Here is a 57,671-nt window from a genome sequence, read left to right on the forward strand (position 1 = left end):
CTGAGCGCCGTCAGTCGATAGGTGCCAATGCGCTGGCCGCTGCCTGAGTCGCTGAAATTAGGCCACACTCGCCAATTGAAATAGTGCTGGCGCAGAATATCGATGGTGTCATTGGTGCCGTAAATCGGTTTTTTGCTGTCCTGCGGTGAGGCGACGATCAGCCCGGCAAGATGGTCAAGATGACCGTGGCTGATGAAGTAGGCGCTAATCAGTTGGCGAAATACCGCCCCCTGTGGCGTAAACGGCGCTGAATTTTGCGCCGTGACCTCAGGAAAGCTGCCTTTTGCCAATGCCTTACTGATACCCGGCAGAACCGAACCGGCGTCGAGCGCCAGATAGCGCGTTTGCGAATTACTGCGAATCAGATACGAGGTCAGATTTCCCTCTTCCACCCCGCCGTTGACGCCCAGCGCGACTACCTTAAAGCCCGCGTTGGCGCTGAATGCGTAGCCTAAACCGGCCCCGAGAAACAGGGCCGTGCTCCACCATCTTGTTGTCATCACATCGCTCCATGTTGTGCCGATCCTTAACCAAGACAGTAAGCCTTAGTTGTCAGCCTGAGCGCGACTTTTAGCGGTTTCAAACGCCGCAAGGGTATCCTTGCGTGCTCGGGCGTGATCGATAATCGGGTGAGGATAGTCTAGCACGCGGCGCTGTTTCTCGGCCCATTGATGTGGGTGGTGAATATCTTTTTCTGGCACCTCGGCAAGCTCAGGAACCCAGGCCTTGATGAAGCGCCCCTGCTTGTCGAAACGCTCTCCCTGCGTCGTCGGGTTGAAGATGCGAAAGTAGGGGGCCGCGTCGGTGCCGGTCGATGCTCCCCACTGCCAGCCGCCGTTGTTGGCCGCGAGATCGCCGTCAAGAAGCTGCGACATGAAGTAGCGTTCGCCGCTGCGCCAGTCGATAAGCAGGTCCTTAACCAGAAAGCTCGAGACGATCATCCGCAGACGATTGTGCATCCAGCCGGTGGCGTTTAACTGACGCATGGCGGCGTCAACGATGGGATAGCCGGTTTTACCCGCCTGCCAGGCCTTTAAATCGTCAGGAGCATCGCGCCAGCGCACGCCGTCCGTCCACTCGATGAAGGGTTTGTGCTTGCAAAGATGCGGCCAGGCCACCAGCAAATGGCGGTAAAACTCACGCCAGACCAGCTCGTTGAGCCAGCCAAACGCGCCACCGTCGGTTTTTTCCAACGCGTGAGGATGTTCCGCGCGCAGGCGATTAAGGCACTGACGCGGCGACAGTACGCCAATGGCAAGGTACGGGGAGAGCGTGCTGGTGCCGTCAATGGCGGGCAAGTCGCGCTGCTCGAGGTAGTCCTGCACATTTTCACGACAGAAACGCCGCAGCCGGTCGCGAGCGGCCTCTTCGCCTATGGGAAAATCGTCACCAACCTCTTCCTGCGGATAGTCGAAGGGCTTAATCGGGGCTGATTGACCTTTATACGGGTTGTTACGCGCCTGCGGTGCGGCCAGTGAGCGAGTGTCGGACTCACTCAGACGCTGTAAAAATGCGCGACGAAACGGCGTATAAACCTTGTACATGCCGCCCTCACCGGTCGTTACCGAACCCGGAGGCAAAAGCAGGCTGTCGTCAAAACGGTGGAGGGTAAGCTCTGTCGACAACGCCTTGTCTAACGCGGCATCCCGTGCAACCTCGTTGATTTCATACTGATTATTATAAAACAGCGCATCAACCTTGTGCTCTGCGACGAACGCCTTCAGCCAATCGACGGCGTCGGAAAACAGCTCGCACTGCTGGTAATAAAGCGGGATACCGCGCTCGGCCAGCGAAGACTGCAACGCGAGCAGATGCTGATAAATAAACGCGGCCTGACGAGGCGCCATGTCGTGCCTGCGCCACTGCCCCGGCGTGGCAATAAACACCGCGATAACAGTGGCATCAACGTCTGCGCAGGCGGCAGCCAGTGCGCGGTTGTCGGTGATGCGTAAATCATTACGAAACCAGACCAAATGGGTGGTCATAACCAGTCATTCCTTGTGAAATCAGTGCCCGTAACGCAGACGCAGAGCCTCGGGATAGGGCTCGAAATAGCGCTGCTGCTGGAGATACTCGTCGGGATATTCATTCATGTAATGTTTGAGCAGCGTGATAGGGGCCAGCAGAGGCTGCAAACCCTGACGATAATGGTCGATAAGCTTTGCCAGCTCCTGGCGTTGTCCACTATTGAGCTGTTTGCGGAAATATCCCTGTACGTGCATCAGCACATTGGTGTGGTTGCGCCGTGTGGCTTTGTGGGTCATTAGAGTCATCAGCCTGTTGCGGTATTCGATGAAATAGTCGTCGAGCGACGCCCATTTATCCATTGCCGCCACAAAACGACCCAGCTCGCGATATTCGGGCTGAGAGTGCGCCAGTAAAGAGAGCTTATAGCGGCTGTGAAACGCCATCAGTTTGCCGCGCGACAGCCCTGAGGCTTGCAGCATTTTCAGCTCATAGAGTGCATAAACGCGTTCGACAAAATTCTCGCGCAGCACAGGGTCGTTAAGCCGTCCGTCTTCTTCTATTGGCAGCCACGGCAGCTGCTTTTGCAGTTCGGCGGTGTAGATCCCAACGCCAACTTTGCTGTTGTCTTTGCTGTTTTCACGGTAGACGCGCACCCGCTCCATGCCGCAGCTGGGCGATTTTGCGCAAAGAATATAGCCGCAAAGGTGCGCGAGCGAGGCAATACGCTGCTCGGCGTAGTGCTGCATTTTATCGGTAATATCGACGTTGGGTTCGTTACTGAAACACATGCGAACGCCGTCTGGATGATTCACCAGGCGCAGTGCCGGTCTTGGGGTAGGAAGGCCAATCGCCATTTCCGGGCAGACAGGTTCAAAATGTACATAAGGCGCTAACTGATCAACGGCGAAGGCCAGTCGTTTGTGTCCGCCGTCAAAACGAACCCTCTCTCCTAGCAGGCAGGCGCTGATCCCAATGGGAATTTTTTCACTCATGTGCGACTCCTGGCATTTGCTGTCCGTGGCGATGCAAAAAACCTGCATCGCCCTCATTAAACTTATACAAAAAATGCATTTTGTACAAGTTTGTACTCAGCCTTGGGACAAAATGTAAAAAGGCCAGCAAGAGGTTGCTGGCCTTAATCAGGGACGCTTTTTTATACTGCACTAATGCTTAATAGAAATACTGACCGGCGGTTTCGGCCCGTGCCAGCCATACCGGTTTGTTGCTGGTTTTTGCCCATACTCGATGCAGATAGCTATAAAAACGTGCACGGTCGGCACGGAATAACATTACGGGTAGCGCCACTACGCCGACCAGCACGACAAAGGTGCGCCGTAACATAATGCGTGCAAGGCTATACGGGGTGTAATCAGACATAAACATTCTCCTCTGGGCCAGTCCGCGTTCCTGATTGACCTGCTCCGGAAAAAGACTGGAAAGATTGACCGTTGGTTATTTGTACAAATTTTAACGTACATGCTGTAATTTTACTACTGATCGGACCACTATTTTGACGTAAAAAAGCACAATTTCATCCTTCCCCGGTAATTAAGTTACAAAACTGTTAATTAACTACTTCCCAGACGTTACTCGTCGATTAATTCGCCATTTTTATACTTTTTTTACACCTGCCCCATCCATCTTTTCAGGTTCTTTAGAAGCCAATATTTACACTCGCTTTACTGATTACAAATCAACATCGTTCCCAAAATCCTTGGCGTTGTAGCAAGTCTCACGCAGCTACAACGCCAAGGGTGGCGGGTGAAACAAACTAAGGGGTGGGTTGTGAATATTGGGGTAATTATCGGCGGGCTACTCGTTCTTTTACTGCTCGGCTATCTGGTCTACGCCCTGCTTAATGCGGAGGAGTTTTAAATGGCCGCTTCAGCGTTTCTGTTGATTGCCAGCTTTATGCTGGTTTTACTGCTGCTGTCTCACCCATTGGGCAAGTTTATGGCCAGCCTGATTGAAGGTGACATTGGCCCAAGGGTGGCGGGGTTCGAACGTAGAGTTCTGGGTCTGGCGGGCGCGTCCGACTCGGAAATGAACTGGAAACAGTACGCGATAGCCATTCTCGGCTTCAACATGCTGGGCATCGTCCTGCTGATGGCCATCCTGATGTTGCAGGGCGTTTTGCCGTGGAATCCGCAGCATTTCCCAAGCCTTTCCTGGGATCTGGCGTTTAACACCGCCGTCAGCTTTGTCTCTAACACCAACTGGCAGGCCTACAGCGGCGAAAGCGCGCTGAGCTATTTCAGCCAGATGGTCGGACTAACGGTGCAGAACTTCCTGTCGGCGGCAACCGGTATTGCGGTCGCCTTTGCGCTGATCCGCGCCTTTGCTCGTCCTTCAGGCAAGACTATCGGTAACGCATGGAGTGACCTGCTGCGCATTACGCTTTACGTACTGCTGCCGATTTCCCTGCTGATGGCGCTCTATTTTGTCAGCCAGGGCGTGCTGCAAAACCTTGAGGCTTATCAGCACATCACCACGCTTGAAGGCGTACAGCAGACGCTGCCGATGGGGCCTGTTGCCTCTCAGGAAGCGATCAAAATGCTCGGCACCAACGGTGGCGGCTTCTTCGGGGCCAACTCGGCACACCCGTATGAAAACCCGACCGCCATGACCGACATGGTTCAGATGCTGGCCATTTTCCTTATCCCTTGTGCGCTGTGCTTCTCGTTTGGCCGCGTAGTGGGCGATAGCCGTCAGGGTCACGCACTGCTGTGGACAATGTCGCTGATTTTTGTGGTCTGCGTAGTCATTGTCATGGCCGCCGAGTTGCAGGGTAATCCACACCTGTCGGCTCTGGGTGCGACCAGCAACATCAATATGGAAGGTAAAGAGGCCCGCTTCGGGATTCTGGCTTCAAGCATGTTTAGCGTAATCACCACCGCCGCCTCCTGCGGTGCGGTCAACGCCATGCTCGACTCCTTCACTGCCCTCGGCGGCATGATCCCAATGTGGCTGATGCAGATTGGTGAGGTGGTGTTCGGCGGCGTTGGCTCAGGCCTCTACGGCATGCTGCTGTTCGTGCTGCTGACGGTGTTTATCGCCGGACTGATGATTGGCCGCACACCGGAATACCTTGGCAAGAAAATCGACGTCTTCGATATGAAGATGACCGCACTGGCGATTCTGGTGACACCAACGCTGGTGCTGCTGGGCACGGCGCTGGCGCTGGTCACTCCGGCCGGGCTGGCGGGGATTGGTAACCCAGGTGCACACGGTTTCAGCGAGGTGCTCTACGCCTTCTCCTCTGCCGCAAACAACAACGGCAGCGCCTTTGGTGGACTGAGCGTTAACACACCGTTCTACAACCTGTCGCTGGCCGTGACCATGTTCTTCGGCCGCTTTGGGGTGATTCTTCCGGTGCTGGCCATCGCCGGATCGCTGGTCGCCAAAAAACGTCAGTCCGCAGGCAACGGCACACTTCCGACCGCTGGCCCGCTGTTTATCGGCCTGCTGATCGGCACCATCCTGCTGGTCGGTGCGTTGACCTTTATTCCGGCGCTGGCGCTGGGTCCGGTAGCTGAGCATTTACAAGTGTGGCTGGCGCACTGATTTCTACGCCAAACATGATTTGCACAACAGATGTTAAAGAGAGAATACGATGACTCGCAAACAACGTGCCCTGTTTGAACCCCGGCTAATCCGTACCGCGACGCTGGATGCAGTGAAAAAACTGGATCCACGCGTACAGTGGCGTAACCCGGTGATGTTCGTGGTGTATCTGGGCAGTATCCTCACCACGCTGATTTGGCTGGCGATTTTGATGGGTAAAACCGAGGGCAGCGCCGCCTTTACCGGCAGCGTCTCCCTGTGGCTGTGGTTTACCGTGCTGTTTGCCAACTTTGCCGAAGCGCTGGCGGAAGGCCGCAGCAAGGCGCAGGCCGAGAGCCTGAAAGGCGTACAGAAAACCAGCTGGGCGAAGAAACTTTACGAGGCGCGCCCTGAGTCACCGCCGATCAAAGTGGCCGCAGACAGCCTGCGCAAAGGCGACTATGTGCTGATTGAAGCCGGTGATACCGTGCCGTGCGACGGCGAGGTACTGATTGGCGGAGCGTCGGTAGATGAAAGCGCCATCACCGGTGAGTCTGCCCCGGTTATTCGCGAGTCCGGCGGTGACTTCTCCTCGGTAACCGGCGGTACACGTGTGCTGTCCGACTGGCTGATTGTCGAGTGCACCGTCAACCCAGGCGAAACCTTCCTTGACCGGATGATTGCCATGGTTGAAGGCGCAAAACGCCGCAAGACACCGAACGAGGTCGCGCTGACCATTCTTCTGGTGGCGCTGACGCTGGTATTCGTGCTGGCGACCGCCACGCTGTATCCGTTCTCGCTGTTTAGCGTCGACGCCAGCCATGCCGGGACACCGGTCACAATCACCGTGCTGGTCGCGCTGCTGGTGTGCCTGATCCCAACCACCATCGGGGGCCTGCTGTCGGCCATCGGTGTGGCGGGCATGAGCCGCATGCTGGAGGCGAACGTGATAGCCACCAGCGGTCGCGCCGTCGAGGCAGCCGGTGACGTCGACGTACTGTTGCTCGACAAGACCGGTACCATCACGCTCGGTAACCGTCAGGCAGCACAATTTTTACCGGCGCCTCAGGTGAGTGAACAGGAGCTGGCCGACGCCGCGCAGATCTCTTCACTGGCGGACGAAACGCCGGAAGGCCGCAGCATCGTCGTGCTGGCGAAACAGCGCTTTAACCTGCGTGAACGCGATCTGAATTCGCTGAATGCCACCTTTGTGCCCTTCTCGGCGCAGACCCGCATGAGCGGCGTCAACGTCGGTGAAAGAATGATCCGCAAAGGGGCCGTTGACGCTATTCGCCGTCACGTCGAGTCGAATCAGGGCCACTTCCCGCCCGCCGTTGAAGGCCTGGTCGAAACGGTCGCACGCAAAGGCGGAACTCCGCTGGTCGTGGCCGACGGTGCGCGCGTACTGGGCGTCGTCGAGCTGAAAGACATCGTTAAAGGCGGTATCAAGGAACGTTTTGCCGAGCTGCGCAAGATGGGCATCAAGACGGTGATGATAACCGGTGATAACCGCCTGACCGCCGCCGCTATTGCCGCCGAGGCTGGGGTAGATGACTTCCTGTCGGAGGCCACACCGGAAGCTAAACTGGCGCTTATCCGCCAGTATCAGAGCGAAGGCCGTCTGGTCGCGATGACCGGCGACGGGACCAACGACGCCCCGGCGCTGGCGCAGGCCGACGTGGCCGTTGCCATGAACTCCGGTACGCAGGCCGCCAAAGAGGCAGGCAACATGGTCGATTTGGACTCCAACCCGACCAAGCTGATTGAAGTGGTGCATATCGGTAAACAGATGTTGATGACTCGTGGATCGCTGACCACCTTCAGCATCGCCAACGACGTGGCGAAATACTTCGCCATCATCCCGGCGGCGTTTGCGGCAACGTATCCACAGCTCAATGCGCTGAACGTGATGCACCTGCACTCCCCCGCCTCGGCGATTATGTCGGCGGTTATTTTCAACGCACTGGTGATTGTGTTTCTGATCCCGCTGGCGCTGAAAGGGGTGAGCTACAGGCCAATGAGTGCCGCATCGCTGCTGCGCCGTAACCTGTGGATTTACGGGGTCGGGGGGCTGCTCGTGCCGTTCGTCGGTATCAAGCTGATTGACCTGATCCTCACTGTGCTGCACATGGCCTAAGCGGCCCGATAAAGAATGAAGGAATATAAAATGACTAACGCAATTCGTCATCGCTATCTTCGCCCCTCGCTGGTGCTGCTGGTGCTGTTTACGCTGGTTACCGGCGTAGCGTATCCGCTGCTGACCACTGGTCTGTCGGCGCTGGTCTTCCGTTCGCAGGCGCAGGGCTCACTGATTTTTGAGGCGGGGAAACCGGTGGGTTCAGCGTTGATTGGGCAATCTTTTTCCCGACCTGATTATTTTTGGGGACGCCCTTCCGCCACCTCGGATAGCGCCTATAATGCGATGGCGTCCTCAGGCAGCAATCTTGCAGTTAGCAATCCGGCGCTGGATAAAGCCGTGGCTGAACGCGTGGCAGCGCTGCGTGCGGCCAATCCGCAGAGTGCGCCTCAGGTGCCGGTCGATCTGGTGACTTCATCAGCCAGCGGACTCGACCCGCATATCAGCGTTGAGGCTGCCAACTGGCAGGCCCAGCGCGTGGCAGCGGCGAGAAAACTGACGCTGGATCAGGTCAATAAACTGATTGGCGAAAACACCAGTGCACCTGTGCTGGGCTTTACCGGACAACCGGTGGTCAACGTGCTGCAACTGAATCTGGCACTGGATGCGTTGACCTCACAAAAGTGATGACCTCAACAATAAGAAGACATGTTTATGGTAGACGACGACAGTCAACGGCCTGACCCGGACAGCCTTCTCGCGCTGGCAAACGAGAAGCCGCGGGGTCAGCTCAAAATCTTCTTCGGCGCCTGTGCGGGCGTAGGGAAAACCTACGCCATGCTGCAAGAGGCGCAGCGGTTGCGCGCGACCGGATTAGACGTGATGGTCGGCGTCGTCGAAACCCACGGACGCAAAGAAACCCAGGCCATGTTGCCTGGGTTAGACCTTTTATCCCCCAAACGCATTACTCATCGCGGTCGTCAGCTCAGCGAGTTTGACCTCGACGCCGCGCTGGCCCGCCACCCTGCCCTAATCCTGATGGATGAACTGGCGCATAGCAACGTAATAGGCTCACGTCATCCGAAACGCTGGCAGGACGTCGAGGAACTGCTCGACGCCGGTATCGACGTCTTTACCACCGTCAACGTACAGCATATTGAAAGCCTCAATGACGTCGTCAGCGGCGTTACCGGCATCATTATTCGTGAAACCGTGCCCGATCATGTGTTCGACCAGGCGGATGAAGTGGTGCTGGTCGACCTGCCGCCAGACGACCTGCGTCAGCGCCTGAAAGAGGGCAAGGTTTATATCCCCGGTCAGGCTGAACGCGCTATCGAGCACTTCTTCCGCAAAGGCAATCTCATCGCCCTGCGCGAACTGTCTCTGCGCCGCACGGCCGACAGGGTCGATGACCAGATGCGTGAATTCCGCGACACGCAGGGCAAGGAGCGTGTCTGGCATACCCGCGACGCCCTGCTGCTGTGCATCGGTCACAGCGGTGGGAACGAGAAGCTGGTCAGGGTAGCGGCACGACTCGCCGCACGGCTTGGCTGCGTCTGGCACGCGGTTTACGTCGAGACGCCACGTCTGCATCGCCTGCCTGAAGGCCAGCGCCGGGCCATCCTTCGTGCTCTCAAGCTGGCGCAGGAGCTGGGTGCCGAGACCGCCACGCTGTCCGACCCGCAGGAGGAACAGGCTATCCTGCGTTACGCCCGCGAGCATCATCTGGGCAAGATTGTTATGGGGCGTCGCAAAGAGCAGCGCTTCAAATGGGGCGCAAGCATCACCGACCGGCTGGCAAAAATCGGTCCCGAGCTCGACCTGCTGATAGTCAGCCTCGAGGAAGCCGCGCCGGTAAGTTCGCGGCGAGATCAAGACTCCCGCACCTTCAGCGAGCGATTTCGCCGTCAATTACAGGGCTGCGCGGTGGCGGTGGCGCTTTGCGCGCTCATCACCTTTATCTCACAGTTTCTGTATCCCTATTTCGATCCTGCCAACCTGATTATGGTCTATCTGCTTGGCGTGGTACTGACGGCGCTGTTCTACGGGCGCTGGCCGTCGGTGCTGGCAGCGGTTATCAATGTCGCCAGCTTTGACCTGTTTCTGGTCGAGCCACGCGGCTCTTTTGCCGTCACCGACGCCCAGTATTTACTGACCTTCGCCGTAATGCTTATCGTTGGCGTACTGATCGGTAATCTCACCGCCGGGGTGCGCTATCAGGCGCGGATCGCGCGTCATCGCGAAAAACGGGCGCGGCATTTGTATGAAATGTCCAAAGGGCTGAGTCAGGCAATGACCCCCGAGGCAGTGGCGCAAACCAGTCGTCATTTTATTTCAACCACGCTGCAGGCCAAGGCCGCCGTGCTGTTACCGCAGCAGCACGCCGAGGGTACGCTGAATTTCCAGCAGGGAGATCTTGCCGCAGGCCTGTCGATTGCCGTCGACGAGGCGATTGCCCGCTGGAGCTTCGACAAACAGTCTCCGGCCGGGGCAGGCACCGATACGCTGCCGGGCGTGCCTTATCAACTGCTGCCGCTGGTCGCGTCGGGGAAATCCCTCGGCCTGCTGGCGGTAGAGCCCCCCAACGTGCGCCAACTGATGGTGCCCGAGCAACAGCGCCTGTTGCAAACCTTCACCGTATTGATAGCCAACGCGCTAGAACGCCTCCAACTGACGGCGACGGCCGAAAGCGCACGGCTGGAGACCGAACGCGAACAGCTGCGCAACTCGCTGCTGTCTGCCCTCTCCCACGACCTGCGAACCCCATTGACCGTGCTGTTCGGCCAGGCCGAAATTCTCACGCTGGACCTGGCCAGCGAAGGATCGGCCTATGCGCCGCAGGCTAACCAGATTCGTCAGCAGGTGCTGAGCACCACAAGGCTGGTCAATAATTTGCTCGATATGGCGCGCATCCAGTCAGGCGGCTTCAATTTGCGTAAGGAGTGGCAATCGGTTGAAGAAATCATTGGCAGCGCGCTGCGTATGCTCGAGCCGATGCTCAGCAACCATCAGATAACGGTGGATTTGCCCGAAGAGATGCTGTTGGTCAACTGCGACGCCAGCCTGATTGAGCGGGTGTTTATCAATCTGCTGGAAAATGCCCACAAGTATGCCGGTTCGCAGGCAAAAATCGTTATCAAAGCGCGGACCAGCGAGGACTGGGTCGAGGTTGATGTCTCAGACAACGGTCCAGGAATTATGGCCGGTGGCGAACGGCAGATTTTCGAGAAGTTTTCGCGCGGCAATAAAGAATCGGCCATTCCGGGCGTGGGCTTGGGGTTAGCGATTTGTCATGCCATTATTGACGTACACAACGGACGCATCTGGGCAGAGAACAACCCGCAGGGGGGGGCCACCTTTAGCTTTATGCTGCCGTTGGAAAAATTACCCGATATCGAATCCATCGAACCCACTGACTCCATAGGCGAAACTGATCGTGTCCCCGATTAATATTCTGATTGTTGAAGACGAAAAAGAGATCCGACGCTTCGTTCGCACGGCGTTGGAGGGGGAAGGCATGAAAGTTTTCGAGAGCGAAACGCTGCAACGTGGGCTGATTGAGGCCGGGACGCGTAAGCCCGACCTGGTGATTCTCGACCTTGGCCTGCCGGACGGCGACGGGCTGGAGTATATCCGCGACCTTCGTCACTGGAGCAGTATTCCGATCATCGTGTTGTCGGCCCGCACCAGCGAAGAAGACAAGATTGCCGCGCTCGATGCGGGCGCGGACGATTTTCTGACCAAGCCTTTTGGCGTTGGGGAACTGCTGGCGCGGGTTCGCGTTGCGCTGCGCCGTCACGCAGGAGGTCAGCAAGAAAGCCCACTGATTACGTTTGCCGACGTGACCGTCGATTTAATTAACCGACGCGTACAGCGTGCCGGAGAAGACTTGCATCTCACGCCGATCGAATTCCGTCTGCTGGCCGAACTGCTGGCGAACAGCGGGAAAGTCATTACGCAAAGGCAGTTGCTCAGCCACGTCTGGGGCCCGAACTACGTGGAACACAGCCACTATTTGCGTATTTATATGGGCCATTTACGGCAAAAACTGGAACAGGACGCCACCCGGCCGCGTCATTTGTTGACAGAAACCGGCGTCGGCTATCGTTTTATGCCTTAAGCTCGGCGTCAATAGCGGCGAATTCAGCCTCGATAATTTCTGCTGCTTTCAACAAGGTCGCGTTGACCCGTTCCACCTGCTCAGGGCTGAGGTCGTCACGCATCACGTTGCCTCGCAGTACGCTGCGCAGACGGTTCATGCTGTCAGCAATGCCTTCCGCCAGGTTGCTCCCATGCTCGCGGCGTTTTTCACGTCTCGCCAGTCGCGCAAAGATAGCGTCAACCACCGCCTGATGTGCCGACAGTTCTTCCTGACCCGCCGCTGTCAAACGATAGCTTTTACGGCCGTTATCACTGACCAGCGGCTCAAGGAAATCCTGCTCTTCAAGCAGCGTCAAGGTCGGATAGATAACCCCCGGACTCGGGACGTAAAGGCCGGATGACGCCTCTTCAATCGCCTTAATCAGCTCATAACCGTGGCTCGGTTTCTTCGCCACCATGGCCAGCAGCACCAGACGCAGATCGCCATGTTCAAACAGGCGCTGCATTCTCTCACCACGACCGCCACCGCGACGCGAACGTCTCTCGCCACGCCCTTCTCCACGCTCTTCGCCCATCGCAGCATGCCTTCCGCCGCGATGACGACCCGCAAACTCTGTGCGTTCATCCCTTTCTCCGCCATGGCGGCGGAGTCGGTCACCGTGACCGCGATGGCGGCCTTCCATAAATTTAGCAAACATAAATATTCCTCTCTTTAGATATATCGAAATAGTTTCGATATATCTAAAGTAGATCGACTTTCGCTCAATGACAAGGTTTTATACAAATTTAGATATATCTTTTTCAACACAGAATTTTGAGCATAAAAAAAGCGCTGTATAAACAGCGCTTTGATTGAGATTGCGAAAAGCGTTCGGGAATTACTTCGCGTCGGCAAGGACTTTGCTGACGATATCCACGGCTTCTTTCTCGATTTTTTCGCGGTGCTCGGCACCCAGGAAGCTTTCACAGTAGATCTTGTAAGCTTCTTCAGTACCGGATGGGCGCGCGGCAAACCAGCCGTTTTTGGTGATGACTTTCAGACCACCGATAGACGCGCCGTTGCCCGGAGCCTTGGTCAGGCGATCGGTAATCGGGTCACCCGCTAGCGTGTCGGCCTTGACTTGCTCTGGGGAGAGCTTGGAGAGCGCGGCTTTCTGCGCGTGGGTGGCTGGAGCCTGAATACGGTTATAGCTCGGCGCACCGAAGCGTGCGGCCAGTTCGTTGTAGTGCTCCTGCGGGTTCTTGCCGGTCACGGCGGTGATTTCTGCCGCCAGCAGGCACATAATGATCCCGTCTTTGTCGGTTGACCAAGGCGTACCGTCGAAACGCAGGAAGGACGCACCGGCGCTTTCTTCACCGCCGAAACCAAAGCTGCCGTCGAACAGACCGTCTACGAACCATTTGAAGCCCACCGGCACTTCGACCAGTTTACGGCCAAGGTCAGCAACCACGCGGTCAATCATCGCGCTGGATACCAGCGTTTTACCTACCGCGACGTCAGCGCCCCACTGTGGACGATGCTGGAACAGGTAGTTGATCGCCACCGCCAGATAGTGGTTCGGGTTCATCAGACCCGCAGGCGTTACGATGCCGTGGCGGTCGTAGTCAGGGTCGTTGGCGAACGCCAAATCGAACTTGTCTTTCAGCGCCAATAAACCGCCCATTGCGAATTCAGACGAGCAGTCCATGCGGATCACGCCGTCGTGGTCGAGATGCATGAAACGGAAGGTCTGGTCGACAGAGTCGTTTACCAGCGTCAGGTCCAGGTTGTAGTGCTCGGCAATACGTTTCCAGTAAGTGATACCAGAACCGCCGAGTGGATCAACACCGAGTTTCAGGCCTGCTTTCTGTATGGCCGGAATGTCGATAATGTTGACCAGGTCTTCAACGTAAGGCTGCACCAAGTCTTGTTCGACGAGGTGCTGACCCTGCCAGGCTTTGTCCAGAGACTGGCGCTTAACGCCTTTCAGGCCTTCTGCAATCAGCGCGTTGGCGCGCTTTTCAATCACAGAGGTCAGGTCAGTATCGGCTGGACCGCCGTTGGTTGGGTTGTACTTGATCCCGCCGTCTTCCGGTGGGTTATGTGATGGCGTGATAACAATACCGTCCGCCAGCGCGCCGCCCTTTTTGTTATGGGTCAGAATCGCGTGCGACACCGCAGGCGTTGGGGTGAAACCGTTGTCTTCCTGCACAATGACGTCAACGCCGTTGGCAGTCAGCACTTCCAGCACGGAAATAAATGCCGGTTCAGACAGCGCGTGGGTGTCTTTACCTACGTAACATGGACCGGTGGTTCCCTGCTCTTTGCGTACTTCAGCGATAGCCTGAGCGATAGCCAGAATATGAGATTCGTTGAAGCTGTGGCGTCCGGCGCTGCCGCGATGACCAGAAGTACCGAATTTTACCGCGTGAGCGCTGTTGGACGGATCTGGCTGCAGCACATAATACTGCGACGTAAGTTGTGCAACGTTAATCAAATCGCTTTGCTGAGCAGGTTGCCCTGCGCGGGGGTTGTTAGCCACTGGCATTTCTCCCTAATGCTTTTTTAAAGGGTGCCGCAAACTTTATCGGTCAGTTCGGCTGGGAACTGCATCAATTGCATGATGTGTTCAATCATGCTGCGTTTACGGCCTGTATTCGTATTGGTAATGACCCAATAAGGGGTTCCTGGAACATGTTTTGGCTTGGTATGAATACCGTTTTGCAGCAACGTTTGCTGGTCACCAGCAAAATAAGTGCGAGTACGACCACGTAAAGACTCGGTCGCAACCGCAAATTCTTTCGGGCTGAGCGTATACAGGGTAGTCAGGATAAGCATGAAGCGGTTAACCGCCTTGGTCTGCTCGGCATACTCATCGGATAACATCAGTTCACGCACGGCACGTACGCGATCGCGCGGTGTATTGGTGGCAACGGCCGTTTTCTCTGCGGGTGCCACGCTGGCTTTGGCCTGCACTTCCTGGCCGGCAGAAAATTTAAGCATCCGCCGTAAAATGTCTGATGCACTTTCACCGATATGCTGCGTGTGGCTCGCGATATAGCGGTAAAGCTCTTCATCAACCTCAATCGTTTTCATCTTTATCCAGTACTGTTTTTCTACTTAATTTATTCAAAGGATTATACAAATTAAACTGCGCAAACAAAAAGGCGAAATCGCCTCAATATTCAAAAAGCAGACAAAACCTTATATCCAACTCTTACCCGGCGCGTGCTTTGCTGTATCCCACTCAGGTATCTGACAGAAAATCTTCTGTGACTCATGATAACCTAATGAGATCCTTACCTGTAATAAATGTCTAATGGACTCTGCCATGAAATTACATTATCGACTGCAACACTCTGAATCCGCAGAATCGACCGCGTTGCCCATCCTGCTTATTCACGGCCTGTTTGGCACGCTGGACAATCTCGGCGTATTAGCGCGATCCCTAAAACAACAGCATAGTGTGCTACAGGTAGATTTGCGTAATCACGGGCTCTCCGAACGTTCACCGGTCATGACCTATCGGGCGATGGCCGAGGATCTCCGCGACACGCTCGACGACGCCGGTATCGACAAGGCGATCGTCATAGGTCACTCGATGGGGGGCAAAGCCGCAATGGCGCTGACCGCCTTAGCGCCAGAGCGAGTCGACAAGCTGGTGATTATCGATATAGCGCCGGTGGATTATAAAACTCGCCGCCATGACGAAATCTTTGCCGCACTCAACGCCGTCACAGAAGCTGGCATCAAGGACCGCGCAGGCGCAACTCGGCTCATGCACGAATATATAAAGGAGGACGGCGTTATTCAGTTCCTGCTCAAGTCCTTTTCGCAGGGCGAATGGCGTTTCAACGTGCCGGTATTGCTGGCCGAGTACGCCAACATTGTTGGCTGGGCCGAGGTGCCCGCCTGGCCACATCCGGCGCTGTTTATTCGCGGTGGATTATCGCCTTACGTTCAGGACGAATATCGCGACGACATCGCACGACAGTTTCCAAAAGCCCGCGCCCACGTGGTCGCGGGGAGCGGACACTGGGTTCATGCCGAGAAGCCGGAGGCGGTGTTGCGCGCCATCTCTCGTTTCATTGATGCGTGATCCTGCGCAAGGACGCGCTAAATATTCCCGCCGCACGCGCAACTGTTCAAAAAAACGGCTAATCATAATAACTTAGCGCTGAATCAAGGCAGTTAGGCGTTGTGGAGGGGTATACGCTAGGGTATGATTGCGCGCTGTAATTTTGCCCCTGCGCCAGGTCAGTTTTTTCTCGCGCCTGAGGTAAATTGGGTTAGGGTTTATTAACCCGAAATGTGTAACCATCTCATCTGAAAAGGGCTTAGGTCGCTTTTCGATGTAACTTCCCTAGTTGTACCGCTACCTATGGCAAAAGAACAACTGGATCGCACGACGCTTGATCTGTTCGCAGACGATCGCCGTCCGGGACGTCCAAAAACAAATCCGCTTTCTCGCGATGAACAGCTCAGGATTAACAAGCGTAATCAGCTTCGCCGTGACAAAAACAACGGTTTACGTCGCGTAGAGCTGAAGATCAATGCTGAAGCTGTGGATGCGCTAAACAAGTTGGCGGAACAACAAAATATCAGTCGTAGCGAGCTGATTGAACAGATGCTGCTGTCACATCTGAACGGTCAGGATAGCTAGTCATCGTATTCTGATGCGGGCGGGTAACTCTTTCGGTTACCCGCCGTTAGCGTTTCATCTTGTAAACTTCCGCAACAGAGCACACAAAGGCGATAACGCTTGCCTGAATTGCCCGATAAACTATTCACATCAAAAATACGGGTATGCATCCTAAACAGGTCCGCATTAACATTGGCGTCACTAAATCCGTGCTTCAACGGGGTATTCACGCAGCCTGATGCGGATGAGAATATGTTCTCTCTCCGCCGAGTTTGTTATCATCCTGCATAAATTGACTCGCACGCCGCGGACGAAAAAGCAGACTCTCTGAGTCTATTAAAGAACAAGAGGTTAGATAAGCTTATGGCAGTAGTAGGTATCTTCTTTGGTTCCGACACCGGAAACACCGAAAACATCGCAAAAATGATCCAGAAGCAGTTGGGTAAAGATGTTGCTGACGTTCAGGACATCGCCAAAAGCAGCAAAGAAGATCTGGAAAAATACGATATTCTGCTGATCGGTATCCCGACCTGGTATTACGGTGAAGCACAGTGTGACTGGGACGATTTTTTCCCAACGCTGGAAGAGATAGATTTTGAAGGCAAGCTGGTTGCGCTGTTCGGCTGCGGCGACCAGGAAGACTACGCAGAGTACTTCTGTGACGCAATGGGCACCGTACGCGATATTATTGAACCACGCGGCGCCGTGATTGTCGGACATTGGTCTACCGAAGGTTACCACTACGAAGCGTCTAAAGGCATGGCGGACGACAAGCATTTCATCGGTTTGGCTATCGACGAAGACCGTCAACCAGAGCTGACCAACGAACGTGTTGACGCCTGGGTTAAACAAATTAGTGAAGAGTTGAGCCTCGCTGAGATTATCGGTTAATCCCACACAAAGGCTAAGGCCCTGAATCATTAGGGTTAAACCTGAAAGGGCCAAACTATCACTGAAATTAACAATTTAACTCGCACAAAATTGTAACTTTCAGCTGTATCAAGGTACACTTACTGTATCTGGTTTTATTATTCCTGCCTTTTTGAGAAACAACATTCAGGCAGGAACGATTTTTGTGAACAGCCCACCGTTTTCATTAACGTGATTAGCATAGTGACAGGACTAAATCCGCATGACTGACAACAACACCGCACTGAAGAAAGCCGGCTTAAAGGTCACGCTTCCACGCTTGAAAATCCTGGAAGTGTTGCAAGCCCCGGCAGGTCATCACGTCAGTGCGGAAGATTTGTACAAAGAACTGATTGATATGGGCGAAGAAATTGGTCTTGCCACGGTTTACCGTGTCCTGAACCAGTTTGACGACGCCGGCATTGTTACCCGCCACAACTTTGAAGGCGGCAAGTCTGTATTTGAACTGACTCAGCAGCATCACCATGACCACTTGATCTGCCTCGACTGCGGTCGTGTGATCGAATTCCGCGACGAATACATCGAAGCGCGTCAGCGTGAAATTGCAAAAACCCACGGCATCAAATTAACCAACCACAGCCTCTATCTTTACGGCCACTGCGAAGCAGGCAACTGTATTGAAGACGAAACGCTGCACGGTAAAGGCTAATACCTTGCCCAAGTTCTGTCTCTCAGGGATAAGAGCAGAGCTGGAAATAAAATGACCGCTGAAAAGCGGTTTTTTTATGCCTGCGGTTTAAGATTCAGGCATAAAAAAACGCAGCCAATGGCTGCGTTTTCAATTAAGTCAGCGCATCAATTATGCGACTGGCTTACTTTCCCAGTTGTCGCGCAGCCCCACGGTGCGGTTAAACACCAGGTGCTCGGCGGTAGAGTAAGTGCTGTCGGCGCAGAAGTAACCTTCACGCTCAAACTGCAGGCTCACACCAACCTCTGCATTCGCCAGGCTCGGCTCAACAAAACCGTTGGCGATGACCAGAGACTCTGGGTTGATGGTGGTCAGGAAGTCTTCCGCCTGACCCGGGTTCGCTACGCTGAACAGACGGTCATACAGGCGGAACTCAGCAGGCTTGCCTTCTGAAGCAGAAACCCAGTGGATCACACCTTTAACCTTGCGGCCATCGGCAGGATCTTTACTCAGGGTATCCACGTCATAGCGACAGAAAATCGTCGTGATATTGCCTTCGGCGTCTTTCTCGATGCGTTCTGCTTTAATCACGTAGGCATTGCGCAGGCGGACTTCTTTTCCCAGCACCAGACGCTTGTACTGCTTATTGGCCTCTTCGCGGAAGTCAGCCTGATCGATGTAAATTTCAGCGGTAAACGGCACGTCACGTGAGCCCATTTCTGGCTTGCTCGGGTGATTAGGCATTTGAACCCACTGAACCGCATCGCCGGCAAAGTTCTCGATGATCACTTTAACCGGGTTAATGACGGCCATTGCACGCGGTGCATTCTCGTTGAGGTCATCACGGATACAGGATTCCAGCGCCGCCATTTCGACGTTGTTGTCCTGCTTGGTCACGCCGATACGACGGCAGAATTCGCGAATAGACTTGGCGGTATAGCCACGGCGACGCAGACCGGAAACCGTTGGCATACGCGGGTCGTCCCAGCCTTCAACAATCTTCTCGGTCACCAGCAGGCTCAGCTTGCGCTTGGACATGATGGCGTATTCGAGGTTCAGGCGAGAGAACTCGTACTGACGCGGATGGCAAGGAATGGTGATGTTATCCAATACCCAGTCGTACAGACGGCGGTTGTCCTGGAACTCCAGCGTACACAGTGAGTGGGTGATCCCTTCCAGCGCATCGGAAATGCAGTGGGTGAAATCGTACATTGGGTAGATGCACCACTTGTTGCCAGTCTGGTGATGGTCTGCAAACTTGATGCGGTACAGTACCGGGTCACGCATCACGAAGAACGGTGACGCCATGTCAATCTTGGCGCGCAGGCACGCGGTGCCCTCGGCGAACTCGCCGTTACGCATTTTAGCAAACAGCGCGAGGTTCTCCTCGACGGTACGGTCGCGGAACGGGCTGTTTTTACCTGGTGCAGTCAGGTTACCGCGGTATTCGCGGATCTGCTCTGGCGAAAGCTCATCGACATAGGCCAGGCCTTTCTGAATAAGCTCGACCGCGTAGTGGTGCAGTTGATCAAAATAGTCGGAAGAGTAATGAACCTCACCGCTCCACTCGAAACCAAGCCACTGAACGTCTTTTTTAATAGACTCGACGAATTCGATATCTTCTTTCACCGGGTTGGTATCGTCAAAACGCAGGTTGCATTGACCCTGATAGTCTTGAGCGATGCCAAAGTTCAGGCAGATCGATTTTGCGTGGCCAATGTGCAAATAACCATTGGGCTCAGGCGGGAAACGGGTCACGACAGAAGCGTGTTTTCCCGATGCCAGATCTTCATCAATAATCTGACGGATAAAATTTGTTGGGCGGGCTTCAGCCTCACTCATTGTTCAATTCCTCTACGCGAACGAAAGCTCGAAAGACTAACCGCATATGTTCCAACAAGCCACGTCGGGAAACAACCCTTAAGTGCCAAATTTGAAACTATTAAAAATATTTTTACCGTAAAGCCACGGACACAGGCGCTAAAAACAAAAAACGGGAAGAGATTGCTCCCTTCCCGCTGCGATTTTTAACGACTCTCGCCTTTTTTCACAACAAACGGCCAACCTTACTTCGCGTGGATCTCGAACAGTTTGCTCTCGCCTGCCACCACCGACTCACCGGCCAGCAGGGTCAGACCCGAATAGTCTTCCATATTACTAACCACCACCGGGCTTATCATAGAGCGTGCATTGCCGTTCAGATAGTCCAGATCCAGCTCCAGCACCGGTTGACCGGCCTTAACGGTTGCCCCTTCTTCCACCAAACGGGTAAAGCCTTGACCGTTAAGCGCGACAGTGTCCAGACCAATGTGGACCACCACTTCGGCACCGGATTCAGTTTCGAGGCAGAACGCGTGATTGGTGTTAAAGATTTTCACTACCACGCCATTGGCCGGAGCAACCACGGTTTTCTGCGTTGGACGAATCGCCAGGCCTTCACCTACCGCGCCGCTGGCGAAGGCTTCGTCAGGCACCTGAGCGAGTGCAACGACCTCACCGGTGATAGGTGACACCAGCGTTTCCAGCACAGGCTTCGGCGCGTTGGGTACCGCCTGAGGCTTCACGGCGGCAACCGGCGCGGCCGTGGCCGGTGCAGCAGCGGCGGCAACCGGACCGGTAGTCATCACCGTGCGCATCGCACCGGCGATAATCTCGGCGCGGGTTCCCACAATCACCTGCACGCTTTGTTTGTTAAGACGGATAACGCCTGATGCGCCGAGGCGTTTGGCCAACCCATCGTCCACCAGCGAAGAGTCTTTGACGTTAAGACGCAGGCGGGTGATACAGGCGTCGATGCCCGTCAGGTTTTCTGAACCGCCGATGGCGCTGATATAGCGACGGGCCAGCAGGGAAGTTTCATCCGCCTTGCTGTTGCCGGTGGTATCAACATTCACGTCATAACCGTCGGACTCGTCACCGGCAACCGCCAGCTCGCGACCTGGGGTCATCAGGTTGAATTTATTAATGGTGAAACGGAACACCACGTAATAGATAACGAAGAACACCAGACCCTGAGGGATCAGCATATACCAGTGGGTTGCAAGCGGGTTACGCGATGACAGCACCATATCCACCAGACCGGCACTGAAACCAAAACCGGCAATCCAGTGCATGCTGGCAGCAATGAACACGGAAAGCCCAGTCAACACGGCGTGAATGAAATACAGCACCGGTGCAACGAACATGAAGGAGAATTCCAGCGGTTCAGTAATGCCGGTAAAGAAGGAGGCAAACGCCGCTGCCAGCATGATGCCGCCCACTTTCGCGCGGTTTTCAGGGCGTGCACAGTGGTAAATAGCCAGTGCCGCACCGGGCAAACCAAACATCATGATTGGGAAGAAGCCCGCCTGATAACGACCGGTGATCCCCACGGTGGCTTTGCCGGCTTCGATGGATTCCTGACCGCCGAGGAAGTTAGGGATATCGTTGATGCCCGCGACGTCAAACCAGAACACCGAGTTAAGCGCATGATGCAGACCGACGGGAATCAGCAGACGGTTGAAGAAAGCATAGATGCCCGCGCCCGCAGATCCCAGTTGCTGGATGTGCTCACCAAAGGTCACCAGACCGTTAAAGATAAGCGGCCAGACGTACATCATGATGAACGCCACGACGATCATCAGGAAAGAGGTCAGGATAGGCACCAGACGACGGCCGCTAAAGAACGACAACGCCTTTGGCAGCTCTACGTGGCTGAAGCGGTTATACAGCTCTGCAGAAATGATACCGACGAGAATACCCACAAACTGGTTGTTGATTTTGCCGAAGGCCGCAGGCACGTCAGCGACTGGGATTTTTTGGATCATGGAGACCGCTGCCGGAGAACACAGCGTGGTTAATACCAGAAAACCGACGAAACCCGTCAGCGCGGCTGCGCCATCTTTGTCTTTGGACATGCCGTAAGCCACGCCAATCGCGAAGAGTACCGCCATGTTTTCAATGATTGCCGATCCTGACTTGATAAACAGGGCCGCCAACGCGTTGTCGCCGCCCCAGCCCACCGGGTCAATCCAATACCCTACCCCCATCAATATTGCTGCGGCGGGTAATGTCGCAACCGGGACCATCAAGGCCCGGCCAATCTTCTGCAAGTAGCTAAGTATACTCAACTTTTCCCCCTATTCGCCCTGAGACGAATCACCAAAGTAGTTTAATTAGAATGTGTGACTACCTATCTTTGAAAATGCTCAAAACCTGACTCACCAAAGTCATACTGCGCAGTGTAAAAAAATTAATTCGTATCGCAAATTAAAACCTCATTATTTGTGATTTTTATCACCAAAAATGGGTATTAACAAGCCATAATGCTAGTCATAACCCAAAACTTATTTTATCATTAAAAAAATCTAGGCCGCAGCGTGCCGATCATCTGCGTTAATGAGCCCGCTGTAAAGTCAAAGCCGGTCATGCATGGAACATTTAAATTCCTTGCCCATCGCCCCTCGCGGTGGGTATACAAAGTATAAAACTTAAGAGGTGTACGATGAGACTTATTCCGCTGAATACTCCCACTGAAGTGGGTAAATGGGCTGCGCGTCATATTGTTCAACGCATCAACGCGTTTAACCCCACCGCCGAACGTCCGTTTGTACTGGGTCTGCCGACCGGGGGTACCCCGATGGAAGCCTATAAACATCTTGTTGCTATGCATAAAGCAGGCCAAGTCAGCTTCCAAAACGTGGTAACCTTCAACATGGATGAGTACGTTGGCCTGCCGCAGGAACATCCGGAAAGCTACCATACGTTCATGTACAAAAACTTCTTCGACCACGTTGATATTAAAAAAGAAAATATTAATCTTTTAAACGGTAATGCACCGGACGTCGATGAAGAGTGCCGTCAGTACGAAGCAAAAATTAAGTCCTACGGCAAAATTAATCTGTTCATGGGCGGCGTGGGCAACGACGGTCACATTGCGTTTAACGAACCGGCTTCCTCACTGGCTTCGCGTACGCGCATCAAGACGTTGACCCACGATACACGCATTGCCAATTCGCGTTTCTTTGATAACGATGTTTCACAGGTGCCAAAATATGCGCTGACCGTCGGCGTGGGTACCCTGCTCGATGCGGAAGAGGTGATGATTCTGGTGACCGGCCATGCCAAGGCACAGGCTCTGGAAGCCGCGGTCGAAGGCAACATCAACCACATGTGGACCATCAGCTGCCTACAACTGCATGCGAAAGCAGTGGTCGTTTGCGACGAACCATCCACAATGGAATTAAAAGTAAAAACGGTGAAATACTTCCGTGAGCTTGAAGCCGAAAATATGAAAGATCTTTAATTAATCCAAAATTTACAGACAGTTCCGTGAAATAATTGGCTCTGCGCGACGAGGCAGCAAGTGAGAGAATCCCCATCGGCTGACCTAGTCAGTGATTCGGATAAACGCGCGAAGCTTACGCCGTTGCAGTGCCAATGACGACGGGGAAAGGGGGGTGAGATGTTCGCTTTGATTAACGGTCGGATCTATACCGGCCACGATATTCTGGATAACCACGCGGTAGTGATTGCTAATGGGGTAATCGACTGTGTTTGCCCAGTTGACGCACTGCCGGCGGATATAGAAACGCGCAGTCTGGAAGGCGCCCGACTAGCCCCCGGATTCATCGACCTGCAGCTCAACGGCTGCGGCGGCGTGCAATTCAATGACTCACTGGAAGCCATTTCGGTTGAGACGCTGGAAATCATGCAGGCGGCCAACGAGAAATCCGGCTGTACCAGCTATCTGCCGACGCTAATTACCAGCAGTGACGAGTTCATGAAGCACGGCATCAAGGTGATGCGCGAGTATCTGGCGAAGTACCCGAATCAGGCGCTGGGTCTGCATCTTGAAGGACCGTACCTGAGCCTCGAGAAAAAAGGGACCCACAATCCGGCGTTCATCCGTAAACCAGATACCGCAATGATAGACTACATCTGCGCCAACGCCGACGTGGTTACCAAGGTCACGCTGGCCCCGGAGCAGGTTGAGGGCAGATTTATACGTCAGCTGCGTGACGCGGGAATCGTCGTCTCTGCCGGTCACTCCAACTCGAGCTACGAGCAGGCGCGTGAAGGCTTTGCCGACGGTATTAGCTTCGCGACCCACTTGTATAACGCCATGCCGCCAATCTCTGGCCGTCAGCCTGGTTTGATGGGGGCGATTTTTGATACCCCAGAAGTTTACACCGGGATTATCGTAGACGGTCATCACGTCGCCTGGCCAAGTATTCGTAACGCTAAGAAACTTAAGGGCGAAAAGCTGATATTAGTCACCGACGCGACCGCTCCGGCCGGAGCAAATATTGAAGAGTTCATTTTTGCTGGTAAAACAATATACTATCGTGATGGACTTTGTGTGGATGAAAACGGCACCCTCAGTGGTTCCGCGCTGACGATGATTCAGGCAGTACAAAACAGCGTAGAACATGTCGGTATTGCGTTAGACGAGGCGCTGCGTATGGCCACGCTCTACCCGGCTCGCGCCATTGGTGTTGAAGGAACACTGGGCAGTATTGAAGCGGGAAAAGTGGCCAACCTGACCGCGTTCACCCACGACTTCAAAATAACAAAAACCCTCGTCAACGGTGATGAGGTGTAATCGCAGAGAGCAATAAATGAACACAGGCGGGCAGTCACAAATAGGTAACGTTGATCTGGTCAAGCAGTTAAATAGTGCTGCGGTCTACCGCCTGATTGACCAGCAAGGACCCATCTCGCGCATTCAAATCGCCGAGCTGAGCCAGCTTGCCCCCGCCAGTGTCACCAAGATTTCCCGCCAGCTGCTCGAGCGCGGCCTGATTAAAGAAGTCGATCAACAGGCCTCGACCGGCGGCAGGCGCGCTATTTCGATTATCACCGAGACGCGCCCGTTTCAGACCGTGGCGGTCCGTTTGGGCCGCAACGACGCCACGCTCACGCTATACGACCTGAGCGCCAAGGCCCTTTCTGAACAGCATTATCCCCTGCCGGAACGCACTCAGGAGACGCTCGAAAATGCGCTAGTCTCCGCTATCACCCATTTTATGGAAGTCAATCAGCGCAAAATTCGTGAACTGATTGCGATCGCCGTGATCTTGCCCGGGCTGGTCGATCCGGTCAAAGGCATCGTGCGCTACATGCCGCATATCAGCGTTCACAACTGGCGGTTGGTGGACATTCTTGAAAGCAAGTTCAACGTCACCAGCTTTGTCGGCCATGACATCCGCAGTCTGGCGTTGGCGGAGCACTACTTCGGTGCAACGCGCGACTGCCAGGACTCCATTTTGGTTCGTTTGCATCGCGGAACCGGTGCCGGCATTCTGGTTAACGGACAAATCTTCCTCGGCAGCAACGGCAACGTCGGCGAGATTGGCCACATTCAGGTCGATCCCCTCGGTGAACGTTGTCACTGCGGCAATTTTGGCTGCCTCGAGACCATCGCGGCCAACTCGGCTATCGAAAATCGGGTGCGCAATCTGCTGACGCAGGGCTATCCAAGCAAGCTTTCGCTGGACGACTGCACCATCAGCAGCATCTGCAAAGCGGCAAACCGTGGCGATCAGCTCGCCTGCGAGGTGATTGAATACGTCGGCCGTCATCTCGGTAAAAGCATTGCCATCGCGATAAACCTGTTCAACCCACAGAAAGTCGTCATCGCCGGTGAAATCACCGAAGCCGATAAAGTGCTGCTCCCTGCCCTGCAGAGCTGCATCAATACTCAGGTATTGAAAGATTTCCGCCGCAACCTGCCGATTGTGACGTCAGAATTGAACCATCGTTCGGCCATCGGTGCGTTTGCGCTGGTGAAACGCGCGATGCTCAACGGCGTGCTGCTCCAGCGTCTGCTGGAAAATTCGGCCCAATAGTTTCTGGTTTGACGGTCCCGGCATCTTCAGGGATGAAGGGGCTTTGCTGTTGCATTTGAGATGCAAAAATCTGGTCGTGAAAAAATAGGTTATCTATGACAATTAAAAACGTAATTTGTGATATCGACGGCGTTCTGCTGCATGACAATACGCCAGTGCCCGGTGCCGACCTGTTTTTAGCACGTGTTCAGGAACAGGGAATGCCGCTGGTTATCCTGACCAATTACCCCTCTCAGACCGCACAGGACCTTGCTAATCGCTTTGCTTCCGCAGGACTCGACGTGCCGGAAAGCGCCTTTTTCACCTCAGCGATGGCCACCGCAGACTTCCTTAAGCGTCAGGAAGGTAAAAAAGCCTACGTGATTGGCGAAGGCGCGCTTATCCATGAGCTGTACAACGCCGGATTTACGATCACCGATATTAATCCTGATTTCGTGATAGTCGGTGAAACGCGGTCGTACAACTGGGACATGATGCACAAAGCCGCCTACTTTGTCGCCAACGGCGCACGGTTTATTGCCACCAATCCCGACTACCACGGGCACGGTTTTGTGCCTGCCTGCGGCGCGCTCTGTGCACCGATTGAGAAAATCACCGGCCGCAAGCCGTTCGTGGTCGGCAAACCAAGCCCCTGGATCATCCGTTCCGCGCTGAACAAGATGCAGGCGCACTCCGAAGACACCGTGATTGTCGGTGACAATCTACGCACCGATATTCTGGCTGGCTTCCAGGCCGGACTCGAAACCATTCTGGTGCTGAGCGGCGTTTCGACGTTAAACGACGTGGAAAACATGCCGTTCCGACCGACCTGGATCTACCCTTCCGTAGCCGATATCGACGTCATCTAACGCGCCCCCAGTCATTTTTTGCCAGCGCCGGTCACTAAAAACCGGCGCTTTTTCTTTATTTGATAAGTTACGCCCGCTATTTTTAGCCCCATCTATCCCACCCGGCCTTTTTTTGAAGATTCGATAATTTATCCCCCTTAAAAATGACAATCCGCTAAGAAACGCAGAGGGTCAACCAACTATTTTTCAAACAATCGCTAAATTGCTTGCAAAGGCTCTCGCTTTTACGCATTTTCATTATCAGAGACGCAGCGTAGTCCGAAATAAATTGTGAATTCGGTAATGCCGCCCAACAACAACTCGGTAATGAAAAATAACATCACCGCCAGAGAAAAGCCGTTAGGGAGAGTTATATGTGTTCTATATTTGGTGTGCTCGACATTAAAACCGACTCCGTCGAGCTGCGCAAAAAGGCGCTTGAGTTGTCACGCTTGATGCGCCATCGTGGTCCAGACTGGTCCGGCGTTTACGCCAGCGACAAAGCGATTCTTTGTCACGAGCGTCTGTCGATTGTTGACGTCAACAACGGCGCGCAACCCCTGTACAACGAAGCACAAACTCACGTTCTGGCAGTTAACGGCGAAATTTACAACCATCAGGCGCTGCGTGCCTCCCTTGGCGAGCGTTATGCGTTCCAGACCGAATCCGACTGTGAAGTGATCCTCGCGCTTTACCAGGAAAAAGGCCCGGCGTTCCTCGATGAACTGCAGGGAATGTTCGCCTTTATCCTTTATGACACTGAAAAAGACGCTTACCTGATTGGCCGTGACCACCTGGGCATTATCCCGCTTTATATGGGCTACGATGAGCATGGCAACATGTTCCTGGCTTCAGAGATGAAATCACTGGTTCCAGTGTGCCGCACCATCAAAGAGTTCCCGGCGGGCAGCTACCTGTGGAGCAAAGACGGCGAAATCGTTGAGTACTATCAGCGTGAATGGTTCGAGTTTGACAACGTTAAAGACAACGTCACTGACAAGGTTGCGCTGAAAGACGCGCTGGAAGAGTCGGTTAAAAGCCACTTGATGTCAGACGTACCTTACGGCGTGCTGCTGTCCGGCGGTCTGGACTCCTCAATTATCTCTGCGATAACCAAGAAGTTCGCCGGTCGTCGCATTGAAGATAAAGATCAAAGCGAAGCCTGGTGGCCACAGCTGCACTCCTTCGCGGTAGGTCTTGAGGGCTCACCCGACCTGCGTGCGGCACAGGAAGTGGCGAACCACCTCGGTACCGTGCACCACGAAATTCATTTCACCGTGCAGGAAGGTCTCGACGCTATCCGTGACGTGATTTATCACATCGAAACCTACGACGTGACCACCATTCGTGCGTCGACCCCGATGTACCTGATGTCGCGCAAGATCAAGGCGATGGGCATCAAAATGGTGCTGTCTGGTGAAGGTGCCGATGAAGTGTTTGGCGGCTACCTGTACTTCCATAAAGCGCCAAACGAGCAGGAATTCCACGAAGAGACCGTGCGTAAGCTGCTGGCTCTGCACATGTATGACTGTGCGCGCGCCAACAAGGCGATGTCAGCCTGGGGCGTAGAAGCTCGCGTGCCTTTCCTGGACAAAAAATTCCTCGACGTCGCGATGCGCGTTAATCCGAAAGACAAAATGTGCGGCAATGGCAAAATGGAAAAACACATTCTGCGCGAATGTTTTGAAGACTATTTGCCGAAAAGCGTGGCGTGGCGTCAGAAAGAGCAATTCTCTGACGGGGTGGGCTACAGCTGGATTGACACCTTAAAAGAAGTGGCAGCGCAGCAGGTGACCGACCAACAGCTCGAAACTGCGCATTTCCGCTTCCCTTACAACACCCCGACCTCGAAAGAGGGGTATCTGTACCGGACTATCTTTGAAGAGCTGTTCCCGGTTCCAAGCGCAGCAGAATGCGTTCCGGGTGGCCCGACAGTCGCCTGTTCTTCAGCGAAAGCCGTTGAGTGGGATGAATCGTTCAAAACCATGAACGATCCTTCTGGCCGTGCCGTAGGCGTGCATGAATCTGCCTATCAATAAGTGACATTTTTTCAAGCTAACGGGCCACTTTAGGCCCGTTTTTTTATGTTTAAATTAATTGAATATCCTATCTTTTGTAGAATTTATCGCCGGAGTGGTCATAAGCTACCCAAATGCACCGCATCCACGCTTTTTTGGCAAAAAACTTGTTGACGCAAAACTGCCATATACGCATAATGCGCCCCGCAACGCCGATGAAGGTTGAGCAGAAAGAAGACGGCTACGTAGCTCAGTTGGTTAGAGCACATCACTCATAATGATGGGGTCACAGGTTCGAATCCCGTCGTAGCCACCACTTCTTTTCCTGTTTGCGGGAGTGGCGAAATTGGTAGACGCACTAGATTTAGGTTCTAGCGCCGCAAGGTGTGCGAGTTCAAGTCTCGCCTCCCGCACCATTTCACTCGGTAAGCACGGATGGGGTATCGCCAAGCGGTAAGGCACCGGTTTTTGATACCGGCATTCCCTGGTTCGAATCCAGGTACCCCAGCCATTTTTTTCACTGTCTTGTTCTTCGAACAGCACAATGAAAATGAAAAACAATTTGAAAGTAATAAGATGGGGTATCGCCAAGCGGTAAGGCACTGGTTTTTGATACCAGCATTCCCTGGTTCGAATCCAGGTACCCCAGCCACTTTCAACGTGTTAACTGTTTGAAATTTATTATTTAATTTTAAAATAATGATTAAAAACAGCTTGCAATAGCAATTTAGATAGTTAAAAATTGGCTACGTAGCTCAGTTGGTTAGAGCACATCACTCATAATGATGGGGTCACAGGTTCGAATCCCGTCGTAGCCACCATTTTAGTCTGAATGGTTATGAGCAAAGTCGTAGTAAGAATTATGCAGTAAACACCATTGGGGTGTCGCCAAGCGGTAAGGCTCTGGTTTCTGATACCAGCATACCCAGGTTCGAATCCTGGCACCCCAGCCAAATTTAGAAAAGCTCGCTTCGGCGGGCTTTTTGCTTTTCTGCGTCCTGGCTTTTGCCTGACCTTATTTTCGGACATCAACAATAGCGGACACAAAAAAGGCAGTGAAGCCACTGCCTTGATAGATTCGACACTTCCCTGCCTTTTATTTACAGTCCTAAGGCATATTCCAGCGCCATGGATTTCAGCTTGCCCGCTCTCTGAGCCGCCATCAAGGCCAGATTGCGAAGAATTCGCACCGGCGGCAGACTGTTGCTGAACGCGGTGTAGAACAGGTCCATGCCGCTCTGCATCATCAGGTTGTCAACTCTGCGACGGCGCTGATAGCGTTGCAGTACCCTCTCACTCCACCAGGCTTCACCTTTGTCATTCGCCTGCGCGACCACGTCCAGCAGCGCCTCAACGTCCCGATAGCCAAGATTCACGCCCTGACCGGCCAGTGGATTAATGGTATGCGCCGCATCACCGACCAACACCAACCCCGGCGAGACGTAGCGCTGAGCGTGACGACGCACCAGCGGGAAAGACCCTGACGAGAGCGCCTGAACCGTCCCGAGACGCGGCGGGAACGCGGCCGTAATCTCCTGGGTCAGCTGTTTCATATTTAACGACTGTAGTTGGCGGATACGCTGCGGGCTGTCGTACCAAACGAGCGAGGCGTGGTTGCCCCACAGCGGCAGGAACGCACGCGGTCCGCTCGGGTAAAACTGCTGCCAGGTGACATCCAGATCCTTCGACTGAGTTTCGACGTTAATCAGCATACAGTTCTGGCGATACTGCCAGCCATCAATGCCAATTCCAGCCTGCTGACGCACCAATGAATTCGCCCCGTCTGCGGCCACGACCAATTTGGCATCAATCGTTTCACCACTAACCAGCTCCAGCAACCATCCGCCCTCGCCCGCATTTTTCAGTTGCTTAAGCTTGTCTGGGCAAAATAGGGTCAGATTTTCCAGCGGCTGCATCTCCTGCCACAGAGCCAGCTGAAGCACCCGGTTTTCGAGCATAAAGCCCAGTTCAGGCAGACCGAGCGACTGGGCGTCGAACAATACCTCCGACCCCGGCTGCTCCCAGGTTTCCAGACGGCGATACGGCGTAAATCGCATTTTTGCGACGTTTTTCCATGCGCCAAGCTTCTCGAGCAGGCGCACGGAAGCGCAGCCAATGGCGGAAATACGCAGATCGATGGGATCGGCAGCATCAAAAGGCTGTGGCGCCTTGTCTTCAATAACCGCCACATTCAGCCCTTGCTGAGCGAAACCCAGCGCCGTCGCGGCACCGACCATTCCACCGCCTACCACCACCACGTCGAAGGACTTATTTATCATTTTTGTCACGACAGTATTCATTCTGCTCTTCGTTTACTGGGTTATTTTTCGTGAAATCAAGGCACGCGCCCGATAGATATTTTGAGAAGTGTACCGGATTTTTCTGTTGCTATCAGTCCGTAACCTGCGCTGACGCACTAGCCACTCGATTGATGTGGGATTACAATACTTCTCCAGAAATACGCCGCCCGGTAAAAAACACTCACCGGCTGTACGGCAGAGTCTATTCGCCACCCCATTCCCAAACTATTGACCAATAGGCTCTGAGGCTTCACTCCAGAAGTAGAGTATAGGGGTGTTTTGTTTAACGCTTTTTGAGTAATGGCATGTCAATGAAGAAAAAACTGCATATTAAAACCTGGGGCTGCCAGATGAACGAGTACGATTCATCTAAAATGGCTGACCTGCTTAACAGCACACACGGTTTCGAACTCACTGAAAATGCCGAAGAGGCCGACGTGCTGTTGCTTAATACTTGCTCAATCAGGGAAAAGGCGCAGGAGAAAGTCTTCCACCAGCTCGGCCGCTGGAAGCTGCTCAAGCGCAAAAGACCCGAGATTATTATCGGCGTCGGCGGCTGCGTGGCCTCGCAGGAAGGCAAGCTGATTCGCCAGCGCGCCCACTATGTCGACATCGTATTCGGCCCGCAAACGCTGCACCGCCTGCCGGAAATGATCAACCACGTACGCGGCAGCAAAAGTCCTATCGTTGACGTCAGCTTCCCCGAAATCGAAAAATTCGACCGCCTGCCTGAACCCCGTGCCGACGGCCCGACCGCCTTTGTCTCCATCATGGAGGGCTGCAACAAGTACTGTAGCTTCTGCGTAGTGCCTTACACCCGCGGCGAAGAAGTCAGCCGCCCGAGCGACGACGTGCTGTTCGAAATCGCCCAACTTGCGGCACAGGGCGTGCGTGAGGTTAACCTGCTGGGCCAGAATGTTAACGCCTATCGCGGTCCTGGCTTTGACGGTGAGATTTGCACCTTCGCCGAGCTGCTGCGCCTGGTCGCTAGCATCGACGGCATCGACCGTATTCGCTTCACCACCAGCCACCCTATCGAGTTTACCGACGACATCATCGAGGTTTATAAAGATACCCCTGAGCTGGTGAGCTTCCTGCATCTGCCGGTGCAATGCGGCTCAGACCGTGTGCTGACCATGATGAAGCGCGCGCACACCGTGCTGGAGTATAAATCCACGCTGCGTAAAATCCTCAAGGCGCGCCCTGGCATCACCTTTAGCTCCGACTTTATCGTCGGCTTCCCTGGTGAGACCGCGGAAGACCACGCGCAGACCATGAAGCTTATCGCCGACGTCAACATGGACGTCAGCTACAGCTTTATCTACTCTGCTCGCCCGGGCACGCCGGCGGCGGACATGGTTGACGACGTCAGCGAAGAGGAGAAGAAGCAGCGCCTGTACGAATTGCAGGAACGCATTCTCCAGCAGTCCCTGCGCATTAGTCGCGCCATGATTGGCACCGTGCAACGCATTCTGGTGGAAGGCACGTCTCGCAAGAGCATCATGGAGTTGACAGGCCGCACCGAAAACAACCGCGTGGTCAATTTCGAAGGCACGCCGGACATGATTGGCAAGTTCGTAGACGTCGAGATTATCGACGTACTGACCAACTCCCTGCGCGGCATCGTGGTGCGTACCGAAGACCAGATGGATCTGCGTCAAATTGCCTCCCCGCAGTCGGTGATTGCACGCACCCGTAAAGAGAATGAAATCGGCGTGGGTCTCTATCAGCCCTAATCTTTTCAATGATTAACGTTAAAGGGCGCTCAGGCGCCCTTTATTTTTTGGAGAAAGGCCGCATATTCTGATCAACAGCACTTGAGGTGCTGGGAAAATTTCGCCAAGGGCATGTATGATTACTTTATAAAGTCGTCATCGAAATACACCTTCAACAGGTCCCGAGTGGCCCAGAGGAATAGTTTGAACGTTGTAACACAAGAGATTTTGCTGGAGCCCGAAGACAATCAGCGTCTGCTGAGTCTTTGTGGCCCGTTTGATGACAACATCAAACAACTGGAGCGCCGGTTGGGCATCGAGATCAATCGTCGTGATAACGCCTTTAAACTGGTAGGTAAAAACCTTTGCGTCGAAGCGGCCGCGGATATCCTGCGCGACCTGTATGTCGACACGGCGCCGCTGCGCGGTGAAATTCAGGACATCGATCCTGAAAAAATCCACCTGGCCATTAAAGAGAGTCGTGTACTGGAGCAAACCGCAGAGAGCGTGCCGGACTACGGTAAAGCGGTCATTATCAAGACCAAGCGCGGCATGATTAAGCCGCGCACGCCGAACCAGGCACAGTATATTGCCAACGTGCTTGACCACGATATCACCTTTGGTATCGGGCCTGCCGGTACGGGTAAAACGTATCTGGCGGTTGCGGCAGCGGTTGACGCACTGGAGCGCCAGGAGGTTCGTCGTATTCTACTGACGCGCCCCGCGGTCGAAGCCGGTGAAAAACTGGGCTTCCTGCCCGGCGATCTCAGCCAGAAGGTCGACCCTTACCTGCGTCCCCTGTATGATGCGCTGTTCGAAATGCTCGGCTTTGAGAAAGTCGAGAAGCTGATTGAGCGAAACGTAATTGAAGTTGCGCCGCTGGCCTACATGCGCGGCCGTACACTCAATGACGCCTTTATCATTCTGGACGAAAGCCAGAATACCTCGATTGAACAGATGAAAATGTTCCTGACGCGTATCGGTTTCAACTCCAAGGCGGTTATTACCGGCGACGTTACGCAGATTGACCTGCCGCGCCACCAAAAATCCGGCCTGCGCCACGCCATTGAAGTGCTTTCTGGCGTTGAAGAGTTGAGCTTTAACTTCTTCCACAGCGAAGACGTCGTGCGCCACCCGGTGGTTGCCCGCATCGTGGTCGCCTATGAAGCCTGGGAAGAAGAAGACCAGAAACGCCGTGACGAGGTTGCCAGACAGCGCAAGCAAGAATCACAGCAGTATGCTGCCCAACCCACCCCTGAACAGAGCAATACATGAGTCATCAGGTTATTTTAGATTTACAGATTGCCAGCGAGAGCAGCGAAGGCTTGCCGGCAGAGAGCGACTTCCAGCAGTGGCTGGAAGCCGTACTTCCTCAGTTCCAGGAAGAGTCGGAAGTGACAATCCGCATCGTTGACGAGGCGGAAAGCCATGAGCTGAACATGACCTATCGCGGTAAAGACAAGCCGACCAACGTGCTGTCTTTCCCGTTTGAAGCACCACCGGGCATGGAAATGCCGTTGCTTGGCGATTTGGTCATCTGCCGTCAGGTCGTTGAACAAGAAGCCCGCGAGCAAAATAAGGCGTTAAATGCGCACTGGGCCCATATGGTTGTCCACGGTAGCCTCCATCTGCTAGGGTATGACCACATCGAAGAGGAAGAAGCGGAAGAGATGGAAGCCATCGAGATTGAGATTATGCAATCTCTCGGACATCCCGACCCTTATCTTTTGCTCGACGAATGATTTATTCGATGAATCATTAGTCGAAAGAATAGTGTCACTCGACGAAACGCACTAAAAAGCATTACTCTGTTTTCATTACCCATGTCATTGACGCTAGCGCCACGCCCTGACGTCAATGATTTTACTATTATCAACAAGAGAATCTCCAACCCAACGCCATGAGCGATGACCACCCACAAAACAGCGACAGCCCCAGTCCCAAGAAGGGCTTCTTTTCCCTTATTCTTAACCAGTTATTTCACGGTGAACCTAAAAACCGTGGTGATTTGGTTGAGCTGATCCGTGATTCCGAACAAAACGATCTGATCGACCCCGATACCCGAGACATGCTGGAAGGCGTGATGGATATCGCCGAGCAGCGCGTTCGTGACATCATGATCCCGCGTTCGCAGATGATTACGCTTAAACGCAATCAGCCAATCGAAGAGTGCCTGGACGTCATTATCGAGTCAGCCCACTCACGATTCCCGATCATCAGTGAAGATAAGGACCACATTGAAGGTATTCTGATGGCAAAAGACTTATTGCCATTTATGCGTACCGAATCAGAGCCATTCAGCATCGATAAAGTGCTGAGAACCGCTGTTGTCGTTCCTGAAAGCAAGCGCGTAGACCGCATGCTGAAAGAGTTCCGTTCACAGCGTTACCACATGGCGATTGTGGTTGACGAGTTTGGTGGCGTCTCTGGTCTGGTGACCATTGAAGACATTCTCGAGCTGATCGTTGGCGAAATTGAAGACGAATACGATGATGAAGAAGATCTCAATATCCGTCAGCTAAGCCGACATACCTATACCGTTCGCGCACTTGCGCCAATTGAAGACTTCAACGAGGTATTCGACACCAACTTCAGCGATGAAGAGGTCGACACCATTGGCGGTCTGGTCATGCAATCCTTTGGGCACCTCCCTGCCCGCGGCGAAACGATCGAAATCGACGGTTACGTATTCAAAGTTGCGATGGCCGATAGCCGCCGTATCATTCAGGTTCACGTAAAAATCCCGGACGACGCGCCGCAACCGAAATTGGAAGCTTAATTTAAAACATGGCACTAAAATTTTTATACCTGTCAGATTTCGCGTCGCAGGAAGGCGGCAAAGGAACGCATCCCCAGGCGCTTACACAGAGAAGCCGCTTGGGTAAGGGAATGAAGCCAACACATTTGTGGTGTGAAATATGACGGGTATATTCCAACGCCAGCGGGTGAGATGCCTGCTGGCGGTTTTATTTGGTGCCTGTGGCACGCTGTCCTTCTCCCCTTATGACTTTTGGCCTGCGGCCATCATCTCGCTGTTTGGCCTGCTGGCGGTTACCCTTGACCGCCGTCCGGGCCAGTCGGCGCTGCTGGGTTTTTGTTGGGGATTAGGCCTGTTCGGCAGCGGCGTGAACTGGGTTTATGTCAGTATCGCCACTTTTGGCGGTATGCCAGGCCCGGTGAACATCTTCCTGGTGGCGCTGCTCGCCGTCTATCTGTCACTCTATACCCTGCTGTTTGGCGCATTACTTGCCAAGCTGTGGCCTAAAACCACCTGGTGGCGTCTGGCGCTTGCGGCACCTGCGCTGTGGCAAATTACCGAGTTTTTACGCGGTTGGGTACTGACCGGCTTCCCGTGGCTACAGTTTGGCTACAGCCAGATCAATGGTCCATTGAAAGGGCTCGCTCCGCTCGGTGGCGTTGAGAGCATCACCTTTGTGATGATGTCGCTCAGCGGTCTGCTGGTGTATGCGCTGCATCAACGTAAGAAAGTGCCGGCGGTCATCGCGCTGGCCATGCTGCTGCTGCCTTGGCCTCTGCGTCAGGTGCACTGGTTCACGCCACAGCCGGACAAAACCGTTGACGTTGCTATGGTTCAGGGAAATATTCCGCAGTCGATGAAGTGGGACCCGAAAGCGCTTATCTCAACGCTACAGGCCTATCTCGACGAGACGCGTCCTTACCTCGGCAAGGCGAAAATCATCATCTGGCCAGAGTCGGCTATCCCGGATATCGAATCCGATCAGCAGCAGTTTCTGACCATGATGGATGACCTTTCACGCGCACATCACAGTCATCTGATCACCGGCATCGTTGATTATCAGCGTACCGAAACCGGTGCCAAGACTTATAACAGCGTGATCGCTCTGGGTGAGCCTGAGCCTTATCGTTATCCCGATCCTAATCGCTACAACAAATATCATCTGGTGCCATTCGGTGAGTTTGTACCTATGGAAGACCTGCTGCGTCCTTTAGCCCCGTTCTTCGATTTGCCGATGTCATCATTTAGTCGCGGTAACTATATTCAGCCACCGCTGCACGTTGCCGGTCTGAATTTCACCACCGCCATTTGCTATGAAATTGTCGAAGGCGAACAGGTGCGGGAGAACTTCCATCCTGATACCAACCTGCTGCTGACCGTTTCAAACGACGCGTGGTTTGGACACTCGATCGGGCCGTGGCAGCATTTCCAGATGGCACGCATGCGCGCCGTCGAGCTTGGCCGTCCTCTGCTGCGCAGCACCAATAACGGTGTTACTGCCGCCGTTGATGCCGAGGGCAATATTATCGCCGAGATCCCGCAGTTCACCCGTCAGGTGCTGGAAGTAAAAGTCACGCCAACCGCCGGTGTTACGCCTTATGCCCGCATGGGAAGCTGGCCGGTGTGGATCCTGACCCTGCTGTTTGCCGTTGCAAGCATCCTGTTAAGCCGCCGCAAGGCGTAAGTTATTGTCATTATGCAGAGGCACTTAAGGGTGCCTCTGCCTGTTTTCAGTGCAACCCTATTCTTAGTGGTCTCTTTTTACTTCCTGCCTGGTCGCCGTTTTCGCCGTTCTATTCTTTTCACTTACCTTCGCTATTCGTTCATAAATTCGACTAATAAGTTCAGTTGGCATGCATCTTGCTACATCTTGTTGAAAGATATCTTATTTATAAACTTATAGTCGCGCCTTGCATCGTTTTGACACATTTCGTGCAAAAACTGGTCACCATACCGGTGCAACAGGCCATTGTTGCTTGAAATTGGTGCGCGCGTTGTCTCAAAAAAGAAACATAACGATTTCACAATATTCACATTACGGTATCTTCTGAATGCCAAGATTATATTGAGCACAGCCGAGAGTGAGTTAACGGAAGTCTTTATTATCGGATTCATCTTTGATCCTTCCTGAGGGATCCATCACTAAGCAAAGGAGTTGGACCATGCAAATGCGCAAACTGGTGTTGTCAGTTCTGCTGGCAAGTGTCGCCGCAAGTAGCCTAGCCCACGCCGAAGACCTGACGGGTACGCTGAAAAAAATCAAAGACAGCGGCCTGATTGTTGTCGGCCACCGTGAGTCTTCTATTCCCTTCTCTTATTACAATAATGAACAGAAAGTGGTGGGATATTCACAGGATTTCTCTAACGCCATTGTTGATGCTATTAAGAAGAAGCTCAACGCGCCAAATCTTCAGGTGAAAATGTTGCCTATCACCTCGCAAAACCGCATTCCGCTGCTGCAAAACGGCACCTACGACTTCGAGTGTGGGTCCACCACCAACAACCTCGAACGTCAGCAGCAGGCGGCGTTCTCTGACACCATCTTCGTTATCGGTACCCGTCTTCTGGTTAAGAAAGGCTCGCCGATTAAAGACTTCGACGATCTGAAGGGTAAAACTGTGGTCGTTACTTCAGGGACGACCTCTGAAGTGCTGCTCAACAAACTGAACGACGAGAAAAAGCTGGGTCTGAAAATCATCAGTACTAAAGACCACGGTGACTCCTTCCGTACACTGGAAACTGGCCGTGCTGCTGCATTTATGCTTGATGACGCCCTGCTGGCAGGCGAGCGCGCCAAAGCCAAAAACCCGAATGACTGGGTCATTCTCGGCACTCCGCAGTCTAAAGAAGCCTACGGCTGTATGTTGCGTAAAGATGACCCTGAATTCAAGAAACTGGTTGATGACACCATCGTGCAGGCAGAGACCTCAGGCCAGGCCGCTAAATGGTTCGACACCTGGTTCAAACAGCCTATTCCACCAAAGAATCTGAACATGAACTTTGAATTGTCTGACGACATGAAAGCCCTGTTCAAAACGCCAAACGATAAGGCGCTTTAATTAAATACGTAAAGTCACTAAACACTGAAGTATCCCCGAAGCCTTTGATGCTGCAGCTTCGTAGCTACAGGGGCAAAGGGAAGGTGATGATGTCCTGACAGGGGCACAGGAACCTGCAACATAGCAGGGAGAATGCGGGGTGGTCGTTCCCCACCCCGCCATTCTTTACACCCACAAATCCAGACTGTTCACGTCATCACTTGCACGGCAATTAATGGAGTACGCTATGTCTTCTGGTTGGAATTGGGGCATTTTTCTCGAACAGGCCCCCTTCGGTAACACCACTTATCTCGGCTGGATCTGGTCTGGTTTTCAGGTCACCGTGGCGCTGTCAATCTGCGCCTGGATCATCGCATTCCTCGTCGGTTCAGTATTCGGCATTCTGCGTACCGTGCCTAACCGCTTCCTGTCTGCACTCGGCACCTGCTACGTGGAACTTTTCCGTAATGTCCCGCTGATTGTGCAATTCTTTATCTGGTATCTGGTGGTGCCTGAACTGCTGCCCGAGAACATCGGCATGTGGTTCAAGCAGGATCTTGACCCTAACGTGCAGTTCTTTGTTTCGTCGATGGTCTGTTTGGGGTTGTTTACCGCCGCGCGCGTCTGCGAACAGGTCCGTGCGGCCATCCAGTCACTGCCGCGCGGTCAGAAAGCCGCCGGACTAGCCATGGGGTTGACCCTGCCGCAGACCTATCGCTACGTGCTGCTGCCCAATGCCTATCGCGTTATCGTGCCGCCGCTGACCTCCGAGATGCTTAATCTGGTCAAAAATTCGGCAATAGCCTCGACTATCGGCCTGGTCGACATGGCCGCACAGGCCGGCAAACTGCTCGACTATTCGGCTCACGCCTATGAGTCCTTTACCGCCATCACGCTGGCTTATGTCCTCATCAACGCGGTCATCATGCTTATCATGCAACAGGTTGAACGCAAGATTCGCCTGCCGGGCAATCTGGGGAGCAAATAATTCATGTATCAATTTGACTGGAGTTCGATTGTTCCCAGCCTGCCCTACCTGATAAGCGGCATGGTCATTACGCTGAAGATAACCGCTATCGCTATCGTATTCGGTATTCTTTGGGGAACCCTGCTGGCTGTCATGCGCCTGTCGTCGTTCAAACCGATCAGCTGGTTTGCCCGAATTTACGTCAACATGTTCCGAGCCGTGCCGCTGGTCATGGTGCTGCTGTGGTTTTATCTGGTGGTGCCAAGTTTCCTGCAACAGGTGCTCGGTCTGTCGCCGAAGACCGATATCCGTCTGATTTCTGCGATGGTCGCCTTTGCGCTGTTTGAAGCGGCCTATTACTCGGAGATCATCCGCGCCGGTATTCAAAGTATTGCCCGTGGGCAGTCCTCCGCCGCGCTGGCGCTCGGTATGACCCATTGGCAGTCGATGCAGCTGATCATTTTGCCACAGGCCTTCCGCGCCATGGTGCCGCTGCTGCTAACGCAGGCGATCGTGTTATTTCAGGATACCTCTCTGGTGTACGTGCTCAGTCTTGCGGACTTCTTCCGTACGGCAACCAACATTGGCGAGCGTGACGGAACACAGGTCGAGATGATCCTGTTTGCCGGTTTTGTCTATTTTGTCATCAGCCTCTCTGCCTCATTGCTGGTGAGCTTCTTGAAGAAAAGGACCCTTTCATGATTTCGCTGAAAAATGTCTCCAAGTGGTACGGTCATTTCCAGGTATTGACCGAATGCAGTACCGAAGTTAAGAAAGGGGAAGTGGTCGTAGTCTGCGGTCCTTCAGGCTCAGGTAAGTCGACGCTGATCAAAACCGTTAACGGCCTGGAACCCATCCAGAAAGGCCAGATTCTCGTTAACGGTACGCCCGTGAATGACAAAAAAACCAATCTGGCGCAGCTGCGTTCCAAAGTCGGCATGGTGTTCCAGCATTTCGAGCTGTTCCCGCATCTGTCTATCGTTGAAAACCTGACCCTGGCACAGGTCAAAGTGCTCAAGCGTGACAAGGCCGCCGCACGCGATAAAGGCCTCAAGCTGCTCGACCGCGTTGGGCTCTCTGCGCACGCCAATAAATTTCCGGGCCAGCTTTCCGGCGGACAGCAGCAACGTGTCGCCATCGCGCGCGCACTGTGCATGGACCCTATTGCAATGCTGTTTGACGAACCGACCTCGGCGCTTGACCCGGAGATGATCAATGAAGTGCTCGACGTGATGGTCGAGCTCGCCAACGAAGGCATGACCATGATGGTCGTGACCCACGAGATGGGCTTTGCCCGTAAGGTGGCGAACCGGGTTATCTTTATGGATGAGGGCAAGATTGTGGAGGATCGCAATAAAGACGACTTCTTCAATAATCCCGAGTCTGAGCGTGCGAGAGATTTCTTAGCCAAAATCCTGCACTAATTTCCAAATTCATCGGCACTGCGGCAAGGCAGCGGACCCTAAGGGGTAAGCCTCAAAGAGGAAGCGAATTACCCTGTAAATCCCCAGTCGCTTACAGGAGTCATTGACTGGGGTGAGCTGGGGCAGCTGCCGCTGCAAGATTAAGGTTCGAACGGCCTGCGGGAAAACTCGTCATTCCCGCACTCCGGGCATTTGCTCAGAATCTCCGGCGTGTAAACGGCGAGATGAAAATGGCATTTCTCGCAGATAAGATCCCCCAACCCGACCACTTCTCCGCTGTGATAAACACCGTGATGGTTTACGTCTTTAAACACCTCTTTCCACTCAAGTTGGGTTTTGTCGGTGATATCCGCAAGCTCGCGCCACAGGCTTTCCTTAATAACGCGCATGAACACGCTGTCTTCTTCTTCCGGCGCTTCCGACGTAGGCTTAGGGGCGATTCTGTGCGACGGCGCGTATTCACCGTAAATGCGGGCAAATTCCTGCAAGTCACGCCTTGCCGAGATAGTCAGTCTGTCTATTTCGTTTACCGACAGGTTGCCTTCTTGTTTAAGGCTTTCTCGCGCATCGCGCACCAGCAAATCGATATCGCGTTCACCGCCGCGCAGGCGCTCCGTCAATGAAGCCATTAATTGGCGATAGTCCTGCTGTTCATTTGTCATAGTTGCTCCTTAAAGTGCGACTTAAACGCCTAAAACAGTTTGCTTTCGTTGAACAAATTACATTCAAAAAACAAAGCTTTCGCTTTATGGCCCTTCTGCCTATTTTAGTCGTGAATCTCTGACTCGGTCGGATGCAGCCCACAGTTTCCGCTTTGTCCGAAAAATAAACCCCCACAGATCAGCATAAAAAGCCTCTGGTGCCACGCTTGGTGTTGTTGCCCTTGCCGCTTATCAGCTATGCTATGCGGATCTGTTTGAAAGTTTTGTTATTAACGCATCATTTGATATTTGATTAACGAAATAGGGCTACGGATGTAGCTGTTTTTCACTCACAGGACCATCGGCCGCCATGCAAGAGCAATACCGTCCAGAAGATATAGAGTCACAGGTTCAACTTCACTGGCAAGAGAAGCAAACCTTCAAAGTTACCGAAGAACCGGGAAAAGAGAAGTATTACTGCCTCTCCATGTTGCCTTATCCATCAGGCCGTCTACACATGGGTCACGTTCGTAACTACACCATCGGTGACGTGATTTCCCGCTATCAGCGTATGCTCGGTAAAAACGTTCTACAGCCGATCGGCTGGGATGCGTTTGGTCTGCCCGCTGAAGGTGCCGCGGTTAAAAACAACACCGCGCCAGCGCCATGGACTTACGAAAACATCGAATACATGAAGAACCAGCTTAAACTGCTGGGCTTCGGCTATGACTGGGACCGCGAGCTCGCGACCTGTCAGCCTGAATACTATCGCTGGGAACAATGGTTCTTCACCAAGCTCTACGAGAAAGGTCTGGTTTACAAAAAAACCTCAGCGGTGAACTGGTGTCCGCAGGACTTGACCGTTCTGGCTAACGAACAGGTTATCGACGGCTGCTGCTGGCGCTGCGATACCAAGGTTGAGCGTAAAGAGATCCCACAATGGTTCATTAAAATCACTGCCTACGCCGATCAGCTGCTGAACGACCTCGATACCCTCGAGAGCTGGCCTGAGCAGGTCAAGACCATGCAGCGTAACTGGATTGGCCGCTCTGAAGGCGTCGAAATAACCTTCGACGTTGAAAACAGCGAAGAGAAACTGACGGTTTACACCACGCGTCCAGACACCTTCATGGGGGCAACCTACGCCGCCGTGGCTGCGGGTCACCCACTGTCACTGCAGGCAGCCGCTTCACAGCCTGCGCTGGCCGACTTTATCGACGAATGCCGCAACACCAAGGTAGCCGAAGCAGAAATGGCGACCATGGAGAAGAAAGGCATGCCGACCGGCCTGTTCGCGATTCATCCGTTGAACGGCAAAAAAATCCCAATCTGGGTCGCCAACTTCGTTCTGATGGAATACGGCACCGGTGCGGTAATGGCCGTTCCTGGCCACGATGCCCGCGACTGGGAATTCGCCACTAAATATAACCTGCCAATTGAAGCGGTTATCCTGAACGCCGACGGCAGCGTGCCTGACGTCCAGTCCGAAGTCATGACCGAGAAAGGCGTACTTTGCAACTCCGGCGAGTTCGACGGTCTAAATCACGAGCAAGGCTTCAACGCCATCGCTGACAAACTGGTGAGCCTGGGCGTCGGTGAGCGTAAAGTTAACTACCGTCTGCGCGACTGGGGTGTATCACGCCAGCGTTACTGGGGTGCGCCAATCCCGATGATCACGCTGGAAGACGGTACCGTCATTCCAACGCCTGAAGATCAACTGCCGGTGGTTCTGCCGGAAGACGTCGTCATGGACGGCATCACCAGCCCAATCAAGGCCGATCCTGAGTGGGCAAAAACCACCGTTAATGGCATCCCTGGCCTGCGTGAAACCGACACCTTCGATACCTTCATGGAGTCGTCCTGGTACTACGCGCGTTACACCTGCCCGGACTACGATAAAGGCATGCTGGATCCCGCTGCGGCCAACTACTGGCTGCCGGTAGACCAATATGTTGGCGGTATCGAACACGCCATCATGCACCTGATGTACTTCCGCTTCTTCCACAAACTGATGCGCGACGCGGGTCTGGTCACCTCAGATGAACCAGCAAAACGCCTGCTGTGTCAGGGTATGGTGCTGGCTGACGCCTTCTACTACCTGAACGAAGGTGGCGCACGCGTTTGGGTTTCCCCAATCGATGCCACCCTTGAGCGTGATGAGAAAGGCCGCATCGTGAAAGCCACCGACCCTGAAGGTCGCGAGCTGGTGTATGCGGGCATGAGCAAGATGTCCAAGTCCAAAAACAACGGCATCGACCCGCAGGTCATGGTGCAGAAATACGGTGCTGACACCGTGCGTCTGTTCATGATGTTCGCTTCTCCGGCAGAAATGACCCTCGAATGGCAGGAATCCGGCGTTGAAGGGGCAAACCGCTTCCTGAAACGTGTCTGGAAACTGGCCTATGAGCACAGTGAAAAAGGCGCTGCGCCTGCGCTGGACGTTGCGACCCTTTCTGCTGAGCAGAAAGATCTTCGCCGCGACCTGCACAAAACTATCGCTAAAGTGACCGATGATATCGGCCGTCGTCAGACCTTTAACACCGCAATCGCGGCGATTATGGAGCTGATGAACAAGATGGGTCGTGCACCTCAGGACACCGACCAGGATCGCGCACTGCTACAGGAAGCTCTGCTGGCCGTGGTTCGCATGCTGTATCCGTTCACTCCGCACGTGTGCTTCAGCCTGTGGCAGACACTGGGTGGCGAAGGTGATGTCGATACCGCGCCTTGGCCGGTGGCAGATGAAAAAGCCATGGTCGAAGACTCTAAGCTGGTAGTGGTACAGGTAAATGGTAAAGTACGTGCCAAAATAACCGTTGCCGCAGACGCGACAGAAGAGCAGGTTCGCGAATTAGCGGCGCAAGAATATCTGGTCGCAAAATATCTGGATGGGGTTACAGTTCGCAAGGTAATCTACGTGCCAGGCAAGCTGCTTAACCTGGTAGTCGGTTGATTCAAGGAGGCTTTTTTTGCGAGAAAATATTATGCGAAATCGTATTTTGATGCTGTTGTTAGGCGCGATTGTTCTGGTGACTTCGGGCTGTGGTTTTCATCTGCGTGGCACGACCAACGTGCCGAGCGATTTGAAAACCATTACCCTCAACAGCTATGACCCTTACGGTCCGCTCACGCGTGAAATTCGCAGCCAGTTAAAACTGAGCGATGTCACCGTAGTGGAACCCACGGTTTCCAACAAGAAAAGCCTCCCCGAGCTGCGTATAGTTGGCGCAACGGAGAGCCAGGCGACGGCCTCTATCTTCCAGGACGGCAAGACTGCCGAATACCAGAAAGAAATGACCGTGCGTGCGCAGGTCCTGATGCCGGGTAAAGATATTTACCCTATCAGCGTGACCGTGTTCCGCTCCTTCTTCGATAACCCATTGGCAGCGTTAGCAAAAGATGCCGAGCAGGACATTATCGACAAAGAGATGCGTGAACAGGCCGCTCAGCAGCTGATTCGTAAACTGCTGACCGTACAGGCCTCAGAGTTGACCAAAAAAGATGTGGTAGACGGTACACCAGAAATCATTAGCGTCGGGAAAGCCCCTGCGGCCAGTACTTACTAGCTATGACTCGTGTCTATCCTGAACAACTTGCCGCGCAGCTCCGAGAGGGGCTGCGCGCTTGTTATTTATTATGCGGTAACGATCCGCTGCTGTTGCAGGAAAGCCAGGACGCCGTGCGTCAGGCCGCAAATGCAGCACAATTCAACGAACACTTTAGCTTTATTCTTGATGCCCACACCGAGTGGGACAGCATATTCAGCAGTTGCCAGGCGCTGAGTCTGTTCGCCAGTCGCCAGACCCTGACACTGCACCTTCCCGAAAACGGCCCCTCTGCGCCAATGGCAGAGCAGCTCAAGACGCTGGTCAGCCTGCTGCACGACGATATTTTACTGATTCTGCGCGCCAGCAAGCTCACCAAGGCGCAGGAAAATGCGGCCTGGTTCAAGGCACTGAGCGACCGCACGGTATTTGTCACCTGCCAGACGCCCGAGCAGGCTCAACTGCCGCGCTGGGTTGCCAAACGCGCCAAAGCGCTGTCGCTCGAATTAGATGACCCCGCCAATCAGCTGCTGTGTTATTGCTATGAGGGTAACCTGCTCGCGCTGGCCCAGTCGCTCGAAAGGCTTGCCCTACTCTATCCCGACGGAAAACTGACGCTGCCACGCGTAGAAGACGCCGTTAATGATGCGGCACACTTTACGCCTTACCATTGGCTCGATGCTATTTTGGCCGGAAAAAGCAAACGTGCCTGGCACATCCTGCGCCAACTGCAGCAGGAAGACAGCGAACCGGTGATTCTGCTGCGCACTTTGCAACGTGAGCTGCTGATGCTCCTCAATCTGCGCCGCAAGATGGACCAGCAGCCGCTGCGCAACCTGTTCGACCAGTACAAAGTGTGGCAAAACCGTCGAGCGCTGGTTACGCAGGCGCTACAGCGTCTTTCGCTTGCCCAGCTGAATCAGGCAGTAAAGCTGTTGACGCAGATGGAAATCCGCCTAAAACAGGACTATGGTCAATCGGTATGGCCCGAACTGGAAAGCCTTTCAATGCTGCTGTGCGGGAAACCCCTTCCGCCCAGCTTTATTGATTCAGGAACCTTGTAATGACCCCAGCCACGCACGATGAACACGACCTGATGGCACTGTTCGGCGGCACCTTTGACCCGATTCATTACGGTCATTTGCGTCCCGTTGAACAATTGGCCCACGAGATCCAGCTTGAGAAAGTGATTCTTCTGCCGAACAATGTGCCGCCGCACCGCCCACAGCCAGAGGCCACGCCGTCTCAGCGACTCAAAATGGCCCAGTTGGCAGTTGAAGGTAACCCATTGTTTTCAGTGGACTCTCGTGAACTTCAGCGCGATACGCCCTCCTACACTATTGAGACTCTTGCAACGTTACGTAAAGAACGTGGCACTCAACAGCCTTTGGCGTTTATTATTGGCCAAGATTCATTACTAACGCTTTACAAATGGCACCGCTGGGAGTCTTTACTCGACGTGTGTCATCTGGTGGTTTTAGCCCGCCCGGGATATGGCAGCGAGCTGGACACGCCCGAGTTACAGCGTTGGTACGATGCGCACAAGACAGAAGATGCCGGTCAGCTCAGGCAACGTCCTCAAGGCTATATTTATCAGGCCAACACGCCGCTGCTGGATATTTCGGCTACCGAAATCCGTCAGCGCCGCCACGAGGGCCGCGATTGCTCAGATTTACTTCCCTTCTCCGTTGAGCGCTATATCGAATCACAGGGGTTGTACCGCGCGTAGACAACGCGTGTTATACTCCGCCGCTTAATTTTCGGTTCCAGACTACTCAATCCCCAGGGGGAATCTTTGCAAGGTAAAGCGCTCCAAGAATTCGTCATCGACAAAGTTGATGACCTCAAAGCCCAAGACATCGTTGCTATCGACGTTGCTGGCAAATCAAGCATCACCGACTGCATGGTCATCTGCACCGGCACCTCTAGCCGTCACGTTGTTTCCATCGCCGGTCACCTGGTTGAAGAAGCCAAGGCAGCAGGCCTTGAAGCTCACGGCATCAAAGGCATTAACGAAGCTGACTGGGTTGTTGTTGACCTCGGTGAAGTGATCGTTCACGTCATGCAGGAAGAAAGCCGCGTGCTGTACGAACTCGAGAAACTCTGGGGTTAATGAGTGAAGCTGCAACTCGTCGCCGTAGGTACGAAAATGCCCGATTGGGTGCAGACTGGCTTCACGGATTATCTCCGCCGTTTCCCAAAAGACATGCCGTTTGAGTTGATTGAAGTCCCCGCGGGTAAACGCGGGAAAAACGCAGATATCAAACGCATTCTTGAAAAAGAAGGCGAACAGATGCTGTCGGTGGTTGGAAAAGGCAATCGTATTGTTACGCTGGATATTCCGGGAACCCCCTGGGAGACCCCGCAGTTGGCCCAACAGCTTGAGCGCTGGAAGCAGGACGGCAGAGATGTCAGTTTGCTCATCGGCGGTCCTGAAGGGCTGGCACCGGCATGCAAGGAGGCTGCGGTTCAGAGCTGGTCGCTCTCTCCGCTGACGCTACCACACCCGCTGGTTCGGGTTCTGGTGGCCGAAAGCCTTTATCGTGCCTGGAGTATTACCACTAATCATCCGTACCACCGCGAATAATCGGTAGGTCAATATCAGCAGCACAGTGGATTAAGTAGTGGGATGAAAATAGACCGTAATCCTTTTCGCGACTATTCGGCTGAATCAGCCCTCTTTGTGCGCCGTGCACTGGTGGCGCTTTCTGGCATTCTGCTGCTTAGCAGCATACTGGTTTACAATCTATACACTATCCAGGTGGTGCGTTTTCAGGATTATCAAACCCGATCGAACGATAACCGCATCAAGCTCATTCCCATTGCACCGAGTCGTGGAATTATCTACGACCGAAATGGCACCCCGCTGGCGCTTAATCGCACCATCTATCAGCTGGAAATGATGCCAGAGAAGGTCGACGACGTTAAAAATACGCTGATTGCGTTGACGACGATTGTCGATCTCACCTCTGAAGATATTGAAAACTTCTACAAAGAACGCAAACGTGCGCGACGCTTCACCTCTATTCCGGTAAAAGTGGGATTAACCGAGGTGCAGGTGGCGCGTTTTGCGGTCAACCAATTCAAATTCCCCGGCGTTGAAGTCAAAGGCTATCAGCGCCGCTATTACCCTTACGGTTCCGCGCTGACACACGTGATTGGTTATGTTTCAAAAATTAACGATCGCGACGTTGAAAGGCTGGACAAAGACGGTATTCTTGCTAACTACGCCGCGACGCACGACATCGGCAAGCTGGGCATTGAGCGTTACTACGAAAGCACGCTGCACGGCAAAACGGGCTACGCCGAAGTTGAAGTCAACAACCGTGGCAGAGTTATCCGTCAGCTACACGAAGAGCCGCCTCAGGCCGGCAAAGACATTACGCTTACGCTCGATCTCCCGCTGCAAATCTATATTGAACAGCTGCTGAGCGGCAGCCGCGCCGCCGTAGTGGTCACAGATCCGCGCGATGGCAGCATTCGGGCGCTTGTTTCCAACCCAAGCTACGATCCGAATCTGTTTGTAGACGGAATTTCCAGCAAGGATTACAACACCTTGCTCAACGATCCCGATCGGCCGCTCATCAACCGCGCGACGCAGGGGGTGTATCCTCCCGCCTCGACGGTCAAACCGTACATCGCCGTTTCATCGCTGACCGCGGGCGTGATTACCAAAAATACGTCGCTGTTTGACCCCGGATGGTGGCAACTTCCCGGCTCGGACAAGCGTTATCGAGACTGGAAACACTGGGGTCACGGTCGATTGAATGTGACAAAAGCCCTTGAGGAGTCGGCGGATACCTTCTTCTATCAGGTGGCCTACGATATGGGCATCGACCGTCTGTCAGAGTGGATGTCGAAATTTGGCTACGGCCAGTATACCGGCATCGATCTCTCGGAAGAGCGTAATGGCAACATGCCGACGCGCGACTGGAAGATGAAACGCTTTAAAAAGCCGTGGTATCAGGGTGACACCATCCCGGTAGGGATCGGACAAGGCTACTGGACCGCGACACCGATTCAGAACATGAAGGCGCTAACCACGCTGATTAACGACGGCAACGTCAAAACGCCTCACCTTCTGCTCAACACACAGGACGGTGCCACCAAGGTGCCGTACCAACAGCAGGAAACGACGCAGATTGGCGATATCCATTCCGGGTATTGGGAGCTGGCGAAAGACGGCATGTTTGGCGTAGCAAACCGTTCGAACGGGACCGCACGTAAATACTTTATGGATGCGCCGTATAAAGCCGCGGCGAAATCCGGTACTGCCCAGGTTTACGGCCTCAAAGCCAATGAAACCTATAATGCACATAAAATTGCAGAGCATCTGCGTGACCACAAGCTGATGAACGCCTTTGCGCCTTACGACAACCCTACCGTTGCAGTCAACGTAGTGTTGGAAAACGGCGGTATCGGGCCCGCCGTGGGGACCATCGTCCGCCAGATCCTCGACCATATCTTATTGGGCGACAATACGACAAAATTACCGGACGAAGCGCCTGCTGCGCCCGGCATTGAAGGTGATTAACGTAGAATGACTGAGAGCCAACAGAAAGGGTCGCTGTGGACCAAGATGCACATCGACATCACTATGCTGCTTATCGTACTGGCGTTGCTGGTCTATAGCGCGTTCGTTATCTGGAGCGCGAGCGGTCAGGACGTCGGTATGATGGAGCGCAAACTCGCGCAGATTGCCGGAGGACTGGTTATCATGCTGGTGCTGGCGCAGGTTCCCCCCCGCGTGTATGAAAGCTGGGCGCCCTATCTCTACATCTTCTGTATTTTCCTGCTGGTATTGGTAGACGTGTTTGGACAGGTCAGTAAAGGCGCCCAGCGCTGGCTCGATCTGGGCTTCGTACGTTTCCAGCCCTCGGAGCTGGCGAAAATTGCCGTACCGCTGATGGTGGCACGCTTTATTAACCGCGATATCTGCCCGCCTTCGTTGAAAAATACTGCCATTGCGTTGGTGCTGGTGTTTGTTCCCACCTTGCTGGTCGCCGCACAGCCGGACCTCGGAACCGCAATCCTGATTGCCGCCTCCGGCATCTTTGTGCTTTTCCTCTCCGGCATGAGCTGGAAGCTTATTGCCTGCGCGGCCGTGCTGGTGGCAGCCTTTATTCCTATCCTGTGGTTCTTCCTGATGCACGACTATCAGCGAGACCGCGTGATGATGCTGCTTAACCCGGAAAGTGACCCGCTCGGGGCCGGTTATCACATTATTCAGTCCAAGATTGCCATCGGTTCTGGCGGTTTCTCCGGCAAAGGCTGGCTGCACGGCACTCAGTCACAGCTTGAATTCTTGCCCGAGCGCCACACCGACTTTATCTTCGCGGTATTGGCCGAGGAACTGGGCCTGCAGGGCGTCCTGGTGCTGCTGGCGCTCTATCTGGGCCTGATCACCCGTGGGCTGGTAATTGCCGCAAAAGCGCAAACTACTTTCGGCCGCGTTATGTCGGGAGGGTTAATGCTAATATTCTTTGTCTATGTCTTTGTAAACATTGGCATGGTGAGTGGTATAGTGCCGGTAGTAGGGGTTCCTTTACCTCTGGTCAGTTATGGTGGTTCAGCGCTAATCGTGCTGATGGCTGGGTTTGGTATCGTCATGTCGATACATACTCATCGAAAAATGTTATCAAAAAATTTATAGGGGTGAGCAATGCGCAAGGAGTGGGTAGGGGCGATTATCGCCGGGCTGTTATTGAGTGCCTGTAGTTCTCCAGACAACCAACCGCAGCAGGCCGCGCCAGAGCCCGCCTATAATGGGCCGGTAGTCGAGATTGGCGGTGCCTATCCGGTCTATGAGCCTCTGAATGCGAATGCCAACAACGACTACAGCGCCAACGGCAACAGCTACAAAATCATTCGCGATGCGTCTCGCTTTACGCAGACCGGTACCGCGACCTGGTACGGCAACGAAGCCGGTAGCAACGTTACCGCCAGCGGCGAAGAGTTCGATCCTTCGGCAATGACTGCGGCTCACCCGACGCTGCCGATCCCAAGCTACGTGCGCGTGACCAACTTGTCCAATGGCCGCATGCTGGTAGTCCGTATTAATGACCGCGGTCCGTTCACCTCTGACAAGATTATCGATTTGTCTAAAGCGGCCTTCGATCGCCTTAACCTGACCAACAGCACCCGCGTTAAGCTCGACATCATTAACGTCGCGCCGGACGGCACGCTGTCTGGCCCGGGCACCATTGGTACCACCGTTGCCAGACAGACCTACGCCCTGCCCGCACGCCCTAGCCTCGGCTCAAGCGACATGGGCACGCCAGTCCTGTCCGCGCCACCGGCCATCGGTGCCGCCGTCCGTCCCGTCGACAACAGCACGCTGAACACCCAGAACGATGATTCAACCAGCGGTGAGGATAGCGCGGGAGCGGGCGCAAGCGCCTCTAACGGCGGCGGTTTCCTTCAGGCTCCGAAGCCTTTACCTGCGGGCGTGCTTGAGACCAGCGAACCTGCACCCGTTGCAGCGGATGATGATGCACCGGTTGCCAGCGCAAACACCTCTCGCACCGCGATGGCCGCCGCCGCCCCGGTGGTTGCCGCGCCAGTGGTTGCTCGTCCGGCTACCCATCAGTCTGCGCCGGTATCCGGGGGTGGATACATGGTGCAGGTGGGCGCGCTGAGCAATCCGCAAAACGCAGAAATCTGGCAGAAGAGCCTGAGCAAACGCTTCGCCGTACCTGGAAAAGTGCAGCCTAACGGCAGCAATTACCGCGTACAGTTGGGGCCATTCAGCAGCCGCCAGCAGGCCGTACAACTGCAACAGCGACTGTCGAGTGAAGCGCAGCAGCAGTCGTTTATAGTATCGGCGTCTGCGATGTAATCGTAGTCAACGTGCCCCGCGAGGTCATGGGCGCTGCCGCAGGCTGGCAAGTGCGTTAATTCGCTGAGCTGATGCAAGTCAGTGATTCGTGTTAACCCCTACGGCCAACGCTGCGACAGCGCCCACAATCAGGCGGGGTAACATGTTGTAAAAATCGGTAAATCCCCGCAAGCCATCGTATTGGAAGATGTCTGATTGTTACGGTTCTGATATAGTGTGGCACGTTTTTAATTTACCTATACGGATGTTGTTGTCTCAATCATGAAACTTGCTACTCCTTCTCGTTTAGTCAAGGGCATCGCGCTTGGCACCGTCATTACTTTCTGTTCAACGTCCGCCGTTTTTGCTGACGATGTCAATCTGAAGACCATGATCCCTGGCGTTCCGCAAATTGATGCCGAAGCCTACGTTCTGATTGATTACAACTCGGGCAAAGTGCTGGCTGAAATGAACGCCGATGCGCGTCGCGATCCGGCCAGTCTGACTAAAATGATGACCAGCTACGTGATTGGGCAAGCCATCAAGTCAGGTAAAATTACCCCGACTGACGTTGTTACCGTCGGTAAAGACGCCTGGGCAACCGGAAACCCGGTCTTCAAAGGCTCATCCCTGATGTTCCTCAAGCCCGGCGACCGCGTCCCTGTCTCTGAGCTGAACCGCGGTATCATTTTGCAATCGGGTAACGACGCCTGCGTCGCCATGGCTGACTACGTCGCCGGCAGTCAGGACGCCTTGGTGGGTCTGATGAACAACTACGTAAATGCGCTGGGCCTGAAAAACACCCACTTCGGCACCGTGCACGGCCTCGACGCAGACGGTCAATACAGCTCGGCGCGCGACATGGCGCTGATCGGTCAAGCGCTGATCCGCGACGTTCCAGAAGAGTATGCAACCTACAAAGAGAAAGAGTTTACCTTCAACAATATCCGCCAGATGAACCGTAACGGCCTGCTGTGGGACTCTAGCCTGCAGGTTGACGGCATCAAGACCGGTCACACCGAATCGGCGGGCTATAACCTGGTTGCCTCTGCCACCGAAGGCCAGATGCGTTTGATCTCCGCCGTCATGGGCGGTCACACCTATAAAGGTCGTGAAGTTGAAAGTAAAAAACTGCTGACCTGGGGCTTCCGTTTCTTCGAAACCGTGGCACCGCTGAAAGCCGGTAAAGAATTTGCGTCAGAGCCTGTCTGGTTTGGTAACACCGACCGCGTTGAGCTGGGCGTTGATAAAGATGCCTACCTGACCATCCCACGCGGCCGCATGAAAGATCTGAAAGCCAGCTACGTGCTTAACAACACCGAGCTGCATGCACCATTGCAGAAAAATCAGGTAGTTGGCACGATTAACTTCCAACTGGACGGCAAAACTATCGATCAGCGTCCTCTTGTGGTGCTAAACGAAGTAAAAGAAGGCGGATTCGTCAGCCGCATCGTGGACTATATTAAACTGATGTTCCATCATTGGTTTGGCTAAAACACCGCGACAGGGGTTGAAAATGTGCACTTTAACCCCACATGTTTAGTATATAATTCTAGTTATAACTCCCGCTGCGGCGGGAGTTATGGTTTATACATCTTAATAGCAGTTACTACGCGGGAGTGCACATGAAAACCAAACTGAACGAACTACTCGAATTCCCCTGCTCATTCACTTATAAAGTGATGGGTCTGGCGCAGCCCGAGTTGGTTGACCAGGTTGTGGAAGTCGTGCAGCGTCACGCGCCTGGCGATTACAACCCGCAGGTGAAACCAAGCAGCAAAGGCAACTACCATTCCGTTTCGATTACCATTACCGCAACTCACATCGATCAGGTCGAAACCCTGTACGATGAGCTAGGTAACCTCGAAATCGTGCGTATGGTTCTGTAAGCCAAGCAAATATCAGCGTAACGCGTAATGTGTTACGCTGATTTTCTTTATATTGCCCTATTCTCAGAATGACGATAACTGCCGTGCAACGAGAAAAACTGCAAGACCGCATCACCCTGCGCCAGCTTGGCCTGCAACCCTACGAACCCGTCTCCCGTGCCATGCACATCTTCACCGATTTACGCACTCCCGAAACTCAGGACGAAATCTGGCTGGTCGAACACCCAAAGGTCTTTACTCAGGGCCAGGCCGGTAAAGCCGAACACGTGCTTTTTCCGGGCGATATTCCGGTCATTCAGAGCGATCGCGGCGGTCAGGTGACCTATCATGGGCCGGGCCAGCAGGTGATGTACGTGATGGTCGATATCAAGCGCCGTAAAATGGGCGTGCGTGAACTGGTGACCGCCATAGAGCAAACCGTGGTCGATACGCTGGCGTTTTTCGATATCGAAGCCTATCCGCGCGCCGATGCGCCCGGCGTCTACGTTGACGGCAAGAAAATCTGCTCGCTGGGACTGCGCATCCGCCGTGGCTGTTCGCTGCACGGGCTGGCGCTGAATATCGATATGGATTTAGAACCTTTTCTGCGCATCAATCCCTGCGGTTATGCCGGTCTGGAGATGACCCAGGCGAGTCGAGTCAAGCCGGGTATCACCGTTGAGCAGGTTATGCCGGTTTTAGTTAAATCTTTTAACAAACAGCTAGGCTATCATCAGGTTGATTATCACCCTTGGCAGCTGGAAGATTATCCCGTACCGACGTTAAATCGATAGCCCACAGAGGCGAAATTTTACATTTTTATAACAGAGCAAGTTGTCGTTACTTTAAGCTATCTCGCTTCAATGATATAATTTCTGCATAATTTCAATTACTTTTTTAATGAAGCAGTTAGTTCATTGAATGTCATGAAAAATCTCGCCCGCGAGAGACGATACTGGAAACTGCACGATTATGAGTAAACCGATCCAAATGGAACGCGGCGTCAAATACCGCGATGCTGATAAGATGGCGTTAATCCCGGTGAAAACCGTGGTCACAGACCGGCAGGAAATGCTCCGCAAGCCGGCCTGGATGAAAATCAAACTTCCTGCTGACTCCTCTCGTATTCAGGGCATTAAAGCCGCACTGCGCAAAAACGGCCTGCACTCTGTTTGTGAAGAAGCCGCCTGCCCTAACCTTTCAGAGTGTTTTAACCACGGTACGGCCACCTTCATGATCCTCGGTGCCATCTGTACCCGTCGCTGCCCGTTCTGCGACGTTGCACACGGACGTCCGGTTGCGCCAGACGTCAACGAGCCGGAAAAGCTGGCACAGACCATTGCCGATATGGGTCTGCGTTATGTGGTGATTACCTCGGTTGACCGCGATGACCTGCGCGACGGCGGTGCTCAGCACTTTGCCGACTGCATCAGCGCCATCCGCGAGAAAAACCCGACTATTAAAATTGAAACGCTGGTTCCCGACTTCCGTGGACGTATGGACCGCGCGTTGGAAATCCTCAATGCGACGCCACCCGACGTGTTCAACCACAACCTGGAAAACGTCCCGCGCGTTTACCGCCAGGTTCGTCCGGGCGCAAACTACGAGTGGTCATTAAAGCTGCTTGAACGCTTTAAGGAAGCGCACCCTGAGGTGCCGACCAAATCGGGTCTGATGGTAGGTCTGGGTGAAACCAACGAAGAAATTCTTGAAGTGATGCGCGACCTGCGCCGTCACGGCGTAACCATGCTGACGCTGGGCCAGTACCTACAGCCAAGCCGTCACCATCTGCCGGTACAACGTTACGTTAGCCCTGAAGAATTTGAATACATGAAGGAAGAAGCGTTGAAGATGGGCTTCACCCACGCAGCCTGCGGTCCTTTCGTGCGTTCGTCATACCACGCCGATCTTCAGGCCAAGGGGATTGAAGTTAAGTAACCCGACAGTCCCGGGTCCGACTTCAACCGCCAGATATAAAAAAAGCTGCTTAATTAAGCAGCTTTTTTTTATCAGATTCATTCACGAATGAATTAGTCTTTGTGCTCTACGCGCTGTTCAGCCTGTGCGTCAGCTTTCGCTACCGGAGCCGGATCGTCATTCATGGCCTTTTTGAAGCCTCTCAGCGCAGCGCCCAGATCACCACCGAGTGAACGAAGTTTGCTGGTACCGAAAAGCAGCACAATCAGCACGCCGACAACTAACAGTTTAGTAATACTCAAACCTTCCATAAATACCTTCTTTACACTGATTGCTGAATTAAACAGCTGGAGAATAAAATCGTCGCAGTGGGCGACCTGAATTTTGTCTCTGTACGCATTATAACCATAAGCGCCATTATGAGCCTGTAAGCCCGCGCGTTAAAGCATTTCTTCGCTTTATAAATTGTTTTTTACAAAGGGAGCATACATAAATTGTGGGGGGATTATACGCCCGGGACGCCTCTGGAAACAAACCTTGCGTGCTCTCTTTAACGAGAAACCAACAGTCTTACAACAACCAAGGGGATGAGCCGAAATACATCGATGATGTCCTTCAGCGCCATCCCCTTCTATTTCAGCTCGTTAAATAAAACGGCTCAGGAAGGCCTGAAAACGTGGGTGCTGCGGATTGACCAAGACTTCTTCCGGCGGCCCTTCCTCGATGACGTAACCGCCGTCCATAAATACCACCCTGTCGGCCGCTTCACGCGCAAAACCAATCTCGTGGGTCACCACAATCATGGTGAGCCCCTGATCCGCCAGGCTGCGCATCGTTGCCAACACCTCGCCCACCAGCTCCGGGTCAAGCGCCGAGGTCGGCTCGTCAAAGAGCATCAGCTTTGGCTTGATCGCCAGAGCACGGGCTATCGCCACCCGCTGCTGCTGGCCACCGGAAAGATGGCGCGGATAGGCATCGGCCTTGTCGCTTAAGCCGACTTTTTCCAACAGCGCGCGCGCATAAGCCTCGGCCTCGTGACGACTCTGCCGGTGCACGCCTATCGGTGCCTCGATGATGTTTTGCAGTACGGTCATGTGGGGATAAAGATTGAACTGCTGGAACACCATGCCGATATCACGACGCTGGCGTGCAATCCCCCTTTCCGACAGTTTACGCAGCTGATTGCCGTGCAGCTCGTAGCCAATCTGCTCACCGCCGACCATGATAGTGCCGCGGTCGATATCTTCCAGGTGATTGATACAGCGGAGAAAGGTCGATTTCCCCGAACCTGAAGGACCAAGAATGACCACCACTTCACTCGGCTTCACGTCGAGATCGATGCCCTTTAACACCTCGTTGTCGCCATAGCTTTTATGCACGTTGCGGGCGGTAACCAGCAGCGGCTGACTGTCTGACAGAACCTGACTCATACGTCCTCCTTCTGAGCGAGATTTGGCTGGGCTATCAACGCTTTGCCCTGCGCATTCGGCTGCCGACGTTTGGCGGCCACCGTACGGCGCGTCCCTTTCGAATAGAAGCGTTCAATCGCCGACTGTCCAACATTCAGAATCGAAGTTATCAAGAGATACCAGATAACCGCGACCATCAGCATCGGCACCACTTCGAAGGTGCGGTTATAGATAGTCTGCACCGAATACAGCAGGTCACCCATCGCGATAACGCTCACCAGCGAGGTCGCTTTTATCATGCTGATCAACTGGTTACCGGTAGGCGGAATAATCGAACGCATGGCCTGTGGAATAATAATGCGGCGCAGCGCGCGACCCCGACTCATACCAAACGCCTGGGCGGTTTCAGCCTGACCATTATCCACGGACAACAAACCGGCGCGGATGATCTCAGCCATGTAGGCCGCTTCGTTGAGCGCCAAACCGGCGATAGCGGCGGTCAGTGGGGTGATCAGGTCATTGGTATTCCAGGTCGCAAAGCTCGGGCCAATAAAGGGCAGACCCATGGCGACGTGCGGGAACAGCGTAGACATATTGTACCAAAACAGCAGCTGCACCAGCAGCGGCGTACCACGAAAGAACCAGACGTAGAGGCCAGAAAGGCGGCGCAACAGCATGCTTTGCGACAAACGGCCCACCGCCAGCAGCAGTCCGAGCAGCGTACCCAGC

General features: G+C 53.8%; 51 protein-coding genes and 6 tRNA genes (2 of these 57 only partly in view). 43 read left to right on the forward strand and 14 right to left on the reverse strand.

Annotated features, from left to right (window positions below; translation table 11 throughout):
- The 4 genes from O1V65_RS13300 to O1V65_RS13315 all read right to left on the reverse strand — a co-directional run.
- A protein-coding gene (locus tag O1V65_RS13300; RefSeq protein WP_227955544.1) for an MBL fold metallo-hydrolase crosses the window boundary here: on the reverse strand, positions 1-500 show its start. Its footprint begins 511 nt before the window's first position; only the first 500 of its 1,011 coding nucleotides appear in the window; the start codon lies at positions 498-500; its stop codon lies beyond the left edge, outside the window.
- 45 nt (positions 501-545) lie between these two features.
- Positions 546-1,985, reverse strand: coding sequence for a deoxyribodipyrimidine photo-lyase (gene phrB / locus O1V65_RS13305; protein WP_084911632.1), 1,440 nt, complete (start codon positions 1,983-1,985; stop codon positions 546-548).
- Positions 1,986-2,006: 21 nt separating this feature from the next.
- A complete protein-coding gene (locus O1V65_RS13310) occupies positions 2,007-2,960 on the reverse strand; it encodes a YbgA family protein (RefSeq protein ID WP_017492609.1) in 954 nt (317 codons plus the stop codon).
- Between the two features lie 178 nt (positions 2,961-3,138).
- Positions 3,139-3,345 carry a YbfA family protein gene (locus O1V65_RS13315; RefSeq protein ID WP_017492610.1) on the reverse strand — a complete coding sequence of 69 codons (207 nt, stop codon included), beginning with the start codon at positions 3,343-3,345 and terminating at the stop codon, positions 3,139-3,141.
- Positions 3,346-3,753: 408 nt separating this feature from the next.
- Between O1V65_RS13315 and kdpF the strand changes: the two genes are divergently transcribed.
- The 6 genes from kdpF to kdpE are packed head-to-tail and all read left to right on the forward strand — an operon-like array spanning position 3,754 to position 11,708.
- Positions 3,754-3,843 carry a K(+)-transporting ATPase subunit F gene (gene kdpF / locus O1V65_RS13320; protein WP_017492611.1) on the forward strand — a complete coding sequence of 30 codons (90 nt, stop codon included), beginning with the start codon at positions 3,754-3,756 and terminating at the stop codon, positions 3,841-3,843.
- On the forward strand, positions 3,844-5,532 hold the full coding sequence (gene kdpA, locus O1V65_RS13325; protein WP_017492612.1) for a potassium-transporting ATPase subunit KdpA: 1,689 nt from the start codon (positions 3,844-3,846) through the stop codon (positions 5,530-5,532).
- Positions 5,533-5,581: 49 nt separating this feature from the next.
- Entirely contained in the window at positions 5,582-7,648 is a 2,067-nt protein-coding gene (gene kdpB / locus O1V65_RS13330) for a potassium-transporting ATPase subunit KdpB (RefSeq protein ID WP_269129781.1), read from the forward strand.
- A gap of 30 nt (positions 7,649-7,678) precedes the next feature.
- The gene (kdpC, locus tag O1V65_RS13335) at positions 7,679-8,275 is read left to right on the forward strand and encodes a potassium-transporting ATPase subunit KdpC (protein ID WP_017492614.1); all 597 of its coding nucleotides are present in this window, start codon (positions 7,679-7,681) and stop codon (positions 8,273-8,275) included.
- Positions 8,276-8,302: 27 nt separating this feature from the next.
- Positions 8,303-11,038 carry a two-component system sensor histidine kinase KdpD gene (gene kdpD, locus O1V65_RS13340; RefSeq protein ID WP_026110633.1) on the forward strand — a complete coding sequence of 912 codons (2,736 nt, stop codon included), beginning with the start codon at positions 8,303-8,305 and terminating at the stop codon, positions 11,036-11,038.
- Positions 11,019-11,708: a two-component system response regulator KdpE gene (kdpE, locus tag O1V65_RS13345; protein ID WP_026110634.1), complete on the forward strand. Its 690-nt coding sequence runs from the start codon at positions 11,019-11,021 to the stop codon at positions 11,706-11,708. Before kdpD ends, kdpE begins: the two co-directional genes overlap by 20 nt.
- Here kdpE and O1V65_RS13350 read toward each other — a convergent pair.
- The 3 genes from O1V65_RS13350 to seqA form a co-directional block, all read right to left on the reverse strand.
- Positions 11,698-12,387 (reverse strand): PadR family transcriptional regulator, encoded by a 690-nt coding sequence (locus O1V65_RS13350; RefSeq protein ID WP_017492617.1) that lies wholly within the window; start codon positions 12,385-12,387, stop codon positions 11,698-11,700. The two genes, kdpE and O1V65_RS13350, sit on opposite strands and share 11 nt — an antisense overlap.
- Before the next feature lie 180 nt (positions 12,388-12,567).
- Positions 12,568-14,211 carry a phosphoglucomutase (alpha-D-glucose-1,6-bisphosphate-dependent) gene (pgm, locus tag O1V65_RS13355; RefSeq protein WP_026110635.1) on the reverse strand — a complete coding sequence of 548 codons (1,644 nt, stop codon included), beginning with the start codon at positions 14,209-14,211 and terminating at the stop codon, positions 12,568-12,570.
- Between the two features lie 23 nt (positions 14,212-14,234).
- Positions 14,235-14,765 carry a replication initiation negative regulator SeqA gene (gene seqA / locus O1V65_RS13360; RefSeq protein ID WP_084911634.1) on the reverse strand — a complete coding sequence of 177 codons (531 nt, stop codon included), beginning with the start codon at positions 14,763-14,765 and terminating at the stop codon, positions 14,235-14,237.
- Between the two features lie 223 nt (positions 14,766-14,988).
- On the opposite strand from seqA, the gene ybfF reads away from it, so the two are divergent.
- The 4 genes from ybfF to fur all read left to right on the forward strand — a co-directional run bounded on the left by ybfF (position 14,989) and on the right by fur (position 17,890).
- A complete protein-coding gene (gene ybfF / locus O1V65_RS13365) occupies positions 14,989-15,768 on the forward strand; it encodes an esterase (RefSeq protein WP_017492620.1) in 780 nt (259 codons plus the stop codon).
- Positions 15,769-16,050: 282 nt separating this feature from the next.
- The gene (ybfE, locus tag O1V65_RS13370; RefSeq protein ID WP_017492621.1) at positions 16,051-16,332 is read left to right on the forward strand and encodes a LexA regulated protein; all 282 of its coding nucleotides are present in this window, start codon (positions 16,051-16,053) and stop codon (positions 16,330-16,332) included.
- A 342-nt stretch (positions 16,333-16,674) separates the two neighbouring features.
- Positions 16,675-17,202, forward strand: a complete 528-nt coding sequence (gene fldA, locus O1V65_RS13375) for a flavodoxin FldA (protein WP_017492622.1) — start codon at positions 16,675-16,677, stop codon at positions 17,200-17,202.
- A gap of 241 nt (positions 17,203-17,443) precedes the next feature.
- Positions 17,444-17,890, forward strand: coding sequence for a ferric iron uptake transcriptional regulator (gene fur / locus O1V65_RS13380; protein WP_017492623.1), 447 nt, complete (start codon positions 17,444-17,446; stop codon positions 17,888-17,890).
- Between the two features lie 150 nt (positions 17,891-18,040).
- Here fur and glnS read toward each other — a convergent pair whose 3' ends face one another.
- Both glnS and nagE read right to left on the reverse strand, forming a co-directional pair.
- Entirely contained in the window at positions 18,041-19,711 is a 1,671-nt protein-coding gene (gene glnS, locus O1V65_RS13385) for a glutamine--tRNA ligase (protein ID WP_269129782.1), read from the reverse strand.
- A 224-nt stretch (positions 19,712-19,935) separates the two neighbouring features.
- Positions 19,936-21,978: an N-acetylglucosamine-specific PTS transporter subunit IIBC gene (gene nagE / locus O1V65_RS13390; RefSeq protein WP_026110636.1), complete on the reverse strand. Its 2,043-nt coding sequence runs from the start codon at positions 21,976-21,978 to the stop codon at positions 19,936-19,938.
- A gap of 374 nt (positions 21,979-22,352) precedes the next feature.
- Between nagE and nagB the strand changes: the two genes are divergently transcribed.
- The 11 genes from nagB (at position 22,353) to O1V65_RS13445 (ending at position 29,496) form a co-directional block, all read left to right on the forward strand.
- The gene (nagB, locus tag O1V65_RS13395; RefSeq protein ID WP_017492626.1) at positions 22,353-23,153 is read left to right on the forward strand and encodes a glucosamine-6-phosphate deaminase; all 801 of its coding nucleotides are present in this window, start codon (positions 22,353-22,355) and stop codon (positions 23,151-23,153) included.
- Positions 23,154-23,312: 159 nt separating this feature from the next.
- Positions 23,313-24,452 carry an N-acetylglucosamine-6-phosphate deacetylase gene (gene nagA, locus O1V65_RS13400; RefSeq protein WP_269129783.1) on the forward strand — a complete coding sequence of 380 codons (1,140 nt, stop codon included), beginning with the start codon at positions 23,313-23,315 and terminating at the stop codon, positions 24,450-24,452.
- A gap of 16 nt (positions 24,453-24,468) precedes the next feature.
- Positions 24,469-25,698, forward strand: coding sequence for a DNA-binding transcriptional regulator NagC (gene nagC, locus O1V65_RS13405; protein ID WP_017492628.1), 1,230 nt, complete (start codon positions 24,469-24,471; stop codon positions 25,696-25,698).
- Positions 25,699-25,793: 95 nt separating this feature from the next.
- A complete protein-coding gene (locus O1V65_RS13410; RefSeq protein WP_017492629.1) occupies positions 25,794-26,546 on the forward strand; it encodes an HAD-IIA family hydrolase in 753 nt (250 codons plus the stop codon).
- A gap of 353 nt (positions 26,547-26,899) precedes the next feature.
- Complete coding sequence (asnB, locus tag O1V65_RS13415) at positions 26,900-28,564, forward strand: asparagine synthase B (protein WP_017492630.1); 1,665 nt, start codon at positions 26,900-26,902, stop codon at positions 28,562-28,564.
- A 218-nt stretch (positions 28,565-28,782) separates the two neighbouring features.
- Positions 28,783-28,859, forward strand: a tRNA-Met gene (locus tag O1V65_RS13420).
- 15 nt (positions 28,860-28,874) lie between these two features.
- Positions 28,875-28,959: transfer RNA gene (locus O1V65_RS13425), tRNA-Leu, on the forward strand.
- Between the two features lie 20 nt (positions 28,960-28,979).
- Positions 28,980-29,054, forward strand: a tRNA-Gln gene (locus tag O1V65_RS13430).
- A gap of 66 nt (positions 29,055-29,120) precedes the next feature.
- A tRNA-Gln gene (locus O1V65_RS13435) sits at positions 29,121-29,195 on the forward strand.
- A gap of 92 nt (positions 29,196-29,287) precedes the next feature.
- A tRNA-Met gene (locus O1V65_RS13440) sits at positions 29,288-29,364 on the forward strand.
- A gap of 57 nt (positions 29,365-29,421) precedes the next feature.
- A tRNA-Gln gene (locus O1V65_RS13445) sits at positions 29,422-29,496 on the forward strand.
- Between the two features lie 147 nt (positions 29,497-29,643).
- On the opposite strand, the gene ubiF is transcribed toward O1V65_RS13445, so the two are convergent.
- Entirely contained in the window at positions 29,644-30,843 is a 1,200-nt protein-coding gene (gene ubiF / locus O1V65_RS13450) for a 3-demethoxyubiquinol 3-hydroxylase (RefSeq protein ID WP_017491355.1), read from the reverse strand.
- Positions 30,844-31,154: 311 nt separating this feature from the next.
- Between ubiF and miaB the strand changes: the two genes are divergently transcribed.
- From miaB to O1V65_RS13495, 9 genes are all read left to right on the forward strand, one after another.
- A complete protein-coding gene (gene miaB, locus O1V65_RS13455) occupies positions 31,155-32,579 on the forward strand; it encodes a tRNA (N6-isopentenyl adenosine(37)-C2)-methylthiotransferase MiaB (protein ID WP_017491356.1) in 1,425 nt (474 codons plus the stop codon).
- A 165-nt stretch (positions 32,580-32,744) separates the two neighbouring features.
- The gene (locus O1V65_RS13460) at positions 32,745-33,833 is read left to right on the forward strand and encodes a PhoH family protein (RefSeq protein WP_192503427.1); all 1,089 of its coding nucleotides are present in this window, start codon (positions 32,745-32,747) and stop codon (positions 33,831-33,833) included.
- Complete coding sequence (gene ybeY / locus O1V65_RS13465; RefSeq protein WP_017491358.1) at positions 33,830-34,300, forward strand: rRNA maturation RNase YbeY; 471 nt, start codon at positions 33,830-33,832, stop codon at positions 34,298-34,300. The genes O1V65_RS13460 and ybeY overlap by 4 nt, the downstream gene beginning before the upstream one ends.
- A 158-nt stretch (positions 34,301-34,458) precedes the next feature.
- Positions 34,459-35,337 carry a CNNM family magnesium/cobalt transport protein CorC gene (gene corC, locus O1V65_RS13470; RefSeq protein ID WP_017491359.1) on the forward strand — a complete coding sequence of 293 codons (879 nt, stop codon included), beginning with the start codon at positions 34,459-34,461 and terminating at the stop codon, positions 35,335-35,337.
- Positions 35,338-35,476: 139 nt separating this feature from the next.
- Positions 35,477-37,000, forward strand: a complete 1,524-nt coding sequence (lnt, locus tag O1V65_RS13475; RefSeq protein ID WP_017491360.1) for an apolipoprotein N-acyltransferase — start codon at positions 35,477-35,479, stop codon at positions 36,998-37,000.
- Positions 37,001-37,478: 478 nt separating this feature from the next.
- Entirely contained in the window at positions 37,479-38,375 is an 897-nt protein-coding gene (locus tag O1V65_RS13480) for an amino acid ABC transporter substrate-binding protein (protein ID WP_017491362.1), read from the forward strand.
- 226 nt (positions 38,376-38,601) lie between these two features.
- Positions 38,602-39,342 carry an amino acid ABC transporter permease gene (locus tag O1V65_RS13485; RefSeq protein ID WP_017491363.1) on the forward strand — a complete coding sequence of 247 codons (741 nt, stop codon included), beginning with the start codon at positions 38,602-38,604 and terminating at the stop codon, positions 39,340-39,342.
- Positions 39,343-39,345: 3 nt separating this feature from the next.
- Entirely contained in the window at positions 39,346-40,023 is a 678-nt protein-coding gene (gene gltK / locus O1V65_RS13490; RefSeq protein ID WP_017491364.1) for a glutamate/aspartate ABC transporter permease GltK, read from the forward strand.
- Positions 40,020-40,745 (forward strand): amino acid ABC transporter ATP-binding protein, encoded by a 726-nt coding sequence (locus tag O1V65_RS13495; RefSeq protein WP_084911644.1) that lies wholly within the window; start codon positions 40,020-40,022, stop codon positions 40,743-40,745. The genes gltK and O1V65_RS13495 overlap by 4 nt, the downstream gene beginning before the upstream one ends.
- Positions 40,746-40,885: 140 nt before the next feature.
- On the opposite strand, the gene O1V65_RS13500 is transcribed toward O1V65_RS13495, so the two are convergent.
- Positions 40,886-41,407, reverse strand: a complete 522-nt coding sequence (locus tag O1V65_RS13500; protein WP_017491366.1) for a zinc ribbon-containing protein — start codon at positions 41,405-41,407, stop codon at positions 40,886-40,888.
- A gap of 349 nt (positions 41,408-41,756) precedes the next feature.
- Between O1V65_RS13500 and leuS the strand changes: the two genes are divergently transcribed.
- The 13 genes from leuS to lipA all read left to right on the forward strand — a co-directional run bounded on the left by leuS (position 41,757) and on the right by lipA (position 55,554).
- Positions 41,757-44,339 (forward strand): leucine--tRNA ligase, encoded by a 2,583-nt coding sequence (gene leuS / locus O1V65_RS13505; RefSeq protein ID WP_017491367.1) that lies wholly within the window; start codon positions 41,757-41,759, stop codon positions 44,337-44,339.
- 31 nt (positions 44,340-44,370) lie between these two features.
- A complete protein-coding gene (gene lptE / locus O1V65_RS13510; protein ID WP_269129784.1) occupies positions 44,371-44,952 on the forward strand; it encodes an LPS assembly lipoprotein LptE in 582 nt (193 codons plus the stop codon).
- Positions 44,953-44,954: 2 nt separating this feature from the next.
- Positions 44,955-45,995, forward strand: coding sequence for a DNA polymerase III subunit delta (gene holA, locus O1V65_RS13515; protein ID WP_017491369.1), 1,041 nt, complete (start codon positions 44,955-44,957; stop codon positions 45,993-45,995).
- The gene (gene nadD, locus O1V65_RS13520) at positions 45,995-46,660 is read left to right on the forward strand and encodes a nicotinate-nucleotide adenylyltransferase (RefSeq protein WP_017491370.1); all 666 of its coding nucleotides are present in this window, start codon (positions 45,995-45,997) and stop codon (positions 46,658-46,660) included. Before holA ends, nadD begins: the two co-directional genes overlap by 1 nt.
- Before the next feature lie 66 nt (positions 46,661-46,726).
- On the forward strand, positions 46,727-47,044 hold the full coding sequence (gene rsfS / locus O1V65_RS13525) for a ribosome silencing factor (RefSeq protein WP_017491371.1): 318 nt from the start codon (positions 46,727-46,729) through the stop codon (positions 47,042-47,044).
- Positions 47,045-47,047: 3 nt separating this feature from the next.
- Positions 47,048-47,518, forward strand: a complete 471-nt coding sequence (rlmH, locus tag O1V65_RS13530) for a 23S rRNA (pseudouridine(1915)-N(3))-methyltransferase RlmH (RefSeq protein ID WP_009636890.1) — start codon at positions 47,048-47,050, stop codon at positions 47,516-47,518.
- A gap of 42 nt (positions 47,519-47,560) precedes the next feature.
- On the forward strand, positions 47,561-49,465 hold the full coding sequence (mrdA, locus tag O1V65_RS13535; protein ID WP_269129785.1) for a peptidoglycan DD-transpeptidase MrdA: 1,905 nt from the start codon (positions 47,561-47,563) through the stop codon (positions 49,463-49,465).
- A 6-nt stretch (positions 49,466-49,471) separates the two neighbouring features.
- Complete coding sequence (gene mrdB, locus O1V65_RS13540; RefSeq protein WP_017491373.1) at positions 49,472-50,584, forward strand: peptidoglycan glycosyltransferase MrdB; 1,113 nt, start codon at positions 49,472-49,474, stop codon at positions 50,582-50,584.
- A gap of 9 nt (positions 50,585-50,593) precedes the next feature.
- Positions 50,594-51,769, forward strand: coding sequence for an endolytic peptidoglycan transglycosylase RlpA (rlpA, locus tag O1V65_RS13545; protein WP_269129786.1), 1,176 nt, complete (start codon positions 50,594-50,596; stop codon positions 51,767-51,769).
- Between the two features lie 261 nt (positions 51,770-52,030).
- On the forward strand, positions 52,031-53,242 hold the full coding sequence (gene dacA / locus O1V65_RS13550) for a D-alanyl-D-alanine carboxypeptidase DacA (protein WP_269129787.1): 1,212 nt from the start codon (positions 52,031-52,033) through the stop codon (positions 53,240-53,242).
- 131 nt (positions 53,243-53,373) lie between these two features.
- Entirely contained in the window at positions 53,374-53,637 is a 264-nt protein-coding gene (ybeD, locus tag O1V65_RS13555; RefSeq protein WP_017491376.1) for a DUF493 family protein YbeD, read from the forward strand.
- A gap of 68 nt (positions 53,638-53,705) precedes the next feature.
- Positions 53,706-54,410 (forward strand): lipoyl(octanoyl) transferase LipB, encoded by a 705-nt coding sequence (gene lipB / locus O1V65_RS13560; RefSeq protein ID WP_038327931.1) that lies wholly within the window; start codon positions 53,706-53,708, stop codon positions 54,408-54,410.
- A gap of 178 nt (positions 54,411-54,588) precedes the next feature.
- The gene (gene lipA / locus O1V65_RS13565; protein ID WP_017491378.1) at positions 54,589-55,554 is read left to right on the forward strand and encodes a lipoyl synthase; all 966 of its coding nucleotides are present in this window, start codon (positions 54,589-54,591) and stop codon (positions 55,552-55,554) included.
- Positions 55,555-55,646: 92 nt separating this feature from the next.
- Here lipA and tatA read toward each other — a convergent pair whose 3' ends face one another.
- From tatA to O1V65_RS13580, 3 genes are all read right to left on the reverse strand, one after another.
- Positions 55,647-55,844, reverse strand: a complete 198-nt coding sequence (gene tatA, locus O1V65_RS13570; protein ID WP_017491379.1) for a Sec-independent protein translocase subunit TatA — start codon at positions 55,842-55,844, stop codon at positions 55,647-55,649.
- 333 nt (positions 55,845-56,177) lie between these two features.
- Positions 56,178-56,963: an amino acid ABC transporter ATP-binding protein gene (locus O1V65_RS13575; RefSeq protein ID WP_017491380.1), complete on the reverse strand. Its 786-nt coding sequence runs from the start codon at positions 56,961-56,963 to the stop codon at positions 56,178-56,180.
- A protein-coding gene (locus tag O1V65_RS13580) for an amino acid ABC transporter permease (protein WP_017491381.1) crosses the window boundary here: on the reverse strand, positions 56,960-57,671 show its 3' portion. 233 nt of this gene lie beyond the right edge of the window; only the last 712 of its 945 coding nucleotides appear in the window; its start codon lies off the right edge, out of view; the stop codon is at positions 56,960-56,962. Before O1V65_RS13580 ends, O1V65_RS13575 begins: the two co-directional genes overlap by 4 nt.

It is taken from the genome of Rouxiella badensis, assembly GCF_026967515.2.
Classification (GTDB): domain Bacteria; phylum Pseudomonadota; class Gammaproteobacteria; order Enterobacterales; family Enterobacteriaceae; genus Rouxiella; species Rouxiella badensis.

Coding starts and splice junctions, on each gene's coding strand:
- phrB (WP_084911632.1), bottom strand. CDS start 1,985: ATGACCACCCATTTGGTCTGGTTTCGTAATGATTTACGCATCACCGAC.
- O1V65_RS13310 (WP_017492609.1), bottom strand. CDS start 2,960: ATGAGTGAAAAAATTCCCATTGGGATCAGCGCCTGCCTGCTAGGAGAG.
- O1V65_RS13315 (WP_017492610.1), bottom strand. CDS start 3,345: ATGTCTGATTACACCCCGTATAGCCTTGCACGCATTATGTTACGGCGC.
- kdpA (WP_017492612.1), top strand. CDS start 3,844: ATGGCCGCTTCAGCGTTTCTGTTGATTGCCAGCTTTATGCTGGTTTTA.
- kdpB (WP_269129781.1), top strand. CDS start 5,582: ATGACTCGCAAACAACGTGCCCTGTTTGAACCCCGGCTAATCCGTACC.
- kdpC (WP_017492614.1), top strand. CDS start 7,679: ATGACTAACGCAATTCGTCATCGCTATCTTCGCCCCTCGCTGGTGCTG.
- kdpD (WP_026110633.1), top strand. CDS start 8,303: ATGGTAGACGACGACAGTCAACGGCCTGACCCGGACAGCCTTCTCGCG.
- O1V65_RS13350 (WP_017492617.1), bottom strand. CDS start 12,387: ATGTTTGCTAAATTTATGGAAGGCCGCCATCGCGGTCACGGTGACCGA.
- seqA (WP_084911634.1), bottom strand. CDS start 14,765: ATGAAAACGATTGAGGTTGATGAAGAGCTTTACCGCTATATCGCGAGC.
- ybfF (WP_017492620.1), top strand. CDS start 14,989: ATGGACTCTGCCATGAAATTACATTATCGACTGCAACACTCTGAATCC.
- ybfE (WP_017492621.1), top strand. CDS start 16,051: ATGGCAAAAGAACAACTGGATCGCACGACGCTTGATCTGTTCGCAGAC.
- fldA (WP_017492622.1), top strand. CDS start 16,675: ATGGCAGTAGTAGGTATCTTCTTTGGTTCCGACACCGGAAACACCGAA.
- fur (WP_017492623.1), top strand. CDS start 17,444: ATGACTGACAACAACACCGCACTGAAGAAAGCCGGCTTAAAGGTCACG.
- glnS (WP_269129782.1), bottom strand. CDS start 19,711: ATGAGTGAGGCTGAAGCCCGCCCAACAAATTTTATCCGTCAGATTATT.
- nagB (WP_017492626.1), top strand. CDS start 22,353: ATGAGACTTATTCCGCTGAATACTCCCACTGAAGTGGGTAAATGGGCT.
- nagA (WP_269129783.1), top strand. CDS start 23,313: ATGTTCGCTTTGATTAACGGTCGGATCTATACCGGCCACGATATTCTG.
- nagC (WP_017492628.1), top strand. CDS start 24,469: ATGAACACAGGCGGGCAGTCACAAATAGGTAACGTTGATCTGGTCAAG.
- O1V65_RS13410 (WP_017492629.1), top strand. CDS start 25,794: ATGACAATTAAAAACGTAATTTGTGATATCGACGGCGTTCTGCTGCAT.
- asnB (WP_017492630.1), top strand. CDS start 26,900: ATGTGTTCTATATTTGGTGTGCTCGACATTAAAACCGACTCCGTCGAG.
- ubiF (WP_017491355.1), bottom strand. CDS start 30,843: ATGAATACTGTCGTGACAAAAATGATAAATAAGTCCTTCGACGTGGTG.
- miaB (WP_017491356.1), top strand. CDS start 31,155: ATGAAGAAAAAACTGCATATTAAAACCTGGGGCTGCCAGATGAACGAG.
- ybeY (WP_017491358.1), top strand. CDS start 33,830: ATGAGTCATCAGGTTATTTTAGATTTACAGATTGCCAGCGAGAGCAGC.
- corC (WP_017491359.1), top strand. CDS start 34,459: ATGAGCGATGACCACCCACAAAACAGCGACAGCCCCAGTCCCAAGAAG.
- lnt (WP_017491360.1), top strand. CDS start 35,477: ATGACGGGTATATTCCAACGCCAGCGGGTGAGATGCCTGCTGGCGGTT.
- O1V65_RS13480 (WP_017491362.1), top strand. CDS start 37,479: ATGCAAATGCGCAAACTGGTGTTGTCAGTTCTGCTGGCAAGTGTCGCC.
- O1V65_RS13485 (WP_017491363.1), top strand. CDS start 38,602: ATGTCTTCTGGTTGGAATTGGGGCATTTTTCTCGAACAGGCCCCCTTC.
- gltK (WP_017491364.1), top strand. CDS start 39,346: ATGTATCAATTTGACTGGAGTTCGATTGTTCCCAGCCTGCCCTACCTG.
- O1V65_RS13495 (WP_084911644.1), top strand. CDS start 40,020: ATGATTTCGCTGAAAAATGTCTCCAAGTGGTACGGTCATTTCCAGGTA.
- O1V65_RS13500 (WP_017491366.1), bottom strand. CDS start 41,407: ATGACAAATGAACAGCAGGACTATCGCCAATTAATGGCTTCATTGACG.
- leuS (WP_017491367.1), top strand. CDS start 41,757: ATGCAAGAGCAATACCGTCCAGAAGATATAGAGTCACAGGTTCAACTT.
- lptE (WP_269129784.1), top strand. CDS start 44,371: ATGCGAAATCGTATTTTGATGCTGTTGTTAGGCGCGATTGTTCTGGTG.
- holA (WP_017491369.1), top strand. CDS start 44,955: ATGACTCGTGTCTATCCTGAACAACTTGCCGCGCAGCTCCGAGAGGGG.
- nadD (WP_017491370.1), top strand. CDS start 45,995: ATGACCCCAGCCACGCACGATGAACACGACCTGATGGCACTGTTCGGC.
- mrdA (WP_269129785.1), top strand. CDS start 47,561: ATGAAAATAGACCGTAATCCTTTTCGCGACTATTCGGCTGAATCAGCC.
- mrdB (WP_017491373.1), top strand. CDS start 49,472: ATGACTGAGAGCCAACAGAAAGGGTCGCTGTGGACCAAGATGCACATC.
- rlpA (WP_269129786.1), top strand. CDS start 50,594: ATGCGCAAGGAGTGGGTAGGGGCGATTATCGCCGGGCTGTTATTGAGT.
- dacA (WP_269129787.1), top strand. CDS start 52,031: ATGAAACTTGCTACTCCTTCTCGTTTAGTCAAGGGCATCGCGCTTGGC.
- ybeD (WP_017491376.1), top strand. CDS start 53,374: ATGAAAACCAAACTGAACGAACTACTCGAATTCCCCTGCTCATTCACT.
- lipB (WP_038327931.1), top strand. CDS start 53,706: ATGACGATAACTGCCGTGCAACGAGAAAAACTGCAAGACCGCATCACC.
- lipA (WP_017491378.1), top strand. CDS start 54,589: ATGAGTAAACCGATCCAAATGGAACGCGGCGTCAAATACCGCGATGCT.
- tatA (WP_017491379.1), bottom strand. CDS start 55,844: ATGGAAGGTTTGAGTATTACTAAACTGTTAGTTGTCGGCGTGCTGATT.
- O1V65_RS13575 (WP_017491380.1), bottom strand. CDS start 56,963: ATGAGTCAGGTTCTGTCAGACAGTCAGCCGCTGCTGGTTACCGCCCGC.